This is a genomic window from Nitrosospira sp. Nl5, assembly GCF_900102495.1.
Classification (GTDB): Bacteria; Pseudomonadota; Gammaproteobacteria; order Burkholderiales; family Nitrosomonadaceae; genus Nitrosospira.
In genome coordinates this window covers 57672-115342 of record NZ_FMVQ01000003.1, presented here as the reverse complement: position 1 = coordinate 115342, position 57671 = coordinate 57672, and the positions used below count along the sequence as shown (strand labels likewise).

At 53.2% G+C, this 57671-nt stretch carries 47 protein-coding genes (2 of these 47 cut by a window edge); 10 read left to right on the top strand and 37 right to left on the bottom strand.

Annotated features, from left to right (window positions below; all coding sequences use genetic code 11):
* The 14 genes from murB to BLP45_RS04490 all read right to left on the bottom strand — a co-directional run.
* Positions 1-805: the 5' portion of a UDP-N-acetylmuramate dehydrogenase gene (murB, locus tag BLP45_RS04555; RefSeq protein WP_090370249.1), read on the bottom strand. The gene continues 176 nt to the left of window position 1, outside the view; 805 of the gene's 981 nt are visible here — the first part of the coding sequence; its start codon is at positions 803-805; its stop codon lies off the left edge, out of view.
* Positions 806-853: 48 nt separating this feature from the next.
* Positions 854-2263 (bottom strand): UDP-N-acetylmuramate--L-alanine ligase, encoded by a 1410-nt coding sequence (gene murC / locus BLP45_RS04550; RefSeq protein ID WP_090370246.1) that lies wholly within the window; start codon positions 2261-2263, stop codon positions 854-856.
* A 69-nt stretch (positions 2264-2332) separates the two neighbouring features.
* Positions 2333-3397 (bottom strand): undecaprenyldiphospho-muramoylpentapeptide beta-N-acetylglucosaminyltransferase, encoded by a 1065-nt coding sequence (gene murG / locus BLP45_RS04545; RefSeq protein WP_256327693.1) that lies wholly within the window; start codon positions 3395-3397, stop codon positions 2333-2335.
* 70 nt (positions 3398-3467) lie between these two features.
* A complete protein-coding gene (ftsW, locus tag BLP45_RS04540) occupies positions 3468-4631 on the bottom strand; it encodes a putative lipid II flippase FtsW (protein ID WP_090370243.1) in 1164 nt (387 codons plus the stop codon).
* Positions 4631-6064: a UDP-N-acetylmuramoyl-L-alanine--D-glutamate ligase gene (gene murD / locus BLP45_RS04535; RefSeq protein WP_090370241.1), complete on the bottom strand. Its 1434-nt coding sequence runs from the start codon at positions 6062-6064 to the stop codon at positions 4631-4633. The genes ftsW and murD overlap by 1 nt, the downstream gene beginning before the upstream one ends.
* Before the next feature lie 18 nt (positions 6065-6082).
* Complete coding sequence (mraY, locus tag BLP45_RS04530) at positions 6083-7168, bottom strand: phospho-N-acetylmuramoyl-pentapeptide-transferase (protein WP_090370478.1); 1086 nt, start codon at positions 7166-7168, stop codon at positions 6083-6085.
* 113 nt (positions 7169-7281) lie between these two features.
* A complete protein-coding gene (murF, locus tag BLP45_RS04525) occupies positions 7282-8658 on the bottom strand; it encodes a UDP-N-acetylmuramoyl-tripeptide--D-alanyl-D-alanine ligase (RefSeq protein ID WP_176754662.1) in 1377 nt (458 codons plus the stop codon).
* Positions 8655-10244 carry a UDP-N-acetylmuramoyl-L-alanyl-D-glutamate--2,6-diaminopimelate ligase gene (locus BLP45_RS04520; RefSeq protein ID WP_090370238.1) on the bottom strand — a complete coding sequence of 530 codons (1590 nt, stop codon included), beginning with the start codon at positions 10242-10244 and terminating at the stop codon, positions 8655-8657. The genes murF and BLP45_RS04520 overlap by 4 nt, the downstream gene beginning before the upstream one ends.
* Positions 10241-11962, bottom strand: coding sequence for a peptidoglycan D,D-transpeptidase FtsI family protein (locus BLP45_RS04515; protein WP_090370236.1), 1722 nt, complete (start codon positions 11960-11962; stop codon positions 10241-10243). The genes BLP45_RS04520 and BLP45_RS04515 overlap by 4 nt, the downstream gene beginning before the upstream one ends.
* Positions 11959-12273: a cell division protein FtsL gene (gene ftsL / locus BLP45_RS04510; protein ID WP_090370234.1), complete on the bottom strand. Its 315-nt coding sequence runs from the start codon at positions 12271-12273 to the stop codon at positions 11959-11961. The genes BLP45_RS04515 and ftsL overlap by 4 nt, the downstream gene beginning before the upstream one ends.
* Positions 12274-12317: 44 nt before the next feature.
* Positions 12318-13295: a 16S rRNA (cytosine(1402)-N(4))-methyltransferase RsmH gene (gene rsmH / locus BLP45_RS04505; RefSeq protein ID WP_090370232.1), complete on the bottom strand. Its 978-nt coding sequence runs from the start codon at positions 13293-13295 to the stop codon at positions 12318-12320.
* A complete protein-coding gene (gene mraZ, locus BLP45_RS04500) occupies positions 13279-13722 on the bottom strand; it encodes a division/cell wall cluster transcriptional repressor MraZ (RefSeq protein ID WP_090370230.1) in 444 nt (147 codons plus the stop codon). The genes rsmH and mraZ overlap by 17 nt, the downstream gene beginning before the upstream one ends.
* Before the next feature lie 426 nt (positions 13723-14148).
* Positions 14149-16410 (bottom strand): RelA/SpoT family protein, encoded by a 2262-nt coding sequence (locus BLP45_RS04495; protein WP_090370228.1) that lies wholly within the window; start codon positions 16408-16410, stop codon positions 14149-14151.
* Positions 16411-16420: 10 nt separating this feature from the next.
* Positions 16421-18841, bottom strand: a complete 2421-nt coding sequence (locus BLP45_RS04490) for a ComEC/Rec2 family competence protein (protein WP_090370226.1) — start codon at positions 18839-18841, stop codon at positions 16421-16423.
* Positions 18842-19089: 248 nt separating this feature from the next.
* On the opposite strand from BLP45_RS04490, the gene BLP45_RS04485 reads away from it, so the two are divergent.
* Positions 19090-19659: a DUF2062 domain-containing protein gene (locus tag BLP45_RS04485; protein ID WP_090370224.1), complete on the top strand. Its 570-nt coding sequence runs from the start codon at positions 19090-19092 to the stop codon at positions 19657-19659.
* A gap of 140 nt (positions 19660-19799) precedes the next feature.
* Here BLP45_RS04485 and lolD read toward each other — a convergent pair whose 3' ends face one another.
* The 5 genes from lolD to BLP45_RS04460 all read right to left on the bottom strand — a co-directional run bounded on the left by lolD (position 19800) and on the right by BLP45_RS04460 (position 25060).
* Positions 19800-20474 (bottom strand): lipoprotein-releasing ABC transporter ATP-binding protein LolD, encoded by a 675-nt coding sequence (gene lolD / locus BLP45_RS04480; protein WP_090370223.1) that lies wholly within the window; start codon positions 20472-20474, stop codon positions 19800-19802.
* A complete protein-coding gene (locus BLP45_RS04475) occupies positions 20467-21714 on the bottom strand; it encodes a lipoprotein-releasing ABC transporter permease subunit (protein ID WP_090370476.1) in 1248 nt (415 codons plus the stop codon). Before BLP45_RS04475 ends, lolD begins: the two co-directional genes overlap by 8 nt.
* A gap of 166 nt (positions 21715-21880) precedes the next feature.
* Positions 21881-23902: a TonB-dependent receptor gene (locus tag BLP45_RS04470; protein ID WP_090370221.1), complete on the bottom strand. Its 2022-nt coding sequence runs from the start codon at positions 23900-23902 to the stop codon at positions 21881-21883.
* Positions 23903-24080: 178 nt separating this feature from the next.
* Positions 24081-24410 (bottom strand): hypothetical protein, encoded by a 330-nt coding sequence (locus BLP45_RS14315; RefSeq protein WP_143002395.1) that lies wholly within the window; start codon positions 24408-24410, stop codon positions 24081-24083.
* 68 nt (positions 24411-24478) lie between these two features.
* Complete coding sequence (locus tag BLP45_RS04460) at positions 24479-25060, bottom strand: Fur family transcriptional regulator (RefSeq protein WP_256327681.1); 582 nt, start codon at positions 25058-25060, stop codon at positions 24479-24481.
* A gap of 281 nt (positions 25061-25341) precedes the next feature.
* On the opposite strand from BLP45_RS04460, the gene BLP45_RS04455 reads away from it, so the two are divergent.
* The 3 genes from BLP45_RS04455 (at position 25342) to BLP45_RS04445 (ending at position 28412) form a co-directional block, all read left to right on the top strand.
* Entirely contained in the window at positions 25342-26484 is a 1143-nt protein-coding gene (locus BLP45_RS04455) for a right-handed parallel beta-helix repeat-containing protein (RefSeq protein ID WP_256327680.1), read from the top strand.
* Positions 26485-26570: 86 nt separating this feature from the next.
* The gene (locus BLP45_RS04450; protein ID WP_090370217.1) at positions 26571-27749 is read left to right on the top strand and encodes a VanZ family protein; all 1179 of its coding nucleotides are present in this window, start codon (positions 26571-26573) and stop codon (positions 27747-27749) included.
* Between the two features lie 300 nt (positions 27750-28049).
* Positions 28050-28412 carry a hypothetical protein gene (locus BLP45_RS04445; protein WP_090370215.1) on the top strand — a complete coding sequence of 121 codons (363 nt, stop codon included), beginning with the start codon at positions 28050-28052 and terminating at the stop codon, positions 28410-28412.
* Positions 28413-28759: 347 nt separating this feature from the next.
* Here BLP45_RS04445 and BLP45_RS04440 read toward each other — a convergent pair whose 3' ends face one another.
* From BLP45_RS04440 to queG, 16 genes are all read right to left on the bottom strand, one after another.
* Positions 28760-30412: an HAD-IIIC family phosphatase gene (locus BLP45_RS04440; RefSeq protein WP_256327679.1), complete on the bottom strand. Its 1653-nt coding sequence runs from the start codon at positions 30410-30412 to the stop codon at positions 28760-28762.
* Positions 30413-30676: 264 nt separating this feature from the next.
* A complete protein-coding gene (locus BLP45_RS04435) occupies positions 30677-31372 on the bottom strand; it encodes a TylF/MycF/NovP-related O-methyltransferase (RefSeq protein ID WP_090370211.1) in 696 nt (231 codons plus the stop codon).
* 148 nt (positions 31373-31520) lie between these two features.
* Entirely contained in the window at positions 31521-32429 is a 909-nt protein-coding gene (locus tag BLP45_RS04430; protein WP_256327678.1) for a GNAT family N-acetyltransferase, read from the bottom strand.
* A gap of 29 nt (positions 32430-32458) precedes the next feature.
* A complete protein-coding gene (locus BLP45_RS04425; protein WP_090370207.1) occupies positions 32459-33421 on the bottom strand; it encodes a polysaccharide deacetylase family protein in 963 nt (320 codons plus the stop codon).
* A 138-nt stretch (positions 33422-33559) separates the two neighbouring features.
* Positions 33560-35494, bottom strand: coding sequence for an XrtA/PEP-CTERM system amidotransferase (locus BLP45_RS04420; protein WP_090370205.1), 1935 nt, complete (start codon positions 35492-35494; stop codon positions 33560-33562).
* A 23-nt stretch (positions 35495-35517) separates the two neighbouring features.
* Positions 35518-36717: a TIGR03088 family PEP-CTERM/XrtA system glycosyltransferase gene (locus BLP45_RS04415; RefSeq protein ID WP_090370203.1), complete on the bottom strand. Its 1200-nt coding sequence runs from the start codon at positions 36715-36717 to the stop codon at positions 35518-35520.
* Positions 36701-38281: an exosortase A gene (gene xrtA, locus BLP45_RS04410; RefSeq protein ID WP_090370202.1), complete on the bottom strand. Its 1581-nt coding sequence runs from the start codon at positions 38279-38281 to the stop codon at positions 36701-36703. The genes BLP45_RS04415 and xrtA overlap by 17 nt, the downstream gene beginning before the upstream one ends.
* Positions 38278-39549: a TIGR03087 family PEP-CTERM/XrtA system glycosyltransferase gene (locus tag BLP45_RS04405; protein WP_090370200.1), complete on the bottom strand. Its 1272-nt coding sequence runs from the start codon at positions 39547-39549 to the stop codon at positions 38278-38280. Before BLP45_RS04405 ends, xrtA begins: the two co-directional genes overlap by 4 nt.
* A gap of 4 nt (positions 39550-39553) precedes the next feature.
* Entirely contained in the window at positions 39554-40639 is a 1086-nt protein-coding gene (locus BLP45_RS04400) for a FemAB family XrtA/PEP-CTERM system-associated protein (protein ID WP_090370198.1), read from the bottom strand.
* Between the two features lie 5 nt (positions 40640-40644).
* The gene (locus BLP45_RS04395) at positions 40645-41460 is read right to left on the bottom strand and encodes an XrtA system polysaccharide deacetylase (RefSeq protein ID WP_090370196.1); all 816 of its coding nucleotides are present in this window, start codon (positions 41458-41460) and stop codon (positions 40645-40647) included.
* Positions 41461-41698: 238 nt separating this feature from the next.
* Positions 41699-42712 (bottom strand): XrtA/PEP-CTERM system-associated ATPase, encoded by a 1014-nt coding sequence (locus tag BLP45_RS04390; RefSeq protein WP_090370194.1) that lies wholly within the window; start codon positions 42710-42712, stop codon positions 41699-41701.
* Positions 42713-42724: 12 nt separating this feature from the next.
* Positions 42725-44377, bottom strand: coding sequence for a TIGR03016 family PEP-CTERM system-associated outer membrane protein (locus tag BLP45_RS04385; RefSeq protein ID WP_090370193.1), 1653 nt, complete (start codon positions 44375-44377; stop codon positions 42725-42727).
* Positions 44349-45269, bottom strand: a complete 921-nt coding sequence (locus tag BLP45_RS04380; RefSeq protein WP_090370191.1) for an XrtA-associated tyrosine autokinase — start codon at positions 45267-45269, stop codon at positions 44349-44351. The genes BLP45_RS04385 and BLP45_RS04380 overlap by 29 nt, the downstream gene beginning before the upstream one ends.
* A gap of 228 nt (positions 45270-45497) precedes the next feature.
* Positions 45498-47024: an XrtA system polysaccharide chain length determinant gene (locus tag BLP45_RS04375; RefSeq protein WP_090370189.1), complete on the bottom strand. Its 1527-nt coding sequence runs from the start codon at positions 47022-47024 to the stop codon at positions 45498-45500.
* A 415-nt stretch (positions 47025-47439) separates the two neighbouring features.
* Positions 47440-48042 (bottom strand): XrtA/PEP-CTERM system exopolysaccharide export protein, encoded by a 603-nt coding sequence (locus tag BLP45_RS04370; RefSeq protein ID WP_090370187.1) that lies wholly within the window; start codon positions 48040-48042, stop codon positions 47440-47442.
* A gap of 716 nt (positions 48043-48758) precedes the next feature.
* Positions 48759-49874, bottom strand: coding sequence for a tRNA epoxyqueuosine(34) reductase QueG (gene queG / locus BLP45_RS04365; protein WP_256327676.1), 1116 nt, complete (start codon positions 49872-49874; stop codon positions 48759-48761).
* Between queG and tsaE the strand changes: the two genes are divergently transcribed.
* The 6 genes from tsaE (at position 49869) to BLP45_RS04335 (ending at position 56550) form a co-directional block, all read left to right on the top strand.
* Complete coding sequence (gene tsaE / locus BLP45_RS04360; RefSeq protein WP_090370183.1) at positions 49869-50375, top strand: tRNA (adenosine(37)-N6)-threonylcarbamoyltransferase complex ATPase subunit type 1 TsaE; 507 nt, start codon at positions 49869-49871, stop codon at positions 50373-50375. The two genes, queG and tsaE, sit on opposite strands and share 6 nt — an antisense overlap.
* Positions 50339-51709, top strand: coding sequence for an N-acetylmuramoyl-L-alanine amidase (locus BLP45_RS04355; RefSeq protein WP_090370182.1), 1371 nt, complete (start codon positions 50339-50341; stop codon positions 51707-51709). The genes tsaE and BLP45_RS04355 overlap by 37 nt, the downstream gene beginning before the upstream one ends.
* 497 nt (positions 51710-52206) lie before the next feature.
* The gene (locus BLP45_RS04350; RefSeq protein ID WP_090370180.1) at positions 52207-53424 is read left to right on the top strand and encodes an efflux RND transporter periplasmic adaptor subunit; all 1218 of its coding nucleotides are present in this window, start codon (positions 52207-52209) and stop codon (positions 53422-53424) included.
* Between the two features lie 17 nt (positions 53425-53441).
* Positions 53442-54134: an ABC transporter ATP-binding protein gene (locus BLP45_RS04345; protein ID WP_090370179.1), complete on the top strand. Its 693-nt coding sequence runs from the start codon at positions 53442-53444 to the stop codon at positions 54132-54134.
* Between the two features lie 66 nt (positions 54135-54200).
* The gene (locus BLP45_RS04340; RefSeq protein ID WP_090370177.1) at positions 54201-55358 is read left to right on the top strand and encodes an ABC transporter permease; all 1158 of its coding nucleotides are present in this window, start codon (positions 54201-54203) and stop codon (positions 55356-55358) included.
* Positions 55359-55383: 25 nt separating this feature from the next.
* Complete coding sequence (locus BLP45_RS04335) at positions 55384-56550, top strand: ABC transporter permease (RefSeq protein WP_090370175.1); 1167 nt, start codon at positions 55384-55386, stop codon at positions 56548-56550.
* A 54-nt stretch (positions 56551-56604) separates the two neighbouring features.
* Here BLP45_RS04335 and BLP45_RS04330 read toward each other — a convergent pair whose 3' ends face one another.
* Both BLP45_RS04330 and BLP45_RS04325 read right to left on the bottom strand, forming a co-directional pair.
* Positions 56605-57144, bottom strand: coding sequence for an NUDIX hydrolase (locus BLP45_RS04330; RefSeq protein WP_090370173.1), 540 nt, complete (start codon positions 57142-57144; stop codon positions 56605-56607).
* A gap of 100 nt (positions 57145-57244) precedes the next feature.
* Positions 57245-57671, bottom strand: partial view of a GNAT family N-acetyltransferase gene (locus BLP45_RS04325; protein ID WP_090370171.1) — the 3' end only. The gene runs 752 nt beyond the window's last position; the window shows 427 of its 1179 coding nt (coding positions 753-1179); its start codon lies beyond the right edge, outside the window; its stop codon occupies positions 57245-57247.

Sequence of the window (57671 nt, the reverse complement as noted above, 5' to 3'; positions counted from 1 at the left end):
CCTTCAGTCCACACGACTCGATCAATCGCGCTGCCCGATCTCCCGGCGGATTGCGAAACACCGAACCGGCATTGGGAAGATTCAATGGCTGGCTGCCGATACGTCTGGTCAGCAATTCCTTGATCTTTTTGCGCGATACCGCATCTTTGCCGTTCACCAATCTGAACCATCCCCCGACAAACCACTCCTCACCCAAAGAATTCTCCACTTTCTGGTCCTTGACGCTCGTCTGCGGCTTCAATGCGACGTACCGATAGCCAATTTGATAATCTCCGGGCACGCGTTTGTGCAGTTGACCCGCGCGGCTTAGTGTTCGCACCTGCTCCGTGATTTCCCAGGTTTCGGCATCGTAGCAACCTGCGTTCATCGCCAATGCTCCGCCCACCGTACCGGGAATTCCCGCCAAAAATTCGGCACCGGCCAGATTATGCAAAGCCGCGAATCGCGCCACCTTTGCGCAAGCAACTCCCGCCTCGGCGTAAATCAATCCATCATCCTTATTCCGTTGCTCCAGCCGCAGATCATTAAGCCGCGCATGCAATACCACTATCGCGCCTTGCACTCCGCCGTCGCGCACCAGCAGGTTGCTGCCCAATCCCACTATATGCACCGGCTCATCCGGCGGCAGCCACTGCAGGAATTGAGCAAGGTCAGCCAGGTCGGCGGGCATATACATACGCTCCGCCCTCCCGCCTGCACGCCAGGAAGTATATTTTTTCATCGGCTCGTTCATGCGCATTTCGCCGCGAAGAACCGGCAACCCCGACCCCGACTCACGAGTTAATTCAATTTCCGACATATCCATTCATGAATCCAGTAACAAATTTCCCTGCAACACGGGGTATGCCCGGATCTACGTTCCCTTTACAAGCTCGGACGCCACATTTCCCACCGACCCCGCTCCCATCACCAGTACAACGTCATTGTCCTGCGTGGCGTTATGTATGGCTGCGGGTAACTCATCCACCGTCTCGACAAAGATCGGTTCAACCTTGCCCAGCACTCTCAGTGCGCGCGCAAGCGACTTGCTGTCTGCGGCCACAATGGGTGCTTCCCCTGCCGGATAAACCTCTGTCAATAGCAGCGCATCGGTAGTGGATAGCACCTTCACGAAATCCTCGAACAAATCGCGGGTACGGGTGTAACGGTGTGGCTGGAACGCCAAAACCAGGCGGCGGCCGGGAAAAGCACCGCGGGCGGCCGCAATGGTTGCCGCCATTTCTACCGGATGATGGCCGTAATCATCGACCAGGGTAAAACTTCCGGCTTTGCCGTCGCCATCACTGATCCGCTGGATTTCACCATGGCGCTGAAAACGCCGGTCCACTCCTCTGAAACCGGACAATGCCTTGATGATGGCGGCATCCGGGATGCCTATCTCGTTGCATACCGCAATTGCCGCAAGTGCGTTTTGCACGTTATGCAATCCCGGCAGATTGAGCATGATTTTGAGCTTGCGAGTTTTGCCATTCACGCCCACCAGTGCGGTGAAATGCATCTGCCCCTCACAATGGCGGATATCGGCGGCCCGGACTTGGGCGGTGTCCGATAAGCCGTAAGTCGTGATAGGTTTGGTAACATCGGGCAGGATTTCGCGTACGTTGGCGTCATCCACGCACAACACCGCCATGCCGTAAAAAGGCAGGTGCCGCAAAAAATCGATAAATGCCTGCTTGAGTCTGTTGACGTCGTGACCGTAGGTTTCCATGTGGTCGGCATCGATATTGGTCACGACCGCGAGCACCGGCTGCAAATAGAGGAACGAGGCGTCGGATTCGTCGGCCTCCACCACGATAAACTCGCCCCGGCCCAGCTTGGCATGAGAACCCGCCGCTTCGAGCCTGCCCCCGATCACAAACGTCGGATCCATTTCTGCTTCCGCAAGGATGCTGGCGACCAGGCTTGTGGTAGTGGTCTTGCCATGCGTGCCCGCGATAGCGATTCCCTGACGCAATCTCAGTAATTCCGCCAGCATAATGGCGCGTGGCACCACCGGCACGTTACGCTCACGTGCGGCCATCACTTCAGGGTTTTCCGACCCAATGGCGGCAGACGTCACTACCGCGTCGGCCAGGGCCACATGACCACTCGCATGACTAGCATGAATGGTCGCACCCAGTTTTTTCAGGCGACGGGTAGTGGCGGTGACAGATAAATCAGAGCCGCTCACCTGGTATCCCAGATTAAGCAGCACTTCGGCGATTCCGCTCATACCCGAGCCACCAATGCCGACAAAATGAACGTGTTTGACTTTATGTTTCATAGTTAAGTATGTGGCGAAATGAAATGAAGAAGAACGAGAACAGCGCTTCATTCACTTACGTTTCGATTTTTACGCCTTTATCATCTCCATGCACGCTTCCGCCACCAGTCTGGTCGCGTCCGGTTTCGCCAAGTCGCGGGCCTTCATGGCCATCTCCAAGAGGCTTTCGCGGGTAAATCCCATCAATAATTGCGCGAGGCTTTGCGGGTTCAGTTCATCTTGCGGCAGCAGCACCGCCGCGTTCCTGTCGCTGAGAAATTTTGCATTACTAGTCTGGTGATCGTCCACGGCATAGGGGAAAGGCACCAGAACGCTTGCGGCACCGACTGCTGTCAGCTCAGCAATGGTAAGCGCACCGGCGCGGCAAACCACCAAGTCGCAATCGGCATAGCGGACCGCCATGTTCTCAATAAACGTGACCAGTTCGCCTTCCACTTCCGCTTCGGCATAATTCCGTCTCAGCGACTCCAGATGCTTTGCTCCCGCCTGGTGGGTCACCAGCGGGCGTATCTTTTCAGGAATCAGTTTCAGTGCCTGCGGCACGATAGTATTCAACGCTTGCGCGCCCAGGCTACCGCCGATGACGAGCAATCTCAATTTTCCATTCCCGGCGCCCCGGCGCGCTGCATACCTTTTTTCCGGCGGTTCCACTTGGCTGATTTCGCTACGCACGGGATTACCGGAAAAAACGACCTTTGTGCCGTTCCTGATTGCATCGGGGAAACCCAGCAAGACTTTGTCGGCGAGTCTTGCCAATATCCTGTTGGCGAGCCCTGGAATTGAGTTCTGTTCGTGTATCAGTAGCGGCTTGTTCAGCAGTGAAGCCATCAATCCGCCCGGAAACGCGGGGTAGCCGCCCATGCCCAACACCACGTCAGGACGCACGCGGAGCATCACTCCGACGCTTTGCCATAGCGCAAGTAATAGTCGCAGCGGCAGGGTAAACCAGGTTGCGACGTTCTTCCCACGCAACCCGGAAAAGCGGATAACTTCCATGTCATAACCTCGCTGTGGCGCCAGCATTGTTTCCATTCCTCTTTCTGTTCCCAGCCACACCACGTGCCAACCCGCCGTCTTCATATAATCCGCTACCGCCAGCCCGGGAAACACGTGCCCGCCGGTTCCTCCCGCCATAATGAGAATGGTGGGAATCACGTTAACGCTCCTGGCGTTGCCCTGCGGTTCAGGATGATTTTCATGCTTTTCATGCCGCATAGCCTTTCATTAGTTGCCGGTTCTCCCAATCCACCCGCAGCAATATTGCCAGCGCGATACAACTGGCGACGATGCTGCTGCCACCGAAACTCATCAACGGCAAAGTCAGTCCCTTCGTCGGCAATACGCCCATGTTCACGCCCATGTTGATGAAGGCTTGCACTCCCAGCCACACACCGATGCCTTGTGCCACCAGCGCGGAAAAGTGACGTTCCCGCATCGCTGCCTGGCGGCCAATTACGAAGGCACGTATGACCAGCCATCCAAACAGCGCCGCTACCGTCATCACCCCGATGAACCCAAGTTCCTCCGCAATTACCGCAAGCAGAAAATCAGTGTGCGCTTCGGGCAGGTAGAAAAGTTTTTCTACGCTCCCCCCCAGCCCGACACCCAACCATTCGCCTCGTCCGAATGCAATCAGTGCATGGCTTAACTGGTATCCTTTTCCGTAGGGATCGTCCCACGGATCCATGAAGCCAAAGAAACGCTGCATGCGATAAGGCTCTATCCAAATCAACAGCAACAGACAGATAATCAGGAAGCCGGTTAGTCCGGCGAACAGCTTCAGGTCCATCCCTCCCAAAAAAAGTATCGCCATCATGATTGCGGTAATAACAACGAAGGCGCCCAGGTCCGGTTCAAGCAGCAGCAGCGGACCCACCATTAGCATGACGATCAGCATTGGAAAGAAGCCTTTGCGAAAGCTTCCAAGGTAAGCCGCCTTACGGACGGTGTAGTTGGCGGCGTAAATCACCATGAGTAATTTCATGAATTCCGATGGCTGAAAATTCACTATCAGCAGCGATATCCAGCGCCTGCTACCGTTGACTTCGCGGCCTATGCCGGGAACCAGTACCAGCACCAGCAGCACCACTCCCAGTAAAAACAAGTGGAGCGAATATTTCTGCCACAGCCGCACCGGTATCTGGAATGCGATCAAACCTGCCAGCAGACCCGCCCCCAGATAGGCGCCGTGCCGAACCAGAAAATAGGCCGGATAGCCATTGGTATTCCTTCCCCCCTCGGCAATGGAGATGGAAGCGGAATAAACCATCACCAGCCCCAGACTCAGCAGCAACATCGCCGACCAGATCAAGGATTGATCAAAATTGGGCAAAGCTCTCTGGCTACTGATATGGCTCTGGTAGATCATCAGTTCGATGCTTTATGAACCTTCGCTGAAATTCCCGCCTGTACGTCCCTTACCGCCGCAACGAATGCCTCGGCACGGTGCGCGTAATTTTTGAACATATCCAGGCTGGCGCATGCCGGCGACATCAATACCGCGTCACCTTTCTGTGCCAGCAGAAAACTTTTCCGGACCGCCTCTTCCATCGTCGCCGCATGATGCAGCGGCACTCCGGAATCATCTATTGCAGCGGCAATCTTTTCTGCGTCACGCCCGATCAATACCACTGCTCGGGCATGCTCCGCGACCGGCTCCGCCAATGGCGAGAAATTCTGTCCTTTTCCATCGCCGCCTGCGATCAGTACCACACTTTGCGCCATGCCATTCAGAGCCGCGACCGTCGCACCCACGTTGGTACCTTTCGAGTCGTCGTAGAATGTAACCCCATTGAATGCCGCGACCTTCTCCATGCGATGCGGCAGCCCCCTGAATTCACGTAGCGCTTGCAGCAATGGTTCAAATGGCAGGTCGACCGCGCGGCATAGCGCTAACGCGGACAGGGCGTTGGCTGCATTGTGCAGTCCGGTTACACCGAGCTCGCCGGTTTTCATCAAACGCGTTTTCCCCTGCGCCAGCCAGATATCCGTGCCGCCGCGCAGCAGGCCGAAATCGCTGTCGGCAATAGGCGTACCCAGACCAAAAGTCATCTGCTTTCTTCCCGTCAATGCCATCGCACGAACGATGGGGTCATCACGGTTCAGAACCTGGATACCATCGCCACTGCCACCGTCGCCACCCACAAATATCTTTGCCTTGGCAGCAGCATAATCCTCCATTCCTGCGTAGCGGTCGAAATGGTCTTCGCTTAAATTCAATACAACGGCGGCATCAGGATCAAGATTCCAGGTAGTTTCCAACTGGAAACTGGAAAGCTCCAATACCCATGCCCGCGGAAATTTTCCCGAGCCTTCCCGCTGCATTAGTGCGTCCAGCACGGCCGGGCCGATATTTCCGGCCACTTCGACATCCCATCCCGCTTTCTCTACCATTGCGCCTACCATGGCGGTTACCGTCGTCTTGCCGTTGGAACCAGTAACCGCAAGGATTTTTGGTTTCGACACATTGCGTTGTTTAATGGGTTTAATGGCCAGGGCAAAAAGCTCCATGTCGCCCACTACAGGCACCCCATCCTTCACTGCTCGCTGTACCAGCCGCTCCGCCAGAGGCACCCCGGGACTGATAGCGATAGCATCTATGCCGGTGAAAATCTCGGCTGTAAATGCACCGGTGAATATCCCGCAGGCAGGCAGGGCCTGCTTCAATGCCGCCAGATAGGGTGGCGCCGCCCGGCTGTCGGCGGCGCGTACATTCGCCCCTATGCGCGATAGCCACCTTGCCATGGAGAATCCGGTTTCACCCATTCCGAGCACCAGCACGGTTTTACCTCGCAAGTTCATACGAAAAAGCTGATTTTCTCATCTCAACTTCAAAGTGGATAATCCAAACAGCACCAGCATCATGGTGATAATCCAGAATCGCACCACCACCTGGTTTTCCTTCCATCCCTTCAATTCATAGTGATGATGCAGTGGCGCCATGCGAAAAATGCGCTTACCGACCAGCTTGAACGAAGCCACCTGTAACATGACGGATAAGGTTTCCACCACGAACACTCCGCCCATAATGACCAGCACGATTTCCTGGCGCACTATCACCGTCACGATCCCTAGCGCCGCGCCCAAGGCAAGCGCACCGACGTCGCCCATGAACACTTCCGCGGGATAGGCGTTGAACCATAGAAAAGCAAGCCCGGCGCCTGCCAGCGCGCCACAGAAGACGGCCAACTCACCTGCGTGCGGAATATAAGGAATGCCAAGATACTTTGAGAACACCGCGTGACCCGCGACGTAGGCGAAGATTGCGAGAGCGCTGCTGATCATTACTGTCGGCATAATGGCGAGACCATCAAGACCGTCAGTCAGATTCACCGCGTTGCTGGTGCCCACTATCACAAAATAGGCGAGCGCCACAAACCCCACCACGCCAAGCGGTATCGCCACTTGCTTGAAAAACGGTACGATCATCGTGGTCTGCGCCGCTGACTCGGCCGTTAAAGCGAGGTATAACGCCACCGAGATGGCGATCGCCGATTGCCAGAAGAGTTTGGATCGGGCGGAGAGTCCCTTTGGGTTGCGATACACTACCTTGCGGTAATCATCCACCCAGCCTATTACGCCGAAACCCAGCGTGGTCACGAGCACCACCCATACGTAGCGATTGCTCAAATCCGCCCATAGCAGCGTCGTGATGGCGATGGATACCAGTATCAGCGCGCCTCCCATCGTAGGCGTACCGGCCTTGATAAGGTGAGTTTGCGGTCCATCGACACGTACCGATTGTCCTATTTTATAGGCGGTAAGCTTGCGTATCATGGCTGGACCGACAATGAATGAAATGGCCAGCGAGGTAAGTGCCGCCAGTACCGTACGCAAGGTAATGTAATTGAAGACGTTAAATGCGCGGATATCCTTCGCCAGCCATTGGGCGAGTTCTAGCAGCATGGATGCCGCCAGCATGAGGCTTTATTTTCCGGAGCCCACAACGAAACAGCCCGCGAAATAAATTGTGAAATAAATAGGGCCAGCTTACTCATGATTTCCATAGAATGAAAAATTCATAATTCGATGCGCTTGACTACCCGTTCCATTTGCATGAAGCGGGAACCCTTTATCAGTACAGTGACATCTGCAGCCAGCCGGTTCTCTACTTCAGCCAGCAACTCCTCAATATCCGTAAAATGCCGTGCGCCGGGACCGAATTTCGCGGCGGTATGAGCGCTCAAATCTCCCAGGGTAAATAGTGCGTCAATTCCGGCAAGGCGTGCTTCGACACCGATGCGCTCGTGGAAATCCCTTGCGCTATCGCCCAGCTCGCCCATGTCGCCCAGCACCAGAATTTTTCTACCCTGCGCCTTCGCCAGCACCGCCAGCGCGGCTCTCACCGATTCGGGATTAGCGTTATAACTGTCGTCTATCAATGTTGCGTCATGCAAGCAGCGCTTCTTCTGCATGCGCCCCTTCACGCCGCGAAACCCGCTCAGTCCTGACGCTATCGCCTTGTTACCGATGCCCATCGCCACAGCCACCGCTGCTGCTGACAATGCATTCTGTACGTTATGTTTACCCGGGACCTGCAGCTTCACCTCCTCGGCCCCATCAGGAAGCATCAGCGCCATCTCGCTGCCGAAAAAATCAAGCTGATAGCGTGCGCTTACATTCGGTTCTCCTTCCAGACCAAAATCCACCACCCTTCTATCGCCTGCGAGTTTGCGCCATAGCGGCGCGTAAGGATCATCAGCATTGATCACGGCTGTTCCGTGTTGATCCAGCCCCTCAAAAATTTCCCCTTTGGCGCAAGCCACCGCTTCCACCGACACCAGTTCTTCGACATGAGCCACTCCCGCATTCGTAATCAACGCTATGCCGGGCCGGGCCAGCCTCGTCAAATACGAGATCTCGCCGGAATGATTCATTCCCATTTCGATTACCGCATACACGTGCTGCCCCCGCAGTCGCAACAGCATTAACGGCACACCGATATCGTTGTTGAGGTTGCCTTCCGTCACCAGTAACTTCTTTTCGCCATCGATCTGTTCTGCCGCGTCCACCGCTTGTTGCAAAATGGATGCGATCATTTCTTTCACCGTGGTTTTACCATTGCTGCCGGTCACCGCAACCACTGGAATATTGAAATGGCTGCGCCAATAGGCCGCCAGCTGGCCCAACCCCAACCGCGTATTCTTCACCAGGATCAGGGGAATCATCGGTTCCTGGCTTTGGGTCCATGCGTCGTGGCTGACCATTGCCGCCACAGCGCCTTTTTCCTTCACTTCGCCTATAAAATGATGGCCATCGAATTTTTCTCCCGTTAAAGCGACAAATAGATCACCGCGCCCCGCTGTACGGCTATCGGTGCTGACACCGGCAAAGAACACATCCTCACCCCGCCATTCAGCATGTAATGCATGGGCTGCTTTCTGCACGGTCATCATGTTTGCACCTGTACCCTTACTAAATCCCGCAAGATATTCCGCGCAACGTCAATGTCCTGGAATGGAAGCTTTTTTCCATTTATTTCCTGATACGCTTCATGCCCTTTTCCGGCGATCAAAACTACATCACCTTTGTGCGCACCTTGAATTGCCCGAAGAATGGCTCCCCCCCGGTCTTCCTCGATGTGGCAATTGACGCCCGCACCCGCGGCGATCTCGTCGATAATGACCCGCGGGTTTTCTGTCCGCGGATTGTCACTGGTAATAATGACTTCATCAGCCAGCCGCGTCGCCATCGCACCCAGCAGCGGCCGCTTGCCGCGGTCGCGCTCGCCTCCGCAGCCGAATACGCAGATCAATCTTGGATTTCCGGCTTCCCTTTCCGCGTCCGCACCGGAGCCAGTGCGAAGAACTTCGCGCAGTGCCACCAGCACCTTTTCCAGGGCATCCGGAGTATGGGCGTAATCGACTATTACCAGCGGCTGCTCGCCGCCACCCAGCTGCTGCATTCTGCCTGCTACAGGCCGCACCTGCTGCAAGGCTTGCACCGCGTCCGGTAGTTCGATGCCGCTGGCAAGCAAGGTGGCCAGCACCCCCAGCAAGTTTGATGCGTTGAAGCCACCCACCACTTCAGACTTAAATTCTGAATATTCAGATTCAAATCCATTTTCATAATCAATACCGAACTCCAGGCCTTGTGGACTGGTCTTGAGATTTCGCCCGCGAACCATCCCGAATTTTCCGGAATCCCGAATTCGAACCGCTTGTTCAGTCAATCCATATCCAATTATCCGCGTCTCCGTGCCTGCGAGTTGCCTCGACAATTCGACACCGAATGCATCATCAAGATTAAGAACGGCATATTTAAGGCCGGGCCAATGAAACAACCGTGCCTTGGCAGCAGCGTATGCTTCCATGTTGCCGTGATAATCGAGATGATCGCGTGACAGATTGGTGAACAAGGCAACCGCGAATGCGACGCCGTTAATACGCTCTTGCGCGATTCCGTGCGATGACACCTCCATTGCTACGGACTTCGCGCCATCCCGCAGGAAACCCGCCATTTTTTTGTGCAATAAAACGGCGTCAGGCGTGGTATTTGCAGTGAATTCAAGCTCGCCGGGGAAACCTGCCCCCAGCGTGCCGATGACCGCCGTTTTTCTGTCCAGGGCAGCCATGGCGTGGGCAATCCAGTGACTGCAGGACGTCTTTCCATTCGTCCCGGTAATTCCAATTAGCCATAGTTTCTCCGACGGGTGGCCATATACGCTATCGGCGATGATGCCTGCCCTGGATTGCAGCCTCTCTATCGGCAAATTAGGTCGTTGCCATTCCCTGTCCCACACAAAGCCGCGCCGTTCCCACAGCACCGCATTTGCTCCCGCCGCAATTGCATGAGGAATAAATTCGCGGCCGTCGCGCTTTTCGCCGGGGTAAGCCAGAAAAGTATCCCCTGGCTTCACAGCGCGGCTATCAGTGGCAAGATTTCTTATCCGAACACCAAGCTTATCAAGTTCATGCAAATCGAAATCTGCCTTTGATTTTTCCCTGGGTTTCGATCGCCCCACGCTAAATTCCCGGTTCATACGTCGCCCTTCAACTCAGGTACCGCGGTGAATGACACGACGTTATTGATGGGTGCGTCATGTGGCACGTTCAACATGCGCAAGGCGCCGTCCATGACCCGGCTGAACACTGGCGCCGCCACCGCGCCGCCAAAATATTGTCCGGCTGACGGCTCATCGAGCATCACCGCAATGACAAATCGTGGACGAGAAGCCGGGGCATAGCCCACAAATGTGGACAAATAACGGTTTTTTGCATAACCGTTGCCCTCCAGTTTATGCGCCGTACCTGTCTTGCCTGCCACCCGATAGCCATTAATCTGGGCTTTCGGGGCAGTGCCTCCCGGTTGCGCCACCATTTCCAGCATCCTGCTCACGGCGAGTGCGGTGTCTCGCGAGATCACTCGCTTGCCTACCGTGGGTGCATCGAGCCGCAATAGCGACACAGGCTTCAATTCACCCTCCGCAGAGAACAGCGTATAAGCGCGCGCCAGTTGCAGGAGACTTACCGCAATACCGTGGCCATATGACATCGTGGCCTGCTCGATAGGGCGCCAGGTGCGATGTGGGCGAAGTTTGCCGCTGACCTCTCCGGGGAATCCTGACCCGGTAGAGGTGCCAAATCCCGCATCGCTCAGCATTTCCCATAATGCTTGCGGAGGCAGCGACAAGGCGATCTTTGCAGAGCCGACATTACTGGATTTCTGGATCACTTGCGCCACCGTCAAAAGACCTTCCTTGTGCGCATCGCGTATTGTCGCCTTGCCGATGGAAAATGTACCGGGCGCGGTCTCGAATACTGTATCCGGCGTTACCCCCCCTGTCTCCAGCGCTGCCGCTATTGTGAACGGCTTCAGCGTCGAACCCGGCTCGAATACGTCGGTCAACGCCCTGTTACGCGCTCTCCCGCCGTTCATTCTCGTCCGGTTGTTTGGGTTGTAAGCAGGGAGATTGACGAGTGCCAGTACCTCGCCCGTCTGCGCGTCCAGTACCACAACGCCGCCCGCTTTCGCCTTGTTGGCTTCGACCGCCTGCTTCAATTCACGGTAAGCGAAATACTGGATCCTGCTGTCTATGGACAGCGCCAGATTTTTACCGGACTTTGGCGCTCGAATACTTTCCACATCCTCGACAATACTTCCTTTACGATCCCGAATGACGCGGCGGCTTCCGGGTTGGCCTGCTAGCTCATTTTGCCAGGCGAGTTCGATTCCTTCTTGCCCCTTATCGTCCACGTCGGTAAAACCAAGCATATGCGCTGTCAACTCGCCGGCCGGATAATACCGGCGGAACTCACGCTTGAGAAACACCCCTGGCACGTTGAGTTCAACCACCTTCGCTGCGATATCCGGCGACAAATGGCGCTTCAGGTATACAAAGTCCCGCCGCCCGCTAAGACGCTTACGAATTTCCTCGATATCCATCTCAACCAGGCTTGCCAGTTTTTTTAATTGCTCCGGCGTTGCCTGCACATCCTGCGGGCTCGACCATAGCGATTCCACGGGTGTACTGATTGCCAGCAGCTCACCATGCCGGTCTGTTATCATTCCCCGGTCAGCGCTCATTTCCAGCACGCGGCTGTAACGAGACTCGCCCTTCTGCTTCAGAAAGCCGTTGTGCATTCCCTGCAAATAGGCGGCACGCCCAGTCAACCCGGCCAATCCCAGCAATAAAATTGCCGCCAATAGACGTGAGCGTCCGGCAGGCAAAACAATAGGCGGTGCGTGCCTGATCATCATAGCTTAGGCCCTTCCGCAAGATCAGCCAGGTTGCTGGAATTGGCGGAGTTCGCCAACGGAAGAATCTGAACACGGGATGCATCCGGCACGCGCATGTTGAGTTGTCCCGTCGCGATTTTTTCAATGCGCGCATGCGTCGCCCAGGTACTCTGCTCAAGTTGCAGCTGTCCCCATTCCACAGCCAGCTGCCGCGCCAGTTCCTGCTCTTTTTCCAGTTCTACAAAAAGCTTACGCGCCTTGTGCTGTGAAGTCACAACACTCAGCGCGCAGGCGATGAGGATTAAAATCAAAAGAATATTTGCCCTAATCACATCAGCCTCTCATTAACAGCGGGCGTCGCAAAGCACGCTTTTCATTATGTCGTGTTAATTCGTTCGGCCACCCGCATTACTGCGCTTCTGGCCCGCGGGTTGACTGCGATTTCGCTTGGGCCGGGACGTATTGCCTTGCCTACCAAACGCAATTTATGCCGGCTCAAAAGCTGCACCTCTTTTGCTCGCAACGGCAGCCCTCGAGGCAGCATGTCGGGATTCGCCGATTCGCGCATGAAACGCTTCACTGTTCGGTCTTCCAATGAATGAAAGCTGATAACCACGAGTCGCCCTCCAGGATTCAATACCTCCACGCATTGCGGCAGGGCCAGCGACAACTTCTCCAGCTCCTGATTGAGATAAATCCGTATAGCCTGAAAAGTGCGCGTCGCCGGATTCTGCTTGTTTTCCCGCTCGCGTTCGCGGGAGCGCACGGCCGATGCCACGATCGTGGCAAGCTGAAGCGTAGTGACGAGAGGTTGCCGCGCTCTTGCCGCAACAATCGCTCTTGCAATCTGTTTAGCAAACCGTTCTTCGCCATAGTTTCTTATCACCTCTTCCAAACGCGCTTCTGAAACGACAGCAAGCCATTCCGCGGCTGTTTGTCCCTGGGTGGTGTCCATGCGCATGTCAAGCGGTCCCTCCAATCGGAAGCTGAATCCGCGCGGCGCGTCTTCAAGCTGGGGCGACGATACCCCTAAATCCAGCAGCACCCCATCCACCCGATTCACGTTTAACCTCTGCAATACCTCCCGTATCTCCGAGAAACTGCCATGGACCATGCAAAAACGCGCATCGCCGATAGTCTGCCCCACTTCCAGCGCAGCCGGATCCCTATCGATTGCGATCAGCCTGCCGCTTCTTCCCAGCCGCTCCAATATCAGCCGACTGTGACCGCCGCGTCCGAAAGTGCCATCCACGTATATCCCGTCCGGCTTGATTGACATCGCCTCCGCCGCCTCGTGCAGCAAAACCGTGATATGCCCGCCACTGTCGACCACGGTATCACAGCGAAAAGCCATCAAGTTCCGCCGGAATGCCATCCTTGAAAGCGAGAGCGCTTTCGATTTGCAGATTCCATTTTTCGTCGTCCCACAATTCGAATTTCGCACCTTGCCCCACCAACACCACGTCTTTGTCCAAGCCGGCAAACTGGCGCAAGAGAGGCGGCACGAGAATGCGGCCAGCGCCATCCATCTCCACGTCGGTGGCATTCCCGACGAGAAGACGCTGCAGACTGCGGGTTTGTGCATTGAAACTGGATAGACTGTTGAGTTTTTGCTCTATTGGCTCCCACACCGGCTGGGGATAAACCAGCAAGCACTTGGAAGGATCAGCGGTGACAACCAAACGGCCGGCACAAAAAGACATAAGCCCCTCGCGATATTTCGCGGGCACCGCGAGTCTACCCTTATTGTCCAGGCTGATAGAGGTACCGCCGCGAAACATCTTGTCCCTTTAATTAAGGGAAACCGATTTTATGATTCCCCACTTTTGCCCACTTCTACCCACTGTAGTTAAAAAAAATGGGGAAGTCAAGGGAATAAACAGGCTTTTTTGTTATGGGACAAAGACTTAAAATTAAAAGGCAGCAAAACTTGACTAGACGAATAAATGATTTAAATAAAAGGGATACATAAGAGAATTGATGTAATTTAACCTACTAAAATTACGGAAGCCACAATCGAGAAAATGGGCAGGGAGGGATTATTTTAAGAAAGGGAACTGCTTTTACGACTGAGAATTTGCTCATAGTTATCGCTCACGTTGACGTCGGGACTTCTCCCGGAAACGTTGTGAGTAAGCGAGAAAGAATAGCGCAGTTCCGAGTTTTAATTCGGATAGTTTGAGACTTCGTTGATCCGTCATAGTCCATCACTTTCGCGATACCGACGTTACGCCTAGCACGTTCTGTATCAAACCAAGTACCCGGCGCAACTGCGTGAGATCTGTAATTTTCAGGGTGAATTGCATCATTGCGGTAACGTCACGGCTTTGGGTATGTGTGGCGATAACGTTGATTTTTTCACGCAAAAGGATAGAGGAAATGTCGCTAAGCAACCCCGGCCTGTCCTCCGCCTCGATCTCGACGTCAACCGGATAACTTGCTCCTCCCTTCGTTGAATCCCAGTCGGCCGCTACCAGACGCTCGGCGCTCTCGGCGGAGAGCCGTGACAGACTGGCACAACCCTGACGGTGTATCGTAATACCGCGCCCACGCGTGACAAAGCCGATAATGGGATCGGGCGGCGCCGGCTTGCAACATTTTGCCAGCACAGTAAGCAACTTGTCGACGCCGACGATGAGTACGCCTCCCTCCGGTTGCTGGATAGCTTTCCTGCTGGCCGGCAACGACGGTTCGGCAACCGTTGTCACAGTTGCGGCCGCTGGCTCAGCCTTGCCGCTTAGAAATGCTCCCAATTGACGGCTATTGATGTCGCCCCGGGCGACTGCGGCGAGGAAGGCATCAATTTTAGTAAACTTGAATTCGGCCGCCAGCTTATCCAGCCCCAGCGCCGTCATACCGTGGCGCTGTAATTCCTTCTCCACTAACGCGCGGCCCTGCACCACCGAATCCTCGCGTTTCCGGGAGCTAAACCACTGCCTGACTTTTGATCGGGCGCGATGGCTTTTGAGGTATCCCAAGGCAGGGTTGAGCCAGTCACGGCTCGGGCCGCCCTGTTTGGCAGAAATGATCTCCACCCGCTGCGCGTTTTGCAGCGGATAGTCCAGCGGAACCATGGCGTCGTCAACCTTTGCGCCGCGGCAGCGGTGCCCGAGATCGGTATGCACATGGTACGCAAAATCTATCGGTGTGGAACCTTGGGGCAAGGCAATTACCCTGCCTTGCGGAGTCAATACATAGACCGAGTCCTGAAACAGCGCAACCTTGAAATGCTCGGCCAACTCCTCCGCATCCTCCACATCGTTTTTCCATTCCAGGATTTGCCGCAGCCAGGCGATTTTTTCTTCGTATCTGGCGTCGCGTTTGGCCCCTTCTTTATAGCGCCAGTGCGCGGCAACGCCCATCTCGGAATGCCGGTGCATCTCGTGGGTGCGAATTTGCACTTCAATTACCTTGTCTTCCGGACCGATAACCGCGGTATGCAGCGACCGGTAATCATTGCCTTTCGGCCTGGCAATATAGTCATCGAATTCCTTCGGGATTGGCATCCACAGGTTATGAACCATCCCCAAAGCGGCATAGCAGTCCTTCACGTCGTTCACAAGGATCCGTACCGCGCGGGCATCGTGGATTTCCTTGAAATCCACATCCTTGCGTTTCATTTTTTTGTGGATGCTGTAAATATGCTTGGGGCGTCCCGTCACTTCGGCTTCGATACCGGTCTGCTGCAGTTCGCGCTGCAACTTATCCACCACCAAGGCAATATAGCGTTCCCGGCTGATGCGGGTATCTTCAAGCAGTTCAGCGATTTTTTTATAGCGTTCGGGTTCGATGATCCGAAAAGATAAATCTTCCAACTCCCATTTCATTTGCCACAGGCCCAGGCGGTTGGCCAGCGGGGCAAAAATATCCAGCGTTTCGTGCGCAATCTCCACTCTTCCTGGAATGCTGTTTGCCGCGACATATCGAACCGTCTGCACACGGTCCGCCAAGGCAATGATGACAACACGAATGTCTTCGGCCATTGCCAGCAGCATTTTTCGTAATGCTTCGATTTGCGCACTGTGATCCGTGGTACCCGCGAGACCGCCGCCATCTCTTGCTCCGAGCGTCTGAATGCGACCCACACGCGTCACGCCTTCCACCAGTTGAGCCACAGTTGGGGTGAAGGTTGTCGATAATTTTTCCTTGTATCCGTCCAGATAATCCGGGGCAGCGTAAAGCATACCTGCCGCCAGTGTGTCGCTATCCACCCGCAACGATGCCAGAACTGACGCTACACCCAGCATATGCTGCGTAACCGGCTCGCCGGTGGGCAAACACTTTCCGTCATATAGCGGTTGAGAAAAATCCCGCGCGGACCTCAGCATCTCGATTTCGCCGGGAGAAAACATGGCGATCACGGATTCCGGCCAGGAGACCTTGTCCCGTCCGCCGACCGCGGAAGCAGAGGAAAGTGTCGTGGAAGAGAAAGCCTTGGAAGCTGCTGGGTCTGATAACTCGTCGCTCATTACGTTACACCTACCTTGATTCGTCAATATCCGGTATATCCTGCCAGTACCGGCGACGCAGCGCACGCGCGGTTTCGACCGCGAGACTGTTATCCGCAAAACGCAGCAGTATCGCCCCATTGGAATCGCTACGCAGCACGTTGCTTCCGAGTGCCCGATAGCGGTTCACCACTTCGCTCCGCGGATGCCCGAAGCGGTTGCGATAGCCAACGGTGAATATGACCAGCCGGGGGTTCACCTGACGTACAAACGCATCGGTGGAAGAGGTTTTGCTGCCGTGATGGGGCGCGACCAGCACCATAGAGGAGAGCATATCGCTATCGTACGCGAGCAATTGAGATTCGGATTTTTTTTCGATGTCACCTGGCAGCAGTACGCTGCCGTGGGCTGTCGTGATTTTCAGCACACAGCTTAAAGCGTTCGTTTTAAGCTTGGGGTTACTGTAACTCTGTTCCGACGGATGCAGCATGTCGAAGCGCACTCCGTCCCATTGCCATGATTCTCCCGCACTGCATCGCTGCCGGTTGGCAGCGGCCAGCTGGATTGGATGATCGACATGCAACGACGAAACCAGCCGCTCCACCGGCACCGCTTCCAGTACCGACAACGCACCACCACTGTGATCCAAGTCCGCATGCGTTACAATCATTGCATCAAGCTGCTTGACCCCTTCTCCACGCAGAAAGGGAACGATAATACGGTTGCCGCTATCTGTCTCGGAACCGAAACCCGGCCCCGTATCGTAGAGCAGCGCGTGGTTTTCCGTACGTGCCACGATTGCCAGTCCCTGGCCGACATCCAGCACGGTGAGCCATAGCTCTCCCGAAGCCGGTTTTGGCGGCAATACCAGAAATATCGGTAGCAATGCCACCGCTCCCAGCCAGCGAGCTGGAAAACCTGCGGTAAACCCCAATCCCTGCCCCCAACCCGATCCTCCCGGCAGCAGCATCCAGACAATGCCGGCCATAGCGGCTGCCACGGTCCATGCGGGCGGCGCATGCTGGCTCCAGACCGCCTGCGGAACCTCGCTCATCCATCGCATTACGTCCATACAACCGCTCAGCACAGCGTGCGCGGGCAGCAACAGGAAATCAAGCGGCGGCAATGTCGCCAACAGCGTCAAGGGGACGACCACCAGGCTCACCAGCGGAATGGCAATGGCATTAGCGATTGGCGAAACCAGCGATACCTGCTGAAACATCACCAGTAGCGGCGGTACCAAGCCGAGCGTGATTGCCCACTGTATCCGCGCCCAACCATTGAACCAATGCATTTTACCGATGCGCCCCGCCGATACCAGCATGATGACCGCTATCGCGCCGAACGACAACCAGAAGCCGGGCGATAGTATCGCCCATGGATCGAGAACGATTACGGTCAGCAATGCCCAACTCAGTACTGACATTGCGGAAGTGAAACGTCCCAGCCACAAAGCGATGGCGACTGCGGCGAGCATATAAACCGTGCGCTGCGCCGGAACCGCGAAGCCCGCGAGCAATGCATAACCCAGTGCCGCCGCCAGTCCCGCAATAACCGCTGCTTTGCGCGCGGGCAGCCAAAGCGCCAAGCGATAACTCCTGCGCCACAACCAATACACCAGCGCGAAGATAAGGCCCGATACCATCGTTACGTGCAATCCGGAGATGCTCATGAGATGGTTTACGCCGGTACGCGTAAATATTTGCCATTGTCCGGCTGGAATAGCGCGCTGGTCACCCACAGCGAGCGCAACCAGGACTCCCGCATAAGCATGATCGGGCAATGCCTGAATAAAACGGTCGCGAATCTCCTGGCGCAAACGCTCAACGCGGTATGCGGGCAAATTCACCATTTCGTTTAGACGCAAATTATCGTCAGCTTTCCGCACGTAGCCGGTCGCCCGGATATTGCGTTCCAGCGCCCATTCCTCGAAATCGAAGCCGTGAGGATTGACGCTGCCATGCGGACGTTTGAGCCGCGCGGTAATCCGCCAGCGTTCACCCGCACTAATCCGGGGCAGCGCGGAGCTGGAAGTTTCGGCATGCTTGCCGCGTTCTTTGTACCAGGCAAGAGAAATGCGCGCGGGAACGATAGCACCATGCGTCAGCACCTGCTCCACGTCGAAGGCAAAGCGCACGTTGTGTTCATTGGCTTGCGGTAGTTCCGCTACAACGCCAATCAACTGAATATCGCGTCCTTCCCACGCATGCGGAAGCACATCAGCCATGCGCCACTGGGCAAACGCCGCTGCCCAGAAAAATCCGATAGCTACAAAAATCGCTACGACCAGAATCTTTCCAGGAACCGCGAAAATAGCGGCTTGACAACGCCAGAGTAAAAACGCGGGCACCGCAACCGGCACTAGCATCCACGCCCAGGCAATTTCGGGTAGCTCGGCCTGCTGTTGCAGCAGCCCTACCCCAAGGGCAAACGCAAGAATACATGTCCGCATCGGTGTTTCCGCTGTCTTCTAAATCATGTAGCTAAGGGGAAAATTACTGAACAGAGGGTTAGACTGTTCCTCCGCTGAATGCTGAACCACCGCTTTTTAATGTTTATCATCAAACATCAGCGATTGGCACTTCTCCGCACATATCGACCCGTGCCTTACCTTGAGCGGGCAGATTCCCACTTCGGATCGCACCTATCGGCCTTTTATTATGATTGCACGTCCCGCCAGTATTTCCGTACACTCTTCTCGTGCCCCGAAAATTCTTCAAAAAATATCTGCCCTCTCACGAAACCGTTCGACAGAACCGGTTTGTCGGGCTGTTCGGAGAACTGCTGCACCACCACAACCTATGGCATCTGCACCGCCGGTCGGTGGCGGGTGGCGTGGCAGCCGGGCTATTCGCAGGCTTGATCCCCGGCAGCAATCCGGTACAGTTCTTTTTCGCTGCTTTGTTTGCCATTCTTTTCAAAGTGAATCTTCCGGTAGCAATAGCTACCACACTTTATTCCAACCCTTTCACCGTCGTGCCGCTTTATATTGCTGCTTATGGCATTGGCGAGTTTGTCATGGGTGGCGGCGCAGGGGATATGCCTCCAACCGAGTTGCACCTGATGGATAAGAATATCAGCGAATGGGCTCCTGCATTGATTGACTGGGTAATGTCGCTTGGCAAACCGTTGCTCGTAGGAATATTTCTATTGGCGTTGCTGCTTGCCCTGGTTGGCTATTTCGCGGTGCGTGGAGCGTGGCGACTGTATATTATTTATGCATGGCGCAAACGAGCGCAGCGCATCAAAGCAACCAAAGGACAGCTCTGATTTCGATCGCAGCCGAACCGCCGGCGTCATGAAGAATACGGGACAAGCGGATTGCCAGCGCTCCGTGCGGCAAGGTTTACGTGTTAAGTACCTGCTCGAAATTGAGAATAGGGATTCGATTGCAGTGGCTCTGCGCCTCACTAGACAAGCATGCCATCTACCAGCTGTAGCATCCGTCCGGCCTTCTTGGCCAGATCCGGATCATGCGTCACGATGATGAGACTTGCACCCACGCTGCGATTCAGTTCGAGCATCAATTCGAATACTCCTCCGGCCGTACGCCTGTCGAGATTGCCGGTAGGCTCATCCGCGAGAACACAGGTGGGCTGAGTCACCAGCGCGCGGGCCACCGCCGCACGCTGACGTTCGCCCCCGGAGAGCTCCCCGGGTGTGTGCGAAAGACGGTGGCCCAGCCCTACCTGTTTCAGTATTTCCGCTGCATGACGGTATGCCTCCTTATTGCCGGTGCGCCGGATCAGTAGCGGCATGGCGACGTTCTCCAGCGCGCTGAATTCCGGCAATAAATGGTGAAACTGATAGATAAATCCCAGCGACATGTTGCGCAGCTTGCATCGTTCTTCTTCATTGATAGCGGCGATATCCTGCCCGATGATACGAATATCGCCGCCGGTAGGGGCATCCAGTCCGCCAAGCAGGTGCAATAGCGTGCTTTTGCCGGAACCCGATGCACCGACAATAGCAAGCGTTTCGCCAGCCAGGACATCAAGGTCTATGCCCAGCAAGACCGGCACTTCCAGCTTGCCCTGATAATAACTCTTGCGCAGGTTGCGGCAGGAAATAATGGTTTTATTCATACCGCAGCGCCTCCGCGGGGTTGACCCTGGACGCTCGATAGCTTGGATAGAGGGTCGCCAGCAGTGTCAGCACGAACGATACCGCTGCCACAGCCACAATGTCGCTCATTTGCGGGTCGGATGGAATCTCACTGATGTAATAAACCTCCGGTGAAAGGAATCGCACACTGAACAGGCGCTCAATCAGCGCGATCACCGCCTCTACATTATATGCCAATAGCATTCCACCGATGACGCCCAGCGTAGTGCCGACGATACCGATCAGGGTACCTTGCACGATGAAAATTTTCATGATACTGCGCGGGCTTGCGCCCAACGTGCGCAGAATAGCGATGTCGGACTGCTTGTCGGTTACCGCCATCACCAGGGTCGATACGATATTGAATGCCGCCACCGCGATAATCAAAGCGAGAATAAGCGACAGCATGCGCTTCTCAATCTGTATCGCGCGGAAATAATTGGCATGCTGGCGGCTCCAGTCGCTGATATGAACATCAGTGGAAATCGTTGGCGCAAGTTCTCGCGCGACTTGCGGCGCCTGGAACAAGTCGCGTAGCTTCAGCCGCACACCCGATACCTGGTCATCCTCCATACGATAGAGCGTTTGTGCATCGGCCATATGAATTAGCACCAGTCCCGAGTCGTATTCGGAATGTCCTGCCTGGAAAATACCGGTAATCGTAAACTGCTTCAAACGCGGCAATATGCCTGCGGGTGTTACCTGCCCCTGGGGTGAAATCAACACAATTTTATCACCCGTGAATACGCCCAGTATGCGCGACAATTCCAGGCCGATAATGATGCCGAACTGACCGGGCACAAGATTATCAAGCTTGCCATCCACCATCATGTCTGCGAGATCGGCCACATTATTCTCCATAAGCGGTAGGATGCCTCTTACCGCAACCCCACTGACAACTTGATCGAACGACACCATGCCTTGTGCGCTGACATAGGGCGCGGCACCCTCTACTTCCGGGTGCCTGAGTGCTTCCTCTGCAACCTGCCGCCAGTTTGTCAGCTTGCCGTCAATGCCGCTTACCTGGATATGCGATGCCACGCCGAGGATGCGCGTCCGTACTTCTTTCTGAAAACCGTTCATCACCGACATCACGGTGATCAAGGCGGTCATGCCAAGCGTGATACCCAGCAAGGAAATCAGCGAAATAAAGGAAATGAAATGATTGCGACGCTTGGCACGCGTGTAGCGCAGACCGATGAAGAGTTCGTAGGGAGACACGGATAACAATACCTGGGTATAAGAAGGAATGCCGAAGTTTGCCACATTCCATCAGGGCTTGACAGACAACCAGGTGTTCGGGCTTTGCCATTGCCTGCTATTTCCGTGCAGAAAGAGTGTTTCTTGGCTGTGCAACGATTTTTTCAGTGAACAGCGCTGATGAAAATTAAAATTCACCTCTTATGCCCGCCAAAAGGGATATTCCCGGCAACGGCGCAAAATTCTTCAAAAAAGAGGTATGCACACGCATTTCTTCATTAAGCAGATTCTTGCCTTGAAGAAAAAGCCTAATGCCGTTCGACTTGGTTTTCTTGATACGATAACTGACCTCGGCATTCACCAGCGTGTAACCGGAAGTACTTGTTTCAAGTTCCGCCAGACGGTTTTGGCCCATCACGCGGATTGCGCTCACGTTGGCTGTCCAAGGCCCCGTCTTATGATTGAATTCCAGCCCAAACCGCGGCGGCGTGATGCGCGGCACATTACCGCCACTATCCAGTTTTCCGCGCACATAATCGGTAAACAGGCGCAGATCGATCGCATCCGGCTTCAATGTGAGGATTGCTTCCGCTTCCGCTCCATAAAATCTCGCCCCGGCTTGCGCAAAATTCTGCATGAGAAACTCGCCATTGGGATCCAGGGCTCCGGTATCATCCGAGCGATCAGCCACGCCGTCACCATTCGCGTCGACGCTTCGTACAAAAATATAGTTACCAATCCAATTATGGAAGACGTTGACTTTCCATTTCACGAGACCGGTAGTCTTGCTCAGCGCGAGATCGATATTGTTGGTTGTCTCGCTGTTCAAGGCACTATCGCCAATCTGGAAGGTGGCCGTTCCGTGGTGCGCACCGTTTATGTACAGCTCTGCCGTAGATGGCGCGCGCTGGCCCCTGGTCGCTGACAGACCAAGTCCATACCCATCCATGAATTTCCATAATGTGCCTGCGGAAACATTGTAGAGATTGAACGCGCGCTGCAGATCCGCCCCGCTCTGGGGGTTTTGTGTGGCACGCTCGATGCGCCCGCCGAGTTCCAGACGCCAACGATCCCAGTTGCGCTCTTCGATCAGGAATATGCCGGTGGAACGCGATTTCGTAACAGGTATCACGGCCTCCTCGCCCAAGGCGGAAAAATTGCGGTCCTGAAATTGCACTCCGAGTACCCCCTTCCAGTTTGCAATTGGTGCGTGCAAAAGCTCGGCACGGCTTTCCAACCCCTGATTTTTAAATCGAGTGGCGATGTCGCCGGTACTTTCGATTTCGGCGTGTTTGTAATCGTTGTAGCCCATACGTACTTTGAGTTTCTCGAAACCAATGATTGGCTTATCCAGTTCGCCTGCCAGATCATAGCGGGTTTGCTTGAGATCGATTTTCGAGCCCTCAGGACTGGGTATGCCGTATTCGCTCTCCAGTCGCGAGACCGATCCGCCGACGAAGCCTCGCTCGCCGACAAAGGATCCGCCCATCGACAGGCCGCCCGAATCGACCGCGCTATTTTTGACAACCCCCTTCGGACTGTTCGGGTCGCTCTCATCCGCTCGCCCCGGAATGTGGTAATCACCAGTTTTGCGCTTGAAGCCCCCTACGCTCCATGAGGCGCGGCCGATGCTCCCCGTCGCGTTGAACGCGCCGCTACGCTCCTCTGTCGCTGTGTTGCCGCGTATTTCAGCATTGCCCTTTGGTGATTTGAACAATTGATCCGGAATACGGCCGGATACGACGTTGACCACGCCGCCGGATGCCCCGCTGCCATAGAGCAACGTCGCCGGACCTCTCAGGACTTCGATCTGGGAGGCATTGAACGATTCAACCGTTACCGCATGGTCAGGACTGACGCTCGAAAGATCGAGCGTGCCGATGCCATTTTCCAGCACTCGAATACGGGGGCCATCCAGACCGCGAATGATCGGACGGCCCGCGCCTGGCCCGAAAGAACTCGATGCCACGCCCAGCTCGCGGGAAAGCGTATCCCCAAGGCTCGCTTCCCGCTTGCGGCGCAGATCGTCGCCCCGTAATACCGAAACAGGTTGAGCCATATCCAGCTCGCCACGATTCTCGAATGGCGTGGCGGTAACCGTGACCGGTGGCAATACACTACTCTTGCCAATGGTTTCAGCTTGAACGGCCGATACGCCGATCGCGGCAACGGCAATGATACCAATGACATTTCGACTTGAACAATTCATGCTGCTTCTTGAAAAAACTGGAAGCCGACGGGTCTTCTGCAACCATGTTGCATTACACTCGAAATCGGACAACTCGTTATTTACCGCTGACTGTTTGGTTGCTGATGCAGCCCGATCACCCGGCAAACGTCAAATGACGAATTCCGGTTATGAGCCGCCTGCAAAAGAAGTAAAGGAGCTACGCTCGCGGGGGAGCGCGCGTGAGATACGGAGAGGTAAGATTACGAAGGACTTGCCTGGATTTTACGCGCAGCAACCGCTGCCGCATTGTTTGACCAAAAAAGAAAATTGCCAGGATGGGGAGAATAATGCTGAATGCTGTCAAAGCCAGACAGTCAAGACAAATCTTGTCGGCGTCGGTGTCGCTTTCTCCCTGATTGGTATCAGCTTGAGTCGTGCTGATCGTATCGGTGTGTGCGACGTGTGTGAGCGCGTGCGCCGCCTGAAAGACCGGGACGAAGGACAGCGCCAATACCAGAACTAGAAATAATTCCTTACGTAATGCCATGGAACGGTATTTCCCCTAACGTCAGCATCCCGTTACCGCCTTTTATGCTTTTATGGACTGGCAGCTTGTCACACGCACTCTGCACATAACCCTTTGACCGTCAGTTCAATTTCCTGCGATCGATAACCGGCAGGTAGCGGGCCATCATACTTGGCCTTCAGATCATTGAGGCAAATTACCGTTGTACAGCGCGTGCATTTAAAATGCGCATGCCGGTGCAGATTCGCCTCGACATTTGCACGAAAACGCCACACCCGATCATCACTCACAACTTTATGCACAAAATATTTTTCGTTCAGCCATTCAAGCACGCGATAGAGTGTGACCCGATCCAATCTGTGCCCATCGCGCAAGCGTTCTTCAATTTGGTGATGCGTAACCGGCCGTCGTTCCGCCAGGAGAACAGCAAGAATTCGAACTCTGCCAGATGTCGCCCGATCGCCAGTGCGCCGAATCATCGCTTCCGCTTGTTCTTGAAAGTTCATAAATAGAAATGGTATTGCAACACAGTTGCGTTTACTATAATCGGATAACTCCGCCGTTGCAATAACAATTTGATTACTTCCCCAAAATAAAGAACCTGAAAAATCAAAGTATAGGAAACACGAGAAACTAGCGCACCGTAATTTGCTGTGGCTGGTATGGTTCATTTCTTCATCCTGAGGATATTATGGGCGCGGCGCAAACAGGATATCCCCAGAATAAGCACATCACGAAATGATGAACCGCTCGCATGTCACCAAAGCTTGATGTGTCTCACCAACAAGTATTTACATGGTTAAATCAGATCGTATCCATTTTATTCGACTGGTAATTGCGCTTGCAGGCGTTTGGCCTATCGTCTGCTTTCGCCGGTACGACCTACACGGCGGACCCGGATACTTATCTCGCGAAACTAAAGATACTAGAGTCGGGCGCTCACCTACAGTTAATGCCGGGAGAATATAAGCATGGCCTGCCTGTGCTATACCTTCATGGTACCGAACAGGCACCGATTACGATTTCAGGGCCGAACAAGGAGCCGCGCGCCGTATTTGTGGCGCGACGGGGGCATAACACGGTCAGTATCATAAATTCGAGCTACGTCACTATTCGCAATCTGGATCTCGACGGTCGAAATCTGCCGGTGGACGGAGTTAAATGCGAAGGGCATGCGGACTGGGCGCACCACATCACACTTGACGGATTACGCATTCGCGGTCATGGCAACAATCAGCAGACGGTGGGTATTTCCACCAAATGCCCAGCCTGGGGCTGGGTAATTCGTAACAGTGTGATCGAAGCTGCCGGAACTGGCCTTTATCTGGGTAACTCGGACGGGCGCGCACCATTTATCGCGGGTTTGATCGAGCATAATCTCATTGTTGATACGCTCGGTTATAACTTGCAGATCAAACATCAACTGTCTCGTCCCACTTTGCCGGGCATACCGGATGGGAACAGCACGACAATCATTCGCCACAATGTTTTCAGCAAGGCGCGCGGTGGATCGAAAGAGACGGCAAGGCCTAACATGCTGGTCGGTCACTGGCCGCTTACCGGGTCGGGAGCGAACGATAAATATCTTATCTACGGTAATTTCTTTTATCAGAATCCACACGAATCGTTGTTCCAGGGCGAAGGCAATATCGCGTTATACAATAACCTGTTCGTGAACCATTTCGGCGATGCGATGCAGATCCAGCCGCACAACGATACGACACGCGCAATAAGCGTTTTCTACAATACCGTGATAGCCAAAGGGACTGGCATAACGTTCACGCGGCGTGATCATGATCCCATGTATCCCCAATTCATCACGGCCAACATCGTATTCGCCAAATCACCAATGCGCGGGGCCGCCTTGGGAAAAAACCTGACGGGTGAGTTGGACGAGGCGCGGGAATATCTTATCACGCCGTTTGCGCCACTAGGCAAGATGAACCTGATGCCGTCAGGGGCTGGGACGCGGAAGCATTCCGAGGAAAGCATGCGCTTTGATATTTACCCAGAGGCCGATCTGGACTTCGATGGCAGTTTGCATGCCACAGGCAGAATGGGCGCCTATGCCCTCAACAGAGACAGACCTCGTTGACTGCCAGCACTGGAAATTAAACCAGTCCCCCAATAATGTCGTCACATCCAACATTCTTTCTTTAACCAAAGATATTCGATAGAAAAATGCGCGTTCTATCAGTTATCGCAATACTGATTGCTTATGGGTCGCTATACCCTGGCGACTTTGCCACCCCTGGCGCAGGTGCCACAAAGGAATTCCTTACCGATTGGCGTTTGTTCACTTCCCGGGGAGATCTGCTGGGTAATTTGGCGCTTTTCTTCCCACTCGGAATAGTGGGTATATTATTTGCCTCACCCAGCCCGAGTGTAACGATTCGCGTCGCCTGGTTACTTCTTCTAGCGCTCGCTTTCTCATTCGTCCTTCAGCTAGCCCAGGTTTGGCTGCCCTCCCGCTCCCCAGCACTGGCGGATGTCATGTGGAATATGGCGGGCATGATGCTAGGTATGGCGACGGCGCATTTAATAGGAAAGCGTACATCTGGAAGGGTGCGCGCATTCGATTCCGCTTCGCTTGCAGCCCAATCGATATTGGTATTGTGGCTGCTCACCGAGCTATTGCCCCTCGTACCAACCCTGGATTGGCAAAAATTCAAGGATGCGCTAAAGCCGCTTTTTCTGGACTATACCTTGTCGTTTCCGACGGCGATGATGCATGCAACTGGAGTGATCATTGCGGGCAGCGCTTTCGTGGCGCTGAGACAGCGGCCGGGTTGGTGGCTGTTGGGCGCAGTCGTCCTGGTGATGGCGGGAAAGCTTGCTATTGTGAACTTAACATTGAATGCGTCGATTCTTACAGGCGTCCTGACAGGTTATATAGGATTTCTGGTTATGCTGCCCCTCGGTAACACGAAAATATTTGCGTCAGCATTCTGGTTGCTATTCGCTGCGTGGTCTATCACGGCAATAATGCCGTTTTCTCCCGTTTCGGGGGGGGCCTTCAATGGCATCCCTTTCCAAACCATGCTCCAGGGGTCAATGGAAACCGGTGTTCGGGGACTAGTCCAGTCGCTATTTATTTATACCGCCCTGCTATGGCTTGCGCAAAAAACAGGAATGGGTATCGGGAACGCGATGGTGGGATTGACTATATGGACATGTTTGATCGAGCTAGTGCAGATGGGTTTACTTGGCCGCACAGCAGATGTGACAGAACCCATTTTGTTATTGCTGGTTGGCTGGGTATTGTCTGTAACGCAAAGCTTCGGGGCGGCAGACAGGCGAGAAGTCGGAACATCAGCGTCGCAGCGGCAGCCTGCCCCGTTGAGATCCACTCAGAGATGAGCGGAAAACACGCGCTTGGTTTGATAACGGCTGGAATTGCGGTATGTGTGGCGATGGGCTGGTTGATTACGCAGTCACCTTTGACACCCTATAACATTCGCGAACTGGTTTACGATGGCCATCCCCTTCGATCGCTGGTATTGCTTGCCGACCTGGTGTATTGGGGAATAGGTTTTCCAATACTGATTGCACAATGGCTGGCAGGTGAGCTATATCTGCTCAGCTTCCCACCATTGGTATTGCTGCATGGGCTGATTGCATGGTTGCTGCTGTGGCCCTCAGTGCCAGGCGAAAGCATCCATGACATCCTTGGATCGCCTGTACTGCACTGGCCTGGCCATGGGAATGGGAATCACTCGGCCGCTTTCTGGCATTGTTCAGCTTCTGAAGCATCGCGGCAACGGCTGGTGGCTCATTGCCGGGTGGTACACTCTTCCTGGTGCCAAGTCAGCGCTATTGGGATGGCTAGTGGGCGCCCGCCTGCTTATCCCGATCTCATACTACATCGTGGTAGTGGCAGCCGCCACGGATAATCTGGTCGAGCTCATTGCCGGGAATGGTAGCGTAGTCGCATTTTTGCTGATCGGCGTGGCTATGACAGTCGTGGCATTCTGGGGCGCGAAGGGTGCGCTGGCGCTGATTCCAGGGCAGCATGTCAGGTAAGGACAGCCGCGTGGATGCTTGGGTCTGGCTTTCTGGCCTACCTGGTGCTTTATTTCGGCGCGGAGCAAGTAATCGTCAAGTATGGCCAAGCGTTTTCGCATTGCAGTTCTTACTGAGTAGCGATCGTTCTCATCTGACCAAACCGGATGAGTTGATAGTCCGATACACCGCGTTATATGGCCTTTTTATCGCGGCCATGATAATGGTGCAATATCCGCTGTGGCGTCGGGTCATGCCAGCATCGCCCCAGCCCGGCAGGCATATTGGCCAGCGTTTGCGATCACCTACAGACGAATAGTAAGTGCTGAAGAATTTAACCCTGAATCCAGCAGCTGACGGATTCAGGTTTAACGAGTTGCCTGGATGGCGCTTGGGTCGCCTTGACTAGCGGAGGAGGACGCTACAGAGATGAACGTGCAATCGAGAGAATGAACATTGAGATCGAGACTCAAACCCTTACTTGGTAAGCATGGTCCGAAGCGCAGGCTTTCGAGCACTTGCTGGGCCGGAACATTGCGTGAGGTCGGCTCAAAGTTGACCCATAAGCTTTCCGGCTTCTCACCGCTTTCGGAGGATACCAAATAGCTGAAGAATGCCTGTTCGATAAACCTTCCCTGCACACGGCAAGAAAGCATGAAATCCTCAATGCGTATCTCGTGCTCCACAAATCGCACAATAGCAAATCCGACTGCGCCGTAGGAGCCGAAATTGTCGGTACACCGAAGAACGTATTTTTTGACTTCATCGTCGGCGAGAATTGGCAATATCTCGTTCCTGGCGTACTTGCGCCCGGAGAAATTCAATTGATTGGTTCTCTGGACGAGCTCGGAAACACGATCCAGATCGTCGGCCGCATAAGCGTCAACGTACAGCTTTATATCGCAAGTGGCGAGGAAGCCAAGGTAATCTGAACCGAATTTGGCTGCACTTTTCTTGCGCACGAATTCTTCTCGATAGAACTGGCTGCGTTTTTTCGCTTCGCCGCTACTGGTTCCCTGATAACGGGGATTCGAAAGCAGTCCATCAATATCAGCCGCGTTTATGCACGCGACTCCTCCGAGTACCCGTGACACTTCTTCCAGTTCGAAGGGATTATCGTCGACGAAAGCGAAGGTATCCAGCCCAATGTTGAGCTGCTCGGCTATGATCTTGATATTTTCGCTCTTGGGGAGCCAGTTGATCTGAGGATACAAGAAATAATCCGCGATGCCCAGCTCTTCAAGGCGTCGCCACGCGCTTGCCTCGTCGTTCTTGCTTGCGATGCTGAGTAAAATCCCTCGTTCATCAAAGGCACGCAGTAACTCAAATACCTCCGGCCGTAAGGCCACTGTCTCATTTTCAAGCAGTATGCCGTTCCACATTGTATTGTCGAGATCCCACACCACACACTTTATCTTTGGAGAGCTTGAGCTCAGCTTGCTTTCAGCATTGCGGTGAACGACAAAATCGGCAGTGAGGAAAACGACCCGCGAGGCATTCTCGCCATCCGGAATAATAGCGATGTCGAACGGGTGGCCGCATCCCGTAATGGCGGAAAATTGCTCATGCCCGAATTCATGACGTGAATATCCCGGGGAGAGCATGACGGATGCGCGAAACGGTGGAGGAAGCTGAACGAACTGTGTCTGCTTACTGACCGCTCCGCCCGCGATTGCCATGTTCAACTGCATTCGTATCGGCGCATCGGTCGGATTGTAAACTTCGAGCAGGAACAAATCCGGCTTGGATTCGGTGCGACTTTTTTGGTGCAGCCAGCGGGCAAAACGCTCGAGAATCGCGTGCTCAAAATACGACCAGCGAATGTCGCGTGTCAGCCGATACATCAATTCTCCCGTGGTGTTCGCGAGTGGTGCAATCAGGCTGATCACGCGTTCGGCCAGCAGGGCCGCCCCGGCGGGTAGCATCAGAGTATTGCCGCGAGCCTCGATCTTGCCCCATTTCTTGAATTTGACCTCCGCCCCGTAGCCGCGAGCAGACGGAAAGCGGCGATTACGATACATGCCATAGGTTAAACGCCGACAACGGCGATCGGGTCTGCTCTGGTAAAGATCGCAGGTTGCGAAACAGCCCGGGGCGGCGCACTCCACACAGTGCTCACCCCACATAAGCAAGGACATCTTCGCAACGCCTTGAACGGGCTTATAAGGTTGTTGCGGAGCAAGATTCCGATCCGCATGCAAATGCATTTCATACTTATCGAATTCAAACATCACTCACCGCTATTGTCTTTCTACGACGCTCCACTGAAATATCAAATTTCATTTTTATTTTAGCCTACAGATGAACGATTTTCCAAGGGGAGCGTAGTCAAGGTAGGGGATAAAATGCAGCAGTGGCCGCTGCTGCAGAAATTCCGCCAGCGCTTTCTGCTCGCCCTGTGCGGGATCACCTTTGTAATTGTAGAAATCGTCGAAGCAGATAATGGAACCGTTTACAATATATGGTTCGATGAAGTTAAGTACTTGAATAGTTGATTCATATAGATCGCAATCAACATAGATGACCGCGGCCTTGCGACCGGATAACCGCCGATGCGCATTATCATTCAGACTGTCGCTGTAAAAGCCCTGGATCAGTTCATACTCAGACCGCTGAATTCCGCGGGATCCCATGATCTTTTCGAATTCCGGTCGGGTACAGGCAAACTGTCCTTCATACCAGATATTGTCGGGATGCTTTTCCGTAGCGGGTAATCCCTGAAATGAGTCAAAACCCCACAGCTTCATGTTATCGCGGCCATAGCGCCGTTTCATCCGGTATGCATAGCCGAAGGTCTTCCCTCGCCATAAGCCAAACTCGAAGTAATCTCCGGGCACATCGTTGATCTTTGCGAACTCGAAAGCCTGGCTCAACATTCCAAGTTCGGTCGTGCGATTGTCTGATCGACGATCCAGCACTTCAATGACTCGAGCCACCCATGCGGCATCTACCAAACGCTTCGCGATTTGTTTAATTTGCATAATCCAGGAAATATTGCTCGTTAGAGACTCGGTCAATTTAACACGTATATGACAATAAACAAGAATACCGCTGCCGATAAGTCATCACTGTCTGATTAAACCGGGCCGAGCCAGACGCTTGATGAAATTTGCCGTGTGTATAAAAACATCATTTGCCGAACCGCATCAGCCTTCTCACTGCCGCCTTCATGCCGAGCTGATCCAGCTTCTCGCCAACAAGGTGACTAAGGCGGTCAATGCCCCTTTGGCTATGCACAAGGAAAAAGTTGCGCGAAGTGCTGCGCAGAAAGAAAACATTGGCGCATTGAACGTTGTGCGTTGCAAATAGCTTTTTATGCTCCGACTGCCCTTCGGTAAAATCAAAAAAACGAAATGAACGTTCCTCGAACAAATATTCCAGGGCGAGCCATTGAAGAATCGTGCCGACCGAAAAATTCATGTAGCGAGGGTCATACCCAAGGAACGCATAGATCAATATTCCATTGACCACAGGGCAGTAGAGATAAGAGACCGGTTGATTCTGATGGAAAAGAATGAATCCGCGGACACGTCCCTGTTGCGCGAGTCGTTCCATTTCATGCAAAAACTCCTCCGAATCAGGCATACCGGCGTCAAGAAGTCTTTCCTGATAGGTAATTTTGGAAACAGCGCGAGCCAATTGATGGAACTCCGTCATTTCCCCTGCAGTCTTGTAAACCTTCCATGGAGTATCACCACCGCAATACTCCGCGTATTTTCTGATCTTGCGATTGAGAGTTGAACGTGTCTTGGCGGAAAACTTACTCCTGTACTCTGACCACGTCATACGCATGTCAATGTAGTAACGCGGATACTGGGAGGGCACATAGCAGAGGTAGCCATGCCGCCTGCTAAACACAGGCTGGTTACTGGTAATGCGCAGCGATCGAATCAAAAAGCCCTGGCTGCCGGCTTGAAGGGAATCGGCCGGGGGTACCGGCTCTGCCACTGCCGGGGTTTCATCATCGAATCCCACCTCCCGGACTTGTAGCCATATATCCGTCGCAAGCAGAGTCTTATCACCCAGCTGAAGTTTCATTGGGACTTGGCGATATTGCCAGGATAGGGTCAACGAAACCCCCGCCGTATGCCTTGTTCCAGTATCCTGAGTCCTGTTTTCCATACCGGCGAGGTCAGCGGAAGAGGCTGCGAGGGTGCCAGATCGGGAGTCAAGCCGTGAAACCCCCGAACTTGAAAGCAATCCCGATGGCGATCCAGGAAAGAGCAGAGATTGCGAAAGCGTGCTACCACAATATCATCCGGCCGATTCATGCTGCCATTGAGTAACTCGAAACTGTGGGACAGAATAACGAAGGCTTTACGTCCGGATTGCAGCGCTTGCCAGAGTAGGCCTTCCATCTCCCGATGCGAGCAGGCGGTTACCTGTGCATGCCGCAACGAACGGGTACCACTATGAAAAACTGTCATGGGGTACTCGTAAACGCCTTCGCATTCAATGGGTTCTACAAGTGGAACTTCCGGGCTGACGCCGCTATCAAGCCCAAACATCGTAGCATTGTAGCTGCTGTCGAAAGCGATGCGATTCGCCGCGAGTGCCCGAAGCGTATCCCTGTTGAAGCCGAAGCTGCCGGCACGGAAGGCATTTACGCTTTGTCCTCCGGCCGATTCAATTAACTTCGCGCCTGCTTCAATCAGGATCGTTTGTTCCGGTAGAGAAAAGTAACGCAGGAATTGTTTTTTGCCGGTGATATTGTCGAGCAAGGGTTCGATGGACTCATCCACCCATTCAGTATGCAAGTGAAGTTGTATTTCATGGCCCCGTTCTTGAATAAGGCTAACGATTTCCGCTAAGGGCTGCAGCCCAAACCTGGTCGAGAAGAGCGGTTCAACGAAGAATACCGCTGTCAGGCCATGCTCCTGCAATTGATGCAATTGATGCGGCAAGCCATAGTCGCCTCTCGGTGTGTGTCCATAAATGTATCGTTGAAAGGCACTTGGAAATTGGGCGTCGATGTCGTTCCATCCATCACACCAAACCTCTACGTCAACGGTAAGAAATACATCCAGCATCAATTGCACCTTCTAAATCTATTGTAGTCTAGGGGAAGAACACAACCCCTGACAGCCCTGACGGAACAATCAAATCCCCCGATTGCATGAGGGACAAATGAAGCCTAAGTACTCTTGTTTGCCCCGCATGGTCGAAGGCTAGGCGACCTTGAGATCATTCCTGCGCAAGCGTGGCTGCTCCATATGCAGCACATTGCGCAGAAACGATTCAAACATCAGCAACGACCACAATGCAGCGCTATAGTCACGGCGCCCGGACTGGTGTTGATCGATTAACTCCTTCAGGAAAACTTTATTGAATATCCCCGTCTCGGCCAGAATCGGACCCATCAAGGCGTCACTTACCCTTTGACGCAGCGGGCCGCGAAACCATCCCGCTAGCGGTACCGAAAATCCCATCTTGTCACGATACAGAACGTCATTGGGAAGGTGAGGTTCCAAAGCCTTCTTGAAAATATATTTGCCTTCATGGCCACGCAGCTTAAAGGAAACCGGGAGGCCAGAGATCCACTCGACCAGCTTATGATCCAATAGCGGCACACGAACCTCCAGGGCATGGGCCATGCTGGCACGATCCACCTTGGTAAGGATATCGCCAACAAGGTAGGTTTTCATGTCCAGATATTGCACGCGTGACAGGGCGTCCTGTACAGGGCATTGATCAGCATGGGTACGGAGAACCTCCACCGCCTGGTATCCCTGCAGAGCGCGATTGAAGGAATCACTGAACAGACGTTGACGCATCCCATCCTTCATGATTGACACGCTATGAAAGTAACCTTCGATTGAATCACGGGCAAGTGCCTCGAAGGTAGATTTGGCACGCAATACCTTTGGCGCCCAATCCGCTTTGGGGTATAGGCTTCCCAGCAGCCCGAACAAGGGCTTCCGAAGCCCAAGCGGTAACACAGACCGCATCCGTTCCTCATTGAGGTGCCAACGATAGCGGCTGTATCCAGCAAGGTTCTCGTCGCCGCCGTCCCCCGACAGCGCCACGGTTACGCGTTCTCTGGCGAGCTCACAAACCCGATAGGTGGGCATGGCCGAACTGTCGGCAAAGGGTTCGTCGTATAGAGAAGCCAGTTTGTCTATAAGATCGAAATCGTCTTGATCAACCTGCCCTACGTTATGCCGGGTGCGGTAGCGGTCAGCCACTTTTTGCGCGTATTGCGATTCGTTGAAGGCGGGATCGCCAAATGAGATAGAACAGGTATTGACCGGTTCTCCCATGAGGTTAGCCATCATTGCCACCACCGCGCTGGAGTCCACCCCACCGGACAGGAAAGCACCCAGGGGCACCTCGGTCATAAGATGGATCTTTACCGATTCGCGCAGCCGGACAATCAATTCTTCCTGAGCCTCTTGCACGCTGATGGAATGGTGCGGAGTAAATGGCACGTCCCAGTATTGATGCAATTGCGGACTGCCTTGTCCGCTGTGAAGCTTCAGTGTGTGAGCTGGAGAAAGCTTGAACGCCTGCCTGAATATTGTTTTAGGCTCCGGGATATAGCCATAGGCAAAGTAATCCTCGATGGCATGAGGGTCCATATCCCGGACAAAACCGGGATGAGCAAGCAGCGCCTTGAGCTCGGAAGCGAAAATGAATGTGCCGTCTTCAAGCAAGCTATAGTAAAGTGGCTTTATACCGAGCCGATCACGCGCAAGAAACAGGACTTTCCGGTTACGATCCCATAAGCCGAAGGCGAACATGCCCCGAAAACGATCCACGCAATGTTCACCCCACTCTTCCCATGCGTGTACAATGACTTCCGTATCGCAATGGGTGCGAAAGGCATGGCCCAGGGCGACAAGCTCCTTGGCGAGTTCCTGAAAATTATAGATCTCGCCATTGAAGACCACGACCACGCTGCCGTCTTCGTTGAAAAGCGGCTGCTGTCCACTGGAGACGTCCATAATCGAAAGGCGGCGATGACCGAAACCCACGCCAGGTTCCGTATATAGCTCTCCCTCATCCGGCCCGCGGTGAATCTGGATCTGGTTCATGCATTCCAGCAATTGCCGATCAATTTCCCTTTTTCCGCGAGTATCAAACAGGCCGACGATCCCACACATGCTTATTCCCTCTTTTTCGGCTGTTATAGGCGCAAGGCCTTGTCATAGACCTGAAGGTAGCCTTTCGTCATGGCCTCCATGCTGAAGCTTGCCTCAATCTGCTGCCGGGCTGCTTTGCCGTGTTTGATGATCAAATCAGTATTTCGATAATACTCCAGTACCGCTTCCGTAATTGCTGTCGGCGCTCCCGGCGGAACCAGCATCCCCGTAATACCTTCTTTTACCAGCTCCACATTTCCTCCGACGCTGGTTGCTATGACCGGTAGACCCGTGGACATGGCTTCAAGAATGGTATTGGAAATGCCTTCACCGAGCGAGGGGAGCACAAAAAGATCCATAGCGCGCATCATATCCGGGATGTCGGCGCGTTCCCCCGGAAACCAGGCAAGGCTTTCTGCTCCCGCTTCGCGCAACATGTCGATGCATTCCCGTCGCGAATTTCCCTCGCCGACGATCAGAAGCCGGAATCGTTTACGAGCTGCAGGTTCTTCTTTCAGCAGCATCAGAAAAGACCGAATCAGGTTGGGATAATTCTTGACATCAACCATTCTTCCGACGCTGCCAATGACAAAAGCATTTTCCGTAAAAAACCCTTCCGGCAGATTTTCAAGACGCCCGGTGTCAGAGCCTTTATGGCCGCGGGGATGGAAGCGCACGCTGTCAACACCGTTGTAAATCTGGTTGATGCGATGTGGCGTTGCTCCCACGGTATTGACAAGCCAGCTTTCGAGATCCCTGCTGACAGCAATGAAATGATTTACGAAAGGGCGGATTGCTTTGCGCAGCAGATTGTATTTACGGTTTTTCCCATGCAGATCGAATATGTCCCGGCCATGCTCACTGTGCACTCGCACACGCGCTCCCGCAATCGCTGCAATTACCTGCCCCTCCATCGCGTTCAGGTTGCGGGTATGTACGATATCCGGCTTCAGGCGTCTAAATGCCTTGAAAAGATTGAGATAAAGGCTTAAATCGTTCCCCTCGCGCTTGCCTAATGCAACGATTTCAACATTCTCTCTAATGATCCGTCGACGGAAGTCCGTGTAACCTTTTAGACATACAATTGCGTGCCGGTAACGCTCGGGCGGAATATGATTGATCAGGTTTATCAGCCCATTTTCCAGGCCGCCAACATCGAGGTGGTAAATCACGTGGACAATAAGGGGTCGCTCGACGCCTGCCGATTTTACCGGATTCTGCCGATTGCTAGCGATCGCTTGCATTCTGGAGTCCCGCCGTTATTGCTGGCATCATGTCGCCGAGAAAACCTGCAAGTACTGGGGCAGCCTCCTCCAGCGTCTCCTCGTACCGGGCAGCGACGATAATCTCTGCCCCGTCATCGCCCCTGCCCAAAAGCTTATTCTTGGCGAGAATAAACTTGGCAAGATAAGGATTAGCCGTTTTCTCTTCGCCTAACCAGTACCATCTCCATACCAGCAGCTTTGCTGCGGATGAGTGCAGCTGATTTTGATTGACGGTTTCTTGCTGGGAACCAAGAGATACAATTCGCGTATCTTCTTTGATATTATGCCAACGAGATCCCGCTTCCGGTACGAGTATATTTCCGGAATTAATCAATTCCGCTCCCTGCTGCTGGTTGCGGTAATAGCTAATGTAGAGATCCACTGAGTGGTCGCCGCTCCGATAACTCTGCCGGAACTGGGCGGGGGCGCCGACATATATAGGCTCCCAGTCAGAGGCATGGCCCGGAATCGTCTGCCATTTTTCCGCCACGCCGGGAACGTCAATATCGAATTTTGCGGTGTGGGAAACCGTGTCTTTCAGGTAGGCGGCGTAGGCCGGCCAAATGAAGGCAATGGCGAGGGCGGCGCCGGCGGTGAGAACCGTGCCCTTTAATGAGACCCTGCTTCCCGATACGAGGCCAGAGTCGTGCCGTGGTCCCGCCGAAGCGCCATCATGCTCGCTGTCATCCTCGCGCCAGAACGAACCGATCCAGAATAACAACAGCATTACGAAACCAAAGAATATCCAGCCGTAGATCAAATGATCGACTCCCACAGCCAGGCGCATATCGCTCAGGTGGCCGGTCATTACAATCAGGTAGGCACGAATGCCGTTGGCGATAATGGGCACAATTACCGAGAAAGCGATGAATACCAGACGGCGCTTCAGACTACGGTATGTCAGATAGGCATACAGCGTACCCAATGTAAAAGATGCGATCAGGTAGCGCAACCCGCTGCAGGCCTCCACCACGGACCAATTCCCGCTCGGAATGGTAAAAAAACTGCCCTCGCGATAAACCGGGATGCCGGTCAGCTGCAGCGCCCATACGGTAAAATCTGCGGTAAAGTCTATCAGGGGTGAGATAAGCGCCTCGCCGAAAGGCACGGCGAGCAAAAGATAGGCCAGGGGAAAAGCAAGCGCCCACACCATTCGATTCCCCAGGATTGCCCAAACCACGGCGGGAATCATGGTTATCAGCAAAAATTGCTCAAATACCTGGACGCTGGCAAGCGTCGCCAGAAGCCAGCTGAAGCCCAGGAAGCCAAGCAGTAGCAGGCCCAGCGGATTGGGGTGGGGGGGAAATGTACCAAGATGCTTGCGTTGCCCCCAGATCAGGTAGGCACTGAAGGGAAAAATAAGGAAACCATGCGCAAATGTTTCAGACCTTTCCCAGATGGAAACCATGGACCACGCGGTTTCACGATAACTGATCAGGATTGCCGTTACGGTAGCAAGTGTGAGTAGAGCAGCCACCTTTAAATTCTGATCCAGCATGATGGTGGAACCGCGTGTAACTTCTTGCGGCGTTTGCGCATTCATGCCAAATTGTCTCCTGCGGATTCAAACCGGTTTTGCACGTTATGTGAGTAGTCTTTATCAGCATAAGCTGCTGGCCGCGGTGAGAGCAACGCATCAACGCTTTCCAGGCCTTTCTTCCAGCTGTAATCTTCCAGAACACGGACTCTGGCAGCATGGCCGATGGTTCGATTCGGCTCGCTTTGCAGGAGCGTAATAATCTGATGAGCAAAATCGCTTTCATTGTTGGCAACGAACAGTTCCTGGCCGGCGTTAGCGCATATACCTTCCATCGCTTGCGGAGAAGCAACCACAATTTTCTCCATGGCCATGGCTTCCAACACCTTATTCTGTATGCCGCGAGCGATACGTAGCGGAGCTACCGCCAGGGATGCGTGGGCAAGGTAGGGCCGGACATCAGGGACTGAGCCCGCGACCGTGACTCCGGGAAGAGCGGCAAGAGCCATGACCTCTGTTGCCGGACGGGCGCCGACAATATGAAACTCAACCTCGGGTAACTGTGCGCGGATTGTGGGAAAAATGCTGCGCGCAAACCAGCCCACGGCATCCACGTTGGCCCAGTAATCCATGGCTCCGATAAAGACCAGGGGATGTTTACTGGCCGGATAGGGATTAGGGTAACTGTTTTGCGGAGAGAAATAGTCCGCATCGACGCCGTTATTGAAGTAAGTGACTTTTGCCGCTACCTCCGGGGCAAGCTTCTTGAACAGGCTGGCTTCCGACTGGGAAACAAAAGCCGCGCCGTCAAAGTCCTCTGCGATTTTCCTTTCATAGCCGAGCAGCAATCTTGATTCGCGACGGTAGATCCAGCTCATCGGCCAGGTTTTGGTAGTTGCGTATTGCATCCACTTGTCTGAGTCGATATCCACAAAATCGATTATCCGACGAGCAGGTCCGGCGTGGTCTACATACTGCGCCATGGCCGAGGAAAAAATCAGAATATTTCTGATCGGCCTTGTTTCGAGCACACTGTTTACCCACGCTTGCAGGCTCCTGTCCCGATAATAGGGTAAAGTGAGAGGCTGTCCGGAAAGCAGGCCGCGAAGGCTGCGTAGACGGGCACGCTTGGGATATAGATCGACGAAACAGGTCTCGCCACACAGGTTTCTGACTTTGCTGAGATAGCGCCGGTCTTTCTCGTCATCGATAAACGTGCCGAGATGAACGCGATAGTGTTGGCTCAGATGCTTGAGCAAATGATAGGAGCGGATTTTGTCACCTTTGTCCGGCGGATAGGGAATACGATGGACAAGATAAAGAAGTTCCTGCATCGACCTATCCCAGGTTCTTCACTATGTAAGGGCCGATAAAATTGGCAAGCGGCAGAGGCAGTTTCTGCCAGGCCTTGATGAATATCCGAAATTTGGGATTCAGAGGATTATGATCAGGCACTGCTCCGGCGCGGTGTAACTGGTATTCATAATGGAGCGCTTGCGGCTCGAATCCCCAGTTCTTCTTAAAATCGAAAGAGCCGGTGTTGCGCTTGCTGCGCCCAAAATCGAAGGTTTTATATCCCTTTTCACAGGCGTGCCGCATCAGTTCCCAGTACATGAAATCATTCCCCGCCACTTCCCTCGCTTCGCTGGTGCCGCCCCCGTAATAGGGCAATACTTCTTCGCGAAAATAGAAACTCATCACGCCGCTGATAGTACGCCCCCCTTTGAGAATGATCATAAGCTCGCAATCCTCGGCGAAGATTTCTTTAAGAAGACGGAAGTACTTCTGGGAAAAAACGGGGGTGCCAAGACGATGCACGCTTGACGAATACGCTAAGAAAAAACGTCCGATATCGGTATCGATGGTACTTTCCAGTCCGGCTTTGATGCCCTTTCGCACCATTGCACGCTGCTTCCGTGGGATGGACTGCATATTTCGCTCCACGTCGGGATCGATGGCTTTACGAAAAGTCACGTAGAGATCCTTGGCCGGCCAATCCGGATGGAGCGTCCTTATATTCCGATATTCCAGATAGTCAACTTTCAACTGCTTGGCAAGTGCTTGGGCAGCGCGATCCAGTACCATCCTCCCAGTTTCCGAAATTGCGGCAATCCCCCCGTAGACACAAAAAGGAAGGGAGCTCAGGGAATGTCCAAAAATACGACTGCTGATTTCCGCCAAGGGCAGCACACCTTGAATTTTGCCCCCTGATTCCGCATAGAGGAACCAGGTTTTATGACCCAAAGCGCGTTCGATGACTGTTTGCCAACCCGCACGATGAAAAAAAGTGGCTTCCGGGCACGCCAATACAAATCTATCCCATCTTTCCCTATCTTCGGGCTGGAGGACATGTACAGACGGCAGGTCTCCCTGAAGGAAGGCAATCTTGCAGTCCTCCTGGAATACATCAACAATACGGTTCATGCATCCTATTCCAGAAAAATCCGGTCCATGCGATCCCATTCGAAGTCGCGGGTCAGGGCCTTGATCCGCTCTTCCATGCGATGGAGATTATAATAGTGGCGAAAGCGTGTTTTAACGCTGATGCCCTTCTGGCGCGGCTGCTTATGGTCTATTTCCCAAGGGTGAAAGTAAAAGATTGCGGACTGGTGTTCAAGATGATTCAGTCTCTGGAGAAACCACCGCGACACGGGGTAGGGCCAAAGCCGGAAATATCCTCCTCCGCCAGCAGGAAAATTGCGCTTGAACAAGCGCATAGTAGTAATCGGAAGTTCCAGTAAACCATTGTTCCCTCGCGGATGATGGGCAAAACGGGGAGCATCCGGCATACCATAATGGTCGTGTTGGATGGGGTAGATACTGGAGCTGTAGCGGTAACCGGCTTCCTCAAGCACATCCAGTGCCCAGAGATTATTGCGGCCAATGGAAAAGCTGGGGGCTCGGTAACCCAACACCCTCTGCCCGCCGATATCCTCAAGAATGGCCTTGCTTTTGATCACGTCATCACGAAACTCATGGGGCTCTTGATCAGAAACACGATGGTGAGCCCAGCCATGACTGGCAAGTTCATGGCCATTTGCGACGATGCGTTTTACCATCGCGGGATAACGATCAGCAACCCATCCCAAGGTGAAAAAAGTTGCTTTTGCGCGTTCCTCGTCCAGCAAAGCAAGAATGCGGTCGATATTGCATTCCACTCGGCAAGATATGGACGTCCACGATTCCCTTGGAATATGAGAAGCAAACGCCGAAACCTGAAAATAATCCTCTACATCGACAGTCATTGCGTTGCGTATCAGCGTTGGTTTCACTTGACTGCCCCTGCGTAGTGGAACGCGCGATTGCTTCCGCAACCACTTACCCAAGCCATTTTCCAGCTACGCATAAAGCGCCCGCGCAATTTTTGCCGCTGCCTACGTGTGAGTGCTATTCCCGCATTCAATGCCAGTGTAGAGATACACATTATCCCTTTATCAACCATAACGCGAAATTGAAAGTGAGCGGTCAGCCGCCGAATTAGAATTAAACTTTGTCTTTCCGAAGATTCTTGTTTACGCCAGAAAAGGGAAGTATCTGCTTGAGCAGTTTCAGCAGGGAGATAACGGATTCCTCCAGCCTGGCGAGCCGGTCATTCATATTCTCCAGACTGGCAAGAGATATTGCTCTCTCAAGACCGGACGCGGCATCGGCTTCGCTGGACACACTGTCAGCCGCGTTCGGTAGGTCAAACTCTTGCTGAATATCACAAATGACCTCGTTGACCTCGGCGCTGCTGAAACTATGTAATTTTTCCAGGCAACCCATCAGTAGAAGGCGATCACATAATGTATTAATTTTGCGAGGAATACCGCCAGTGTAATCGTAAATAGTAGCAAAGGCATCCTCATCAAATGATGGATCACCGGACCATCCGGCGGTATTCAGCCTATGCTCGATATAGGACCGCGTTTCCGGCAAATCCATGGGTCCCAGATGGTAGGTCGCAGTTACCCTTTGCCGCAATTGTTGCATATCGCCGCTCAGTAAAGTTTTCCTGAACTCCGGTTGACCCAGGAGAAATGTTTGCAGCAGAGGCTTTTCATCTGTTTGAAAATTAGAAAGCATTCTCAGTTCTTCCACAGTGCGGGGAGAAAGATTCTGTGCTTCATCCACCACCAGGAGTGCGCGCTTCCCCTGCTGATCACATTGCCGAAAGAACTGCTCCAACCCGATTAGCAAAGAAGCCTTACCCGAGTTTTCATAGGGCAATCCAAAAGCCGCGGCTACCATTCTCAACGTATCGTCTGAGTCCAGATCGGTATTGACTATTTGTGCGGCAAGAATTTTGTCAGACTCCAGCTTGCAGAAAAGATTGCGCATCAGAGTGGTTTTGCCCGCCCCCACTTCGCCGGTAATGACGATAAAACCTTCTCCCTGGGAGAGCCCATATTCAAGATAGGCCATGGCACGCTTGTGGCCTTTGCTGCCAAAGAAAAAATTCGGGTCAGGTTTCAGCTGAAACGGCTTCACTCTTAAGCCGTAGTATGATGCGTACATTCATCTACCCCGCTAAAAACTCATGTTTACGGAGGCCGTGATAGCATTTTCGCGATAGTCGGCTCCGGCTTGATTGGAATCACGTTCTTTATGCCGCAATTCAACCATGCCCTGCAGATTGGGCTGGGCCTGGCGCAACTGCCTCGTCAGGCTAAGCCTGATAATCCTGAAATCATCTACTCTATCGGTGGAAAGAAAATAGAATTTTGCGTACTGACCGCTGAGATTAGCTCTGGTAAGATTGGAAATTCTATAACTCCATAATGCATTGGCACCGGCTTGTCTTGTATGCCTGAGTAGGGCCAGGTTTTCCCCTCCAACAAGCTCGGTGTCGACATCATCGGGTGAGTATGCCTGACGCGACATATTGAATATACTGAGTACGACCGTATTGCTCGCTCCATTCATGGCTACGGACGCCTGCAGACGTTTCTGCAGGAAGAGTCGGTTGGTCAGGAAGTTGAGGGCATCACCCGGAATACCCTGACCGAGGAGAAACTGGGTATTTGGCTGAATATTCCCGGGATTAATGTTGGGATTCAAAAGCTGGTTCAAGGACCCCGCTGTATTGATTCCCCCAAAGCCGGCCTGCTGATTAAAGGTAGTGATATCCTCGACATAGCTCACATCCCAGGCAGTTAAGCGGGTGCGATGCCTGGCTAAGGCAAAATAGGTGTCGCCGAAAAATCGTTTTCCGGCATTTGCGATAATACTCGTTCTTGGACTTGGCTCCCAGGTAAAACCGACTGTCCAGGTAGGACTCGACGTCCCCCCCCTGATTGAAATAAAACTGTTTCTTTCGTAGCCTCCGGTTGCCGTCAAACCGAATTGCGGCGTGACCATATAACGAAGATTAGCCGCGGACCGTTCCAACTCGACGTTTCGGTCACTACGATCGAAGTGGATCATCTGATTACTATAGTTAAAGCCCCACTGGAGTGTTCTAAAAGACTCGCCACTGTTCAGGCCGGCTTGGAAGCTGTCTCTCTGGCTGTTTCGAAGCGCGATGGTATCTGACTCGACTATGCTATGGGTATAACGGAGCTCGGTTGACGCAAAATCCTGAAAACGGTGGCGCAGATAAGGACTGACAGTATACACTTTGATGTCGGCCCGGTTGCCGGTGGCGTTGACGTTGTCGATTCCCTGCGGACCGAACATGGAGGCATTTTGCTGGAACATCATGGCCCTGCCATCCACGAAAAAAAGATTTTCGACCAGTTCGGCAGTTGCCCTGGCGTTCAATTGATGCCGGGTTCTGGTGAAGTCGCTCAGTTCCGCATAGATGAGATTATTCATGGTGTAATCGATATTGACATCATAGCGGCGCGCTCTGCCAGTCAACAGTATTCCGGGATTAATCTGGGTAACTAAATCGCTTCTTGCCTCGCCTTCCGGCCGCAATCTCACATTGTCGGAAAAGGTTTCTCTCAAACTAAATCGGGGGAGGATTCTCCATCCACCAGGCCCAGCCGCTTCGGGCGGGGCGTCGCGGCCTTGCATCAGTTGGGGCTGGGCCAGTGGGGACAATCCAAACTGGGGCTGGACCTGCCCATAGGAGTAGAAGGGGAGTAACAGCATAGCTGTCGCGGCAGAGTAAACGGCTGAGAATAAAGCAATATGCCGATTCTTATTCTCAGGCGCTTTCATGGTAATAGCTACCATAATATTCTCCACCCGAGAATGATCTGGCCTTGTTGTAGATCAGATTTACGACATCGCACGACTCAATCTGCCGGAGGGTTTCCTTAACTGTCTGCTGTGATGTCGTTTCAGCCTCTACCACCAGGACAATTTGCCCCATCTGGCTTGCCAGCACACGCGCCTCACTGGTCAATAGCAAAGGTGGAGAGTCAAAAATAACAATGCGGTCCGCGTAACGTTGCGCAAGCTCCTTTAATAAGGCACCCATGCTTTGGCTTGCCAGTAGTTCGGTTGAATGCGAGTGCCGCCTTCCCGCTGTGAGAAGAGTGAGCTTCTCGATATCCGTCTTAATCAGGACGTCCGCCAAATCAAGGTTTTCATCAAGAAGAATGTCCAGCAGGCCTCTCTCCGTTCCGCATCCAAGGATTTTTGGCATCGAAGGGCGGGCTACATCGGCATCGACCAGCAGAACAGTGCGGTCCATCTCCATTGCGATGCTCATCGCCAGATTAACCGTGCAAAAACTCTTTCCCTCCCCTGCGAGAGCGCTGGTAACCATAATCAAGTTGCCGTTCTTGATCATGTCCGCGCCCTTATTGAACGCATTGGTGAGCAATGGCCGCTTGATTACCCGGAATTGCTCGGCAATCTGCGTTCTTCCCTCGTCGGGCGTGACGATACCATATTGACGCATTTTGGTGAGATTGAGCGTAATTCGTTTCGATGTCAGGGACGTTGGGGCAGGAGCCGCGACAGGATCAGGCGTATGGCTTTGGCTAACCTCACTCCTGAGCGTATCATTTCCCTGCGCCGATGCCGGCTTGGGGCTTATGGAAACATCCGGTGACGGCTGCTTGGCGCTGATCTTTCCTTCTTTCTCGAGCTGCCCTGCGGCTTTTTCAATGATGCTCACGCTTTCTCCGATAAATCTAATTAGGTTTCGCTAACTACAGTTGCTTTCGCAACGGTTGTTGATATTAATCTACCGATGTGCTGTCTCCAGAGATTATCTTTGCACCCGGCTGTCTTTCGGAGATCAGCGCATTGTGGCGGGAATCCTTGGGGGCTTCTCGCAAGTAAGCAAAACCTTCCACATCAATCAACGGCAAGCGAGAGCAGGTCAATTTTGTGGAAGCATCGGTTAAACCACTTTTACCATCAATGCGCCATAGATACCTACCAAGGATAGTAACGAAAAGCCGAAGGCATAGAGACGCTTCCTGCGTTTTATTTTTTCTTGATTGGTCCAAATCATGGGAATAGAGCCCAATATCGGCCTACCGGTTACTTCACGTAAACTAGTTTGATTATGAAATGTTGGCCGAATCTGACTGACGGCGAACGCTATACCAATCCCCCCTAACAAGGCACCAAGAAAGATAATGGAAAACAGTTTACCGCGGTCAGGCCCGGCAGGAGTATCCGGAACCGTCGGCGGATCAATAATCCTGAACGACATTAAGTCCGCGGCGGAGCCCAGTTCACCTGATATTTTTGCCGATTCACGACGTTCAAGAAGTTTCTCGTAATTGGATTTATTTACCAGATAATCGCGATTAAGTTGAGCAAGCTCTGCTTCCACTTGTGGTATCGCATTACTCAGAGATTTTAAACGGTCGTAACGGGCGGTATATTCTTCTACCCGCGCACTCATGGAAGCCACTCCGGCTTCGGCCTCCGCGAGTGCCACATTAAGCTGCTGCAGCATCGGGCTATAGTTTTTTCCGGGATCAGCGCTAGGTCTTATTAGCTTGGCTTCTTCTTTCTTGCGATCCTCGAGTTGTGCGATCAGGCGCTTCGTTGAAATGATATCGGGATGTAATTCCGTAAAGTTTAGCATAAGAGCATCCAGATTTTTGTTCAATGCCTGGATACGGGAATCAATTTCCACATTCGCCGGGGATGAGCCTGAGTCGCCCTGTTCCACCATGAGAATGGGTTCGTCACCGGTAATTTGCCTTTTGATCGCATCGCGGGCCTGTTCGGCTTCCCGTAGCTCCAATCTTGTTTTATTGAGATCTTCCGCGGCTAAAGACAACTGCGAGTAATAATCACTGCCTTGCTGAGGCATCATTCCAATGTTCTTTTGCTTGAATGCTTTCAGGTTATTTTCCCCAACGATCAGCTTCTCCTCATAACTCTGGATCTGCTCATCAATAAAACGAATTGCCGAAGAGGAATCCTGTTTCTTATCGCCGAGGCCTCCTTCGACAAAAATGGTTAACAAGGATTGGACAACATCTTTGGCGAGCCTCGGGTTTGGATTATTATAATTAATGGTAAATAGATTATCGCGTCCTGTGGTCCCGAGCTTGATTTTATCCATCAGGTTTTGGATAAGCTTTTCCTGGTCCTTCACGTCCTTGGCTGTAATATCCAGATCGACCATGCGTACAACCCTTTCCACATTTGGACGGCTAATCAGGGTACGGCTCATGATAGACACCTGCTGCTGCAGATCGGGAGAAATCGTCATACCCGCCAGCAATGGTTTCAAGACATTTTGTGTGTCGACGTAAATTCTTGCCGAAGCCTGATAATCATCAGGTAGGCGGTAGACGATAAACCATCCTGCAATGGCAATAACCCATGCGCCGGCCAACGCGATCCAGCGATACTTCCATATCCCTTTAAGGTAAATAAACAGCTGGGTAGTCAGTTCCTCCATGTTGTCAAACTTTCCTTAGAAATATTGGGCTTCGGTGGCGGGGAATTTCCTGCAGGCGGCTTCGCCGCCCTTTACCCGAGGTGGAACGATTTTCACGTGCCCTACTTTCCACATTGTCATTTATTCCCTGGTCCGGAATTTTAAAATTTATGAGATGAACCCCGGAATTTTGCAAGTTGAGTGAAAAGATACGTCCACCCCCTGCGAACTCCCGCCGGTCGTTGGTCAAATTTAGGATGAAGCGGCGTAATCACGCTCGGATGAAGTTCCGGATGTCCTTTCCGGTTCTATTTGGGGTTCAGCTATTCGCGCAAATAAAACCTTGCATTGCTCACAAAGAACATTGGGAGGTGAATATCGGTGTGTATAAAACATGCGGCCGGGCCAGTGAGGAGGCATAGGGACTCGGTGAAAATCAGAACCAGCTTTCCGGTATCACCAGAACGTCACCTTGACGCATGGGAACGTTAGCGGATATGTCACCATCTCTAATCAGGTCGTTCAACCGGACGCTAAACTGTTGCTGTTTTCCATCTACGCTGCGGATGATTCTGGCCTTATTGCCAGCGGCAAATTCCGTAATCCCGCCCACTGCAATCAAAACATCCATTAACGTCATTTCTTCGCGATATGGCAGGGCCTGAGGTCTAGCGGCTTCGCCTATGACCCGGATCTGCTCGGTATAGGGTCCAACAAACTGTGTAACGACAACCGTCACCACTGGCTGCTGAATGTATTTGGATAGCGCTTCTTCAATGTCGCGCGCCAGTTGTGTGGACGTTTTTCCGCTGGCCGGCAGATCCTCCACCAGAGGGGTCGTGATTTTCCCATCCGGACGAACCGGTACCGTCATGGAGACTTCGGGGTTGCGCCAGACAATAATATCGACGTTGTCGCCTGGACCGATAAGGTAATCGTGCGCGAGATGCTTTTCATCGGGGGTGAGCGCCGGATATGTTTTGCAACCACCAAGGAAGAGGATAGGAAATACGATAGCAAAACAAGCCAGCCATTTCATGGCACTGATATGTGGAGCGTTCACTGAATTTCCTTTTTCTGTTTATTGAATATGCATCGGATCATGCAGAGGCAGCCAATTATTAATGGAAATAAAGATGCAATAAGTAAATGCCTCTGTCAAGACGGTATCGATTCGAGTTCAAGAGAATATCCTTACGTATGGCACCCATCCAGCATTTTAGCGTGCCATAATAACATTCTACGCGATGTCAGTAGATGCCGTACATGATCTATGTTATCCGAATCGCACAAAAGATTGCCCTCAAGCCGAAACACGCAAAACGCAAAATTACTTGTTTTTTTATAACATACTCGAATCGTACCAATTTCAATAGCAGGAACAAATTGGACTTTAGTACACTCTTCTCAGGACGCCTGATAGCATAGTTATGGGCGGATTGCGCCGCCTATCGTTCTTCCAAACCGCACCCATACCACAACCGCTCGAATTGTTAGGCAAAATTACCTACTTTGCACCTTAATTAGCGCTTCAAATTAGCGTCCTAAATATTGGTTAAATTCGTGTGCACGGCTATCCATGAAACCAGATACGAACGCCTTGCTACCGCCAAAGCAAACGAAATAGGAAGAGATGATTAGAAAATACAATGACGCCTCTGAATAGCTGTAAGATCCTACAGGTATGAACTGGCCGCATTGGCCTCCATTTTCCCGCTGCTCACGGTCTCCTTCTGCGCCTTCGATCTGAGAGGTTCATCGCGCATCATGCCGCTGCAATGCCCATTGCACATGTTCGCGCACCAGGGACGAGTCGTCATCTCGCCGCGCCTGCAATGCAGCAGTTACCGCCGTAGACGACGGTGCATTGCCTAACCCCACCGCTAAATTGCGCAACCATTGTTCATAGCCGATACGCCGGATCGGGCTTCCGGCAAGCCTGGCGTCGAACTCTTCCCTGGTCCAACTGAATAATTCGACCAAGGATGCATTATCCAGACCATTGCGTACAGAGAAATCGTTTTCACCGGAAATAGCCGCGTATTTGTTCCAGGGACAAATCAGCTGGCAATCATCGCAGCCATACACGCGGTTGCCGATCAAAGGACGCAGCGTTTCCGGAATACTGCCTTTATGTTCGATAGTAAGGTAAGAAATACAGCGCCTGGCATCCAGACGATAAGGGGCGACTATTGCCTGGGTGGGGCAGATGTCGATGCACTTGGTGCAACTTCCGCAGTAATTACCGACGGGGTCGTCTACAGGTACCGGCAAATCGGTATACAGCTCGCCCAAAAAGAACATTGACCCGGCTTCGCGCGAAAGCAACAGTGTATGCTTACCACGCCAGCCCAAGCCAGATTTCTGCGCCCACTCCACTTCCATTACCGGTGCGCTATCGGTGAATACCCGGTAATTGAAGTGATTCACCTCCGCAGAGATTTTATCCGCAAGTTTTTGCAAGCGCCCACGCAACACTTTGTGGTAGTCGCGCCCAAGCGCATAGCGGGAAACGAACGCCTTATCACCATCCCGTATCACTTGCCAACTGTTCCTAGCCGCAGGGGGCATATAGTTCATACGCACCGAGATCACCCGTAGCGTGCCGGGAACGAGCTCAGCCGGACGGGTGCGCCGCGTACCGTGTTTTGCCATATAATCCATCTCACCGTGATAACCTTTACTCAGCCACTCAAGCAGCCCCAATTCGGCTTGCCTCATCTCGGCCCCGGCATCCGCAATGCAGATATCCTGAAAGCCAAGCTCCTTGCCCCAGGCCTTGATCATTCCGGCAAGCCAGATTAAATCGACAGCGGAATCCGGCAGATCATTCGGAACGTTGGGCGGATCTTTGGAAATTTTGTCTTGCATAATTCTAATCATACCGGTTCTGCCGAAAGTCATCACTTTACTCGCAATCTTGCCGATGAAGCCGCAACGCTTGCGCTTGGCGCGGAGATTGCAGCGGTATTACGTCCCGGCCTTATCATTTTTATGAGCGGTGACCTCGGAGCAGGCAAGACCACGCTTGCACGGGGCATTTTGCGTGGGCTGGGTTATGAGGGAAAAGTCAAAAGTCCGACCTATAATTTAATTGAACTTTATAAAATTTCTAGGTTATACTTCTATCACTTTGATTTCTATCGTTTCAATGATCCTATAGAATGGGAAGAAGCCGGTTTCCGCGAATATTTCAACGCCGACGCAGTCTGCCTGGTGGAATGGCCGGAAAAAGCGGGCGGACTGTTGCCCAGAGCAGATTTGCAGTTTTTTTTTCACATCACTGAAACAGATCGTAACGTCGAAATTCAGGCAAACACGGAGGCGGGTAGACGGTGTTTGGAACATTGGCAAGCCCTGAGCAGCCCCTGAACGTGGCAATAGCCGGTTGCCGCCGCCTTTCTTTTCCATCAGCATTCATCAAGTTTCTGGCGCTAACGGCGCTCTTGTTTTTGCCGCTCGGCAATTCCACTCTTGCTAATACTGCTAACACGACTGTCAGCTCTGTCCGCGTCTGGCCGTCCGCGGAATATACCCGCCTCACGCTGGAATCCGCTCTGCCCATCCAGTATTCAGTCAGCATGGTAAAGGATCCGGATCGCGTGGTGGTTGACTTGGAACAGGTCGCGCTTACCCCGGAACTCGAAGGGCTGCCGGGTAAGATCGACGCCACGGATCCCTATATCCGGGCATTACGCATCGGACGTTACAAGCCTGCCGTATTGCGGCTGGTACTGGACCTCAAAACCGAGGTCGTACCGCAAGTATTTGTTCTCAAACCAGTAGGTAATTATGGCCATCGGCTAGTGCTGGATATTTATCCCGCCATTCCACCCGATCCGCTTATGGCACTCCTGAATGAAAATTCCCCGGGAATGTTGGAGACCGGGGCCAGTACCGATACCAAAACAGGTGCAAAAACAAACGCAACCGATAGCAAATCTTCCAGAAACATTGTCACCTCAAGAAAAAACAAACCGGAAACGGTGCGGCTCATCACTGTCGCCATCGATCCCGGCCACGGCGGTGAAGATCCCGGCGCTACAAGCCGCACCGGCACGCATGAAAAAAATATCACCTTGGCGATTGCCAGAAAACTCAAAGCCAAGATAGATAAAGAACCGAATATGCGCGCAGCACTGACGCGTGACGGCGATTATTTCATATCGCTGCCAATGCGCCTGGTGAAGGCACGCCAATTGAACGCTGATCTGTTTGTATCGGTACATGCCGATGCCTTCATTAAGCCGCATGCGCGTGGTTCCTCCGTGTTTGCGCTGTCGGAGCGCGGCGCAACCTCCGCCGCCGCCAGCTGGCTGGCGAAGAAGGAAAATGCCGCCGACCTGGTCGGCGGCGTCAATCTGGACATTAGAGATCCCTATCTCAAGCAAACTTTGCTGGATCTGTCGCAAACGGCAACGATCAACGACAGTCTCAAGCTTGGCAGGGAAGTACTCTCGCAAATCGGCGATATCAATCACCTGCATAAGAGCAACGTGGAACAGGCGGGATTCGCCGTACTCAAGTCTCCTGATATTCCCTCCATCCTGGTAGAGACCGCTTTTATCAGTAATCCGGATGAAGAAAAGAAATTGAAAAACGCCGCTTACCAGGACAAGCTGGCCGAGGCGATACTTGCCGGAATCAAGCGTTATTTCGCCAACAACCCGCCACTATCACGCTCAACAATCGTGTCACTGGAATAATCCTAAATCCGGTAGTTGACCGCTCATTTAATAGATCAGTGGTATGATTAATAACGATATTCGTATTGTTTTACTCTCACCTTCCGGGTGAGGCCGCTACGGGATGAATTGCACAGTTTTTGCGGTACATGGCTACGTTGTTCGCAACGTCTTTGAATAGAACGGCGCCCCGAAGCGTCGCCCGAGGGACCCCGCGAAGCGGGTATCGACAGCGTAGGGGATGCCGCGACCGAATTCAGCGTTTGGGCCCCCGCATCCCGCTGCGGGGTCGCGCCTTCCTCTCGGAAGGCACTGCTCCGCCCTGCGCGGTCGCATTCCGCGTCGTTGCGCCTTGCCCTGCACCCCAAAACCCGCACACTTCACCCCGCCCAGCTACCGGATTTAGGATAATTTCTTCTTCTTGCCAAGGACAAATCCGTCTTCCTGTTCCGCGGGTTCCTAGCCCTACTACCGCTTCTACGCCATAATCACGTCGTTGAATTACCCAGGACGTTGATGTGGCAAAGGAAGATCTTTCCAGATTAAAAATCGACCGGAGCGGTGCTACCGGTATAACCGGTCGCAGGAAACGCCCACAATTGATGGTCACCTTCGCGGCCGCTACGGCGCTGATATTGCTGGTTGCCCTCTATTTACGTGCCAGTGCGGCGGTAGAGGTGGAGTCCGCCACAGTTGCCACAGCCTATCCTTCACAATCGTTCACATTGCTCAACGCCACCGGGTATGTCGTTGCGCAGCGTAAAGCAGCGGTAGCGTCAAAGGCGACGGGGCGCGTGGAATGGCTGGGCGTGACAGAAGGCAGCGAGGTAACGAAAAACGAAATTATCGCGCGACTGGAGAACGCAGATGTCAGCGCCGCGATGGAACAGGCAGCGGCAAGCGTCAAGGTAGCCGAGGCAAATTTACAGCATGGAGAAGCAGAGTTGGCGGATGCGCAGGCAGCATTCAACCGAAGCCACGAACTGCGTGCCAAGAATTTCATTTCGCAATCCGCGTACGATATCGCCGCCGCCCGCTACCATAAGGCGCAAGCCGCGGTTCGTGGTTATCAGGCGTCCGTCAGTGTAGCGAAGGCAAATCATCGCGCGGCTCAAATCTCGGTGGAACAGACACTGATCCGCGCCCCGTTTGATGGGGTGGTATTGACTAAAAGTGCAAATATCGGCGATGTCGTGACACCCTTCTCTTCCGCGCTCGATGCAAAAGGCGCAGTGGTCACAATGGCGGATATGGATACGCTGGAAGTCGAAGCCGATGTAGCCGAATCCAATCTATCAAAGGTAAAGCTCGGGCAGCCGTGCGAAATCCAGCTGGATGCTCTACCGGAGGTGCGTCTACGAGGGGTGGTGCAGGGCATCGTGCCAACAGTGGACAGGGCTAAAGCCACCGTAGTGGTAAAAATACGGTTTGTCGATCGTGACCCCCGCGTTCTCCCGGAAATGAGCGCGAAGATCGCCTTTTTGGAAAAAGAAATGGCTGCCGGCCAACGCGCTGCCCGCACCGTAGTACAGCCCAACGCGATTGTCCAGCGCAACGGAAAAAACGTGGTATTCGTCATTAAAGACGAGAAAGCAATTGAGACGCCTATCGAAACCGGCGAAAAAATTGGTGATATGGTTGAAGTCCTGAAAGGTGCCGAGGCCGGTGACAAGGTAATATTGCGCCCCAGCCACGGACTCGATAGTGGAGATAACGTCAAAATAGCGGCTAAATAGAAGGTGTCGATTTTTGCATGGAAAATCTTTCCGAGCCCATTGTCCAGATCAGGCATCTCACCAAAAGCTATCGTCGCGGCGAACAGCTGGTGCCGGTCCTGACCAACATCTCTTTTGACATTATTTCATCCGAATTCATCGCCCTGATGGGACCTTCCGGCTCCGGCAAAAGTACACTGCTCAACCTGATTGCCGGGATTGACAAGCCGGATAGCGGTTCGTTGAAAGTTAACGGAACAGACATCGCCACGCTTTCCGAAGCGGACCTGGCCGACTGGCGTGCGGCCAACGTTGGTTTCATTTTCCAGTTCTACAATCTGATGCCGGTGCTGACTGCATTTGAGAATGTGGAATTACCATTGTTGTTGACGCGGCTTTCGCGCAGTCAAAGGCGAGAACGCGTGGAACTGGCATTGTCGATGGTGGGATTAACTGATCGTATGGAGCATTATCCTTCGGAGCTGTCCGGCGGTCAGCAGCAACGCGTGGCGATCGCTCGCGCCTTCATCACCGACCCCGTCATCCTGGTCGCGGACGAACCGACAGGCGACCTTGATCGCGCCTCGGCGGACGAAATTCTATCCATGCTCGAACGCCTCAACAGCGAAATGGGTAAAACCATCATTATGGTGACACACGATCCTCATGCGGCGAAATCCGCCCATTCAATTCGCCACCTGGAGAAAGGGGAACTGGATGTAAGAAGTTGATTAACGAGTCAATTCCTATCTTTTTCCTTCAGCTTTTCGGGCGTCCCGCATGCGGATTCTGCAACGATGCATTTTCTGAAGCTTATTCTGAGAAATACATTGCGCCACACACTGCGCACCGGTCTGACCGTGCTGGGATTGGTGGTGGCGATACTTGCTTTTGGACTATTGCGTACGGTAGTGGACGCCTGGTATTCAGGCGCGGAAAGCGCTTCATCAACCCGACTGGTGACGCGAAATGCGATTTCGCTGGTATTTCCGCTACCAATTAACTATCAGGAACGGATTCGCAGAATTGAGGGCGTTACAGCGGTTTCCCATGCGAGCTGGTTCGGCGGGGTTTATGTTACCGAAAAGAATTTTTTTCCACAGTTCGCAGTCGATGCAAAAACCTATTTTGATCTCTATCCTGAATACCTCATCTCCCCGGACGAAATGAAAGCATTTGGCGCCGACCGCAAGGGCTGCATGATAGGCCGCAAGGTGGCGAACACATACGGTTTCAAAATCGGCGACACCGTTCCTCTGCGCGGCACGATCTATTCCGGCGCATGGAGCTTTACGGTGCGCGCCATCTATGATGGTGCAGAGGCCGGGACCGATACCTCGCAGTTTTTCTTTCACTGGGATTACCTTAACGAAACAATAAAAAAGGCCGCGTCTCGCAGAACCGATCACGTGGGTGTATACGTGATCGAAATCTCGGATGCCGACAGGGCGGCGGAAATATCGACTGAGGTGGACGCCATGTTCAGAAATTCTCTTGCAGAAACCCTCACCGAAACAGAAAAAGCATTTCAACTGGGATTTGTTTCCATGACTGAAGCCATTGTGGTAGCCATCCGAATCGTCTCGTTCGTGGTGATTTTCATCATCCTTGCGGTAATGGCCAATACGATGGCAATGACCGCGCGCGAACGCATCAGGGAATACGCCATGCTTAAGGCATTGGGTTTTGGCCCGCGCTTCCTTGCCGGCTTAATTTATGGAGAATCTCTGGCGATTGCGCTTACCGGCGCGGCGGTTGGGATTCTGCTCACCTTCCCTGTCGCCGATAAATTCAGCAAACAAGTTGGCACGCTGTTTCCAGTATTCGGTGTTTCGGTGGAAACAGTTTACATGCAGGCCGCCGCTGCAATTGCGGTTGGCATCGCGGCAGCGGTACTGCCCGCCTTGCGCGCAGCGCGAGTGCCCATCGTGGAAGGCTTGCGAAGCATTGGTTAGTGAATGAGCCCAAGGAGACTGGAATATGGCGATTCCCCTCTCATACACGCTGCGTAGCCTAGCGGCACGCAAGCTGACGACGCTACTTACCGCCGGCGGCATGGCCCTCGTGGTGTTTGTATTTGCGACGGTATTAATGCTGGAAGAGGGCCTCAGGAAAACGCTGGTGGAAACAGGCTCACCTGACAATGTGGTGGTTACCCGCCGTTCCGCAGGCACCGAGGTGCAAAGCATCATCGATCGCGAGCAGGCCGCCATCGTGGAAGGCCAGCCGGAAGTCGCCTACGGCATGGACGGCACGCGGTTGACATCGAAGGAGGCCATCGTATTAATTTCCCTAGCCAAGCGCAACTCCGATAAAGCGTCCAACATATTGATCCGCGGAATGGGCCAAAAAGGAATTGAACTTCGCCCACAGGTAAGAATCGTCGAAGGACGCATGTTTCGCCCCGGGTCAACGGAAATCATTGCGGGCAAGAGCGTCGCCGAACGCTACACGGGCGCCGGTGTTGGCGAAACGCTGCGCTTCGGGCAGCGTGAATGGAATGTAGTCGGCATCATAGACGCCGGCAAAACCGGCTTCGACTCGGAAATATGGGGCGATGCGGACCAACTGATGCAAGCTTTTCGCAGGCCAGTCTATTCTTCGGTGATATTGAAATTGAATGATCCGGCGGCATTTACTCAATTCGAGACCCGCGTTGAAAATGATCCGCGTCTTACCCTGGAAGCAAAGCAGGAAAGTGTTTTTTATGCCGAGCAATCACGGGTGCTGGCAAACTTCATCCGCTATCTGGGAATGATATTGTCGGTTGTTTTTTCCGCCGGCGCGATTATCGGCGCGATGATCACCATGTACGCTTCCGTCGCCAATCGCGCCTCTGAAATCGGCACCCTCCGGGCGCTGGGATTCCGCAGAAAAAATATACTGTCAGCGTTTCTCGTCGAAGCAATGATGCTCGGTGCGACGGGTGGCGTAGCCGGTTTGGTATTAGCGTCGTTCATGCAATTCTTTACCATCTCCACCATGAATTGGCAATCTTTCTCGGAACTGGCATTCGGCTTCACCCTGAACGTAACCATTATCCTGAAGTCATTTGCATTTGCGCTAATCATGGGCGTTGCCGGCGGCTTTCTTCCCGCCGCCCGGGCCGCCCGCCTCAATATCGTGGATGCGTTACGGGCAGCTTGACCCCCATGAAATCGCCCCAGCACTGCCGCGCATTCCCGAATTCCCATGAAATAATCATTTGCCAGCCTCTTCTATAGTCCCCATATGAAACTCGAATTTTCCTTGGCGGCGCTCCTCGAAGTAACGCTTCAGAGGTTCCCGGATAACACGAAACGCCAGCGTCTCCCAGGGAATCTCCGCCTCTCCAAAAAGCTGGACGTCCAAGCTCTCGATTCCGGGTTTGAAATCGAGATCCAGCAACTGCGCACGAAACAGGATGTGCACCTGGTTGATATGGGGAACATTATAAATGGCATAAAGGGCTCCCATCTCCACTCGCGCATTGGCTTCCTCCAGTGTTTCGCGCGCGGCGCCCTGGACCAGCGTTTCGGCATTTTCCATGAACCCCGCAGGCAATGTCCATAAACCGTGGTGCGGCTCGATAGCCCGGCGGCACAACAATATCCTATCCTCCCACTCGGGTATGCAGCCCACCACTATTTTCGGGTTTTGATAATGAATAACGCTGCATGCGGAGCAAACATAACGTGGCAGCGTGTCGCCTTCGGGAATACGCAATTCAACCGGGGTGCCACAGTTGCTGCAGTATTTCATTATCCCAAATCCGGAAATTGTAGTGAACCCGCCATAATGTGAAAATCAAGTGAGAATGAAAAGCGTTGGTGGATTATAGCCCAAACTAAAAAATGAGCGGTTAACCCCCGGGTTTGGTATTGCTCCCTTTTTCTTTCCTGAACGGCGAGCTTTCGTTCAGTTCGTCTAAATAGTGACTGATGTCTTGCGCCTCGTGCTTCAGATAATTTCCGATAGCGGCGGCGAATTCGGGATGTGCAAGCCAGTGCGTCGACCAAGTCCGCACGGGAAGAAAGCCACGTGCAAGCTTGTGCTCTCCCTGGGCTCCGCCTTCAAACAAAGCGATACCACGGGCAATACAGAACTCGATGGCTTGATAGTAGCAGGTCTCGAAATGCAGGCCCGGCACAAATTCCATAGCGCCCCAATAGCGCCCATACAGCGTGTGGGAGTTATGCAAGTTGAATGATGCGGCAATGGGTCGGTTATCACGCAACGCCAGAATCAGCAGGACATTCTCCGGCATGCTTTTGCCGAGCCGCGTGAAG

Excerpts from the sequence above, each read along its gene's own strand:
- BLP45_RS04335 (WP_090370175.1), top strand. The coding sequence starts at position 55,384 with ATGGCGATTCCCCTCTCATACACGCTGCGTAGCCTAGCGGCACGCAAG.
- murC (WP_090370246.1), bottom strand. The coding sequence starts at position 2,263 with ATGAAACATAAAGTCAAACACGTTCATTTTGTCGGCATTGGTGGCTCG.
- BLP45_RS04390 (WP_090370194.1), bottom strand. The coding sequence starts at position 42,712 with ATGTACGCATCATACTACGGCTTAAGAGTGAAGCCGTTTCAGCTGAAA.
- BLP45_RS04440 (WP_256327679.1), bottom strand. The coding sequence starts at position 30,412 with ATGTATCGTAATCGCCGCTTTCCGTCTGCTCGCGGCTACGGGGCGGAG.
- BLP45_RS04425 (WP_090370207.1), bottom strand. The coding sequence starts at position 33,421 with ATGCTGGATGTATTTCTTACCGTTGACGTAGAGGTTTGGTGTGATGGA.
- queG (WP_256327676.1), bottom strand. The coding sequence starts at position 49,874 with ATGCAAGACAAAATTTCCAAAGATCCGCCCAACGTTCCGAATGATCTG.
- BLP45_RS04495 (WP_090370228.1), bottom strand. The coding sequence starts at position 16,410 with ATGAGCGACGAGTTATCAGACCCAGCAGCTTCCAAGGCTTTCTCTTCC.
- BLP45_RS04400 (WP_090370198.1), bottom strand. The coding sequence starts at position 40,639 with ATGAACCGTATTGTTGATGTATTCCAGGAGGACTGCAAGATTGCCTTC.
- BLP45_RS04435 (WP_090370211.1), bottom strand. The coding sequence starts at position 31,372 with ATGCAAATTAAACAAATCGCGAAGCGTTTGGTAGATGCCGCATGGGTG.
- BLP45_RS04395 (WP_090370196.1), bottom strand. The coding sequence starts at position 41,460 with ATGACTGTCGATGTAGAGGATTATTTTCAGGTTTCGGCGTTTGCTTCT.
- ftsW (WP_090370243.1), bottom strand. The coding sequence starts at position 4,631 with ATGATCTACCAGAGCCATATCAGTAGCCAGAGAGCTTTGCCCAATTTT.
- BLP45_RS04340 (WP_090370177.1), top strand. The coding sequence starts at position 54,201 with ATGCATTTTCTGAAGCTTATTCTGAGAAATACATTGCGCCACACACTG.
- BLP45_RS04455 (WP_256327680.1), top strand. The coding sequence starts at position 25,342 with ATGCCGGGAGAATATAAGCATGGCCTGCCTGTGCTATACCTTCATGGT.
- BLP45_RS04445 (WP_090370215.1), top strand. The coding sequence starts at position 28,050 with ATGACATCCTTGGATCGCCTGTACTGCACTGGCCTGGCCATGGGAATG.
- BLP45_RS04415 (WP_090370203.1), bottom strand. The coding sequence starts at position 36,717 with ATGCAAGCGATCGCTAGCAATCGGCAGAATCCGGTAAAATCGGCAGGC.
- BLP45_RS04330 (WP_090370173.1), bottom strand. The coding sequence starts at position 57,144 with ATGAAATACTGCAGCAACTGTGGCACCCCGGTTGAATTGCGTATTCCC.
- BLP45_RS04375 (WP_090370189.1), bottom strand. The coding sequence starts at position 47,024 with ATGGAGGAACTGACTACCCAGCTGTTTATTTACCTTAAAGGGATATGG.
- BLP45_RS04430 (WP_256327678.1), bottom strand. The coding sequence starts at position 32,429 with ATGAAACTTCAGCTGGGTGATAAGACTCTGCTTGCGACGGATATATGG.
- BLP45_RS04490 (WP_090370226.1), bottom strand. The coding sequence starts at position 18,841 with ATGCGGACATGTATTCTTGCGTTTGCCCTTGGGGTAGGGCTGCTGCAA.
- BLP45_RS04460 (WP_256327681.1), bottom strand. The coding sequence starts at position 25,060 with ATGAACCATACCAGCCACAGCAAATTACGGTGCGCTAGTTTCTCGTGT.
- rsmH (WP_090370232.1), bottom strand. The coding sequence starts at position 13,295 with ATGGCTTTTCGCTGTGATACCGTGGTCGACAGTGGCGGGCATATCACG.
- mraZ (WP_090370230.1), bottom strand. The coding sequence starts at position 13,722 with ATGTTTCGCGGCGGTACCTCTATCAGCCTGGACAATAAGGGTAGACTC.
- BLP45_RS04450 (WP_090370217.1), top strand. The coding sequence starts at position 26,571 with ATGCGCGTTCTATCAGTTATCGCAATACTGATTGCTTATGGGTCGCTA.
- murG (WP_256327693.1), bottom strand. The coding sequence starts at position 3,397 with ATGGCGGGAGGAACCGGCGGGCACGTGTTTCCCGGGCTGGCGGTAGCG.
- mraY (WP_090370478.1), bottom strand. The coding sequence starts at position 7,168 with ATGCTGCTAGAACTCGCCCAATGGCTGGCGAAGGATATCCGCGCATTT.
- murD (WP_090370241.1), bottom strand. The coding sequence starts at position 6,064 with ATGAACTTGCGAGGTAAAACCGTGCTGGTGCTCGGAATGGGTGAAACC.
- BLP45_RS04405 (WP_090370200.1), bottom strand. The coding sequence starts at position 39,549 with ATGCAGGAACTTCTTTATCTTGTCCATCGTATTCCCTATCCGCCGGAC.
- BLP45_RS14315 (WP_143002395.1), bottom strand. The coding sequence starts at position 24,410 with ATGGCATTACGTAAGGAATTATTTCTAGTTCTGGTATTGGCGCTGTCC.
- BLP45_RS04470 (WP_090370221.1), bottom strand. The coding sequence starts at position 23,902 with ATGAATTGTTCAAGTCGAAATGTCATTGGTATCATTGCCGTTGCCGCG.
- BLP45_RS04385 (WP_090370193.1), bottom strand. The coding sequence starts at position 44,377 with ATGGTAGCTATTACCATGAAAGCGCCTGAGAATAAGAATCGGCATATT.
- murF (WP_176754662.1), bottom strand. The coding sequence starts at position 8,658 with ATGATGACCGTGCAGAAAGCAGCCCATGCATTACATGCTGAATGGCGG.
- BLP45_RS04515 (WP_090370236.1), bottom strand. The coding sequence starts at position 11,962 with ATGATGATCAGGCACGCACCGCCTATTGTTTTGCCTGCCGGACGCTCA.
- BLP45_RS04345 (WP_090370179.1), top strand. The coding sequence starts at position 53,442 with ATGGAAAATCTTTCCGAGCCCATTGTCCAGATCAGGCATCTCACCAAA.
- BLP45_RS04370 (WP_090370187.1), bottom strand. The coding sequence starts at position 48,042 with ATGAAATGGCTGGCTTGTTTTGCTATCGTATTTCCTATCCTCTTCCTT.
- BLP45_RS04520 (WP_090370238.1), bottom strand. The coding sequence starts at position 10,244 with ATGAACCGGGAATTTAGCGTGGGGCGATCGAAACCCAGGGAAAAATCA.
- lolD (WP_090370223.1), bottom strand. The coding sequence starts at position 20,474 with ATGAATAAAACCATTATTTCCTGCCGCAACCTGCGCAAGAGTTATTAT.
- BLP45_RS04420 (WP_090370205.1), bottom strand. The coding sequence starts at position 35,494 with ATGTGTGGGATCGTCGGCCTGTTTGATACTCGCGGAAAAAGGGAAATT.
- xrtA (WP_090370202.1), bottom strand. The coding sequence starts at position 38,281 with ATGAATGCGCAAACGCCGCAAGAAGTTACACGCGGTTCCACCATCATG.